Origin of the sequence: Vibrio rhodolitus, assembly GCF_003350325.1 — a bacterium.
Taxonomy (GTDB): domain Bacteria; phylum Pseudomonadota; class Gammaproteobacteria; order Enterobacterales; family Vibrionaceae; genus Vibrio; species Vibrio rhodolitus.
Genome location: NZ_QLYZ01000013.1, coordinates 57,672 through 115,342 on the forward strand (window position 1 = coordinate 57,672; position 57,671 = coordinate 115,342).

Here is a 57,671-nt window from a genome sequence, read left to right on the forward strand (position 1 = left end):
GCAGTAATAATGCGCTCATACTGCGTTGGTAGTCGGCATCAATTACCGAGCGGCCTAACTCTATCGATTTCCCCAAACGCTGAAGAAAAGCGTATTGATAGTTAAATAGTGTGCGCGAGTAGAGCCCAGATAGACCTACTCGATCTATGATTTTGTCGACCAAACCTAAGCGGTAAGCGCCCACTAATCTTTGTTGCTGATTATCCCAAATAAACAGATGACGGTAATGAGCGTCATATTGGTCAATATCTAATGCGCGACCAGTCCCTTCGCCCACCGCTCTAAAGTTCTTTTCCCGCAATCGCCCAATCTCGTACAAGATATGCGGGATATATTTGGCTCGAGTGCAATAAACCGAAAAATCGCCACTGTTAAGTAAGTGGTCACTTTCAGGAATGTTCTTTATGTCATCTAGGTAGCGTTCAATCCCAAGTGCTGGTGGAATGGGAAAGGCTTCTCTTGGTGAGTAAAAGCCTTGTTGATAGTGAGCGGTTGGCTGGAGCAAATAGGTATTTAAACGCAGATAGTTAACCAAAGCGTCATCATCAAGATTGGCCACTTCCTTATATTTAATTGATTCGCCAATGGCTATGTTAATCGGCGTTTGCGATTTATTAAGCAGTTCTCGCCCGAGCATTAAAGTGCGCAGTAAAGAGTGCACTTTGCCTGCCATATAAAAGCGCTTTGAGTTGAGACCATTAATAAACATCGGAATGGTGCAGGCTTTGCTTTTCTTAATTAGTGTTGCAACACTGCGGCTCCACGCTTTGTCTTCCAAGCGATTATTTTTGCTATCGACTAACTGCGACACTTCACCAGCAGGAAACAGCAAAAGTAAACCACCGCGATCTAGGTGACGGTGAGCAGCGCGCATCGCTTTCAGGTTGGCTTTGCATGCATCGTGTCGGTTAAATACATCGACACCAATAAAGAGCTCATCTAACTCAGGGACAGTTTTTAAGTATTGGTTGGCAAGGATCTGTACGTCACTGCGGATCTGCAGCAGAAGCTCTGCGAGTATGACTCCTTCGACGCAACCTAAAGGATGATTGGCGACAATAACGGTTGCCCCTTGTTGAGGAATGGACTCTAGTGAGCCTTTTACCACTTGGTAATCAATTCCCAGAACTTCTAAGGTAAAGCGTAAAAATGTCTCGGTATCGCAATTGGCAGGACGCTGGGCATAAAATTTATCGAGCTGGTTTAATCCGGTCGCCCACTCGGCAACATGCTCAGCTAATCCAAATGGTGTTTTACGTGGTAAACGAAAAGGGCTGCTCAATTCCATATGATCCTCGGCGTATAACTTGGTTATCGCAAGGGTAGGTAATGGCTATTGCAGTGATACTTCAGTTTGGTGAGAAAGTAGTGACAGCTTGATGACGGCTCAATGACAGCGCTGGTGGAAGGCTAGTTGGGGTAGCAAAACCAAACCCGCTGGAAAGCAGGTTTGGTGATTTCATTAAGCTTGAGCAATTTTTGCGTATTGGCGTAATAAATCGGTCAGTGTCGTTACCCATTCAAGCGTATTTTCCGGGCTTTGCTTTAAGAGCGTTTCAACATGGTTACAATGAACTTGCAGCGGAATGGCGCGTTCAAGACGAAAAGAGATCGCGTAGAAATGCCAAAGCACTAAGCGTTGCATACGGAGAATGTTTTGCGCTGCATTTTCAGAGTCGGCGAATAGTGCAGGTAACTGGCTCAGTGCAATCGCGTTTAGGCGTAGCATGGCATCCAATTGCGCCTCTTGCAGCTTGTCTTCAGACTCTGTCTCCTCTCCGTCAAAGGTAAACAGTTCACTCATGTACTCTTCAGGAACCAGGCGGTGAATTAAGCGCAGGCTAAGCTCTTCCAGTTCTTCTCGAGAAGTATTAGATAAGTAGTCAAAGGTGTAGTCGTGCTGCATTGTCTTTATCTCATATTCAGTTTGCTGGCATTGTATCGAGTTTGTCGCGCTTTGCTAGATTTAGTGTCACTCTCTTATCGTCATTGCACTTAGTGATTGAATTTCCCTTGGATTTTGGATGGATGTAAATCCGCTGATACAAAGCGGTTCGCACACCTGACGATAACGTTTGCGGCAAAGGTTTAAATCACTTGTTTTCTGCCTCATTTACAGGTAATTTCGTCGCCTTTAAATGGTTCGGGGCGAAATTATCCCGCTGTTTAACCAGAATTATCCGCTTTGTTAAATTGCTATTAAAGACTTATTTCTACATCAAATGCATTGAATGATTAGTGAGAACTGATTGCTGCAACTTATGGTGTGAGGTCTAAAACGAAAATAGGAACTCCCATGTCTGATAAGACTCCATCCGATGCTCAAAACATTGAGAATCGTCCTGTGACTGGCGCAGGTAAAATAGATTCATACTTCTCAATTACAGCTCGTGGCAGCAACGTTCGCCAAGAAATTCTTGCCGGTCTTACGACTTTCCTTGCGATGGTATATTCGGTCATTGTTGTGCCGAGTATGTTAGGGGCTGCTGGTTTTGACCAAGGCGCGGTGTTTATTGCCACCTGTTTGGTCGCGGCATTTGGCTCGCTACTGATGGGCTTTTGGGCAAACCTACCAATGGCGATTGGCTGTGCTATCTCTCTAACCGCCTTTACTGCATTTAGCTTGGTATTGGGACAAGGTGTTTCGATTCCTGTCGCACTTGGTGCGGTATTTTTGATGGGTGTGGTGTTTACCGCTATTACGGTAACAGGTCTGCGTCAGTGGATTTTGACTCACTTACCAGTGGGGATTGCGCACGGTACAGGTATTGGTATCGGTCTATTTCTACTATTGATTGCCGCCAATGGTGTTGGTCTAGTTGAGAAAAATGCTGCCGCAGGTCTACCAGTGAAATTCGGTGACTTTACTTCTCTACCAGTATTAATGTCAGTACTCGGTCTAGCGGCGATCTTTGGTTTAGAGAAGCGCCGAGTGCCGGGTGGCATTTTACTAGTGATCATCGCGATTTCGGTATTTGGTTTGATCTTTGACCCTAATGTGCAATACCAAGGTTTCTTCGCGATGCCATTGTTTGGTGGTGAGAACTCACTATTTGGCACTATGGACATCATTGGCGCCTTTAGTCCGTTGGTTCTACCGAGTGTGCTTGCGCTAGTGATGACCGCGATTTTCGATGCCACAGGTACAATCCGCGCGGTTGCAGGTCAAGCTAACCTGCTAGATAAAGATGGCAACATCATTGATGGTGGCAAAGCGCTAACGTCTGATTCAGTGGCAAGTATCGCCTCTGGCTTCTTTGGTGGTTCACCAGCAGCGGTGTACATTGAATCTGCAGCAGGTACCGCCGCTGGCGGTAAAACCGGTTTAACTGCCGTTGTAGTTGGCTTGCTGTTCTTGCTTGTTCTGTTTATCTCACCAATTAGTTACCTAGTACCAAGCTACGCTACTGCGCCTGCGCTGATGTATGTTGGCTTATTGATGCTTAGCAATGTAAGCAAGCTGGACTTTAGCGATTCAATTGATGCGCTATCAGGCTTGGTATGTGCAGTATTTATTGTGCTAACTGCTAACATCGTAACCGGTATTATGCTGGGCTTCCTATGCTTGGTGTGTGGTCGAATCGTAGCGGGTGAGTGGAAGAAACTCAGCTTTGGTATCGTACTGCTAACGCTAGTATTGGTTGGTTTCTACGCTGGTGGTTGGGCGATTTAAACCATCATCACAATTGATAGGTCTCTTGAGAAGGCTGGCGTATATCGTCAGCCTTTTTTGTTTGTAGCTGAGATATTGCAGGTGGCAGAAACGAAAAAAACCTGACGAATTTCTTCATCAGGCTTTTCGAATTCTTTCTGTACCACAAAGAAGTGGTGGCCCCTCCCAGACTTGAACTGGGGACCAATCGATTATGAGTCGACTGCTCTAACCACTGAGCTAAGGGGCCGAATAGGTCAACGATTATAGGGGAAGCGGCTGGGAGTGTCTAGCCACTACCTAGGGTAAATCCGTTTAGTTTTTATTCAGTTAAACCACTTAGGTACAAAAAAGGTGAGCCATTGCTCACCTTTTGCTTTAATCGCTAGCGAATTACTCATCAAGGAAGCTGCGCAGTGTTTCTGAGCGGCTTGGGTGACGTAGTTTACGTAGTGCTTTTGCTTCGATCTGACGGATACGTTCACGAGTTACGTCGAACTGCTTACCTACTTCTTCTAGAGTGTGGTCAGTGTTCATGTCGATACCAAAGCGCATGCGCAGTACTTTCGCTTCACGAGGAGTTAGACCTGCTAGAACGTCTTTAGTCGCAGCTTTCAGGCTAGTTGCTGTTGCTGAGTCTAGTGGTAGTTCTAGAGTGGTATCCTCGATAAAGTCACCTAGATGCGAATCTTCGTCGTCACCGATTGGTGTCTCCATTGAGATTGGCTCTTTAGCGATTTTCAGTACTTTACGGATCTTATCTTCTGGCATTTGCATACGCTCAGCCAGTTCTTCCGGTAGCGGCTCACGACCCATCTCTTGTAGCATTTGACGCGAGATACGGTTTAGCTTGTTGATCGTTTCGATCATGTGCACCGGAATACGGATCGTACGTGCTTGGTCTGCGATAGAACGCGTGATCGCCTGACGAATCCACCAAGTCGCGTAAGTTGAGAACTTGTAACCACGACGGTATTCAAACTTATCAACCGCTTTCATTAGACCGATGTTACCTTCTTGGATGAGATCCAGGAATTGTAGACCACGGTTGGTGTATTTCTTCGCGATAGAGATTACAAGACGTAAGTTCGCCTCAACCATCTCTTTCTTCGCACGGCGAGCTTTCGCTTCACCGATAGACATACGACGGCTGATGTCTTTAATGCTTTGAACCGTTAGAGAGGTCTCTTCTTCGATCATGCGTAGCTTAGTGATTGAACGACGGATGTCGTCTTCACTTAGCTTGATCTTGTCTGCGTATGGTTTGTCAGACGCTAGAATTTCATCTAACCAAGCTTCGCTTGATTCATTGCCTGTGAACAGAGTAATGAATGACTTCTTAGGCATCTTGCCGTATTCAACTGCAGCCTTCATGATCAGGCGCTCTTGAGTACGTACACGTTCCATAGAAGTGCGTAGCTCTTCAACTAGGTAGTCAAACTGTTTTGGCGTTAGACGGAATTCTTTAAATACATCCAGTACTAGCTCGTGTGCAACTTGTGCTTTCGGGCTTTCTTGACCGTGCTCGTTCACTGCAAGCTGGTAGTTTTGGAATGTATTGCGAAGTGCTGTGAATTTTTCTAGCGCGACTTCAGGGTCGATGCCAGTATCTTCTTCAGCTTCTTCTGAATCATCATCACCATCTTCTTCGTCATCATCTAGATCTTCATCTTCGTCTTCTAGATCTGACTCTTGAAGTTCTGAACCGATGTGAGTTGCAGTTGGTGCAGTTGTTTCTTCTGCATCAGGGTCCACAAAGCCAGTGATAAGGTCAGTCAGGCGAAGTTCTTCCGCTTGGATCTTATCAAACTGCTCTAGGATGTATGGAATAGTACCAGGGTATTCCGCAACGGCATTTTGAACTTGGTTGATACCATCTTCGATACGCTTCGCGATGTCGATTTCGCCTTCGCGAGTTAGTAGTTCAACCGTACCCATTTCACGCATGTACATGCGCACTGGGTCAGTGGTTCGACCGATTTCACTTTCTACGCTTGAAAGTGCTGCCGCAGCAGCTTCTGCCGCGTCTTCATCGGTAATGGTGTCATCATCATTAAGAGCAAGATCATCAGCGTCCGGAGCAGTTTCCACCACTCGGATACCCATGTCATTAATCATTTGAATGATGTCTTCAACCTGCTCAGAATCTACGATTTCTGCTGGCAGGTGGTCGTTAACTTCTGCGTAGGTCAGATAGCCTTGTTCCTTGCCTTTAATGACAAGTTGTTTTAGCTGTGACTGCGGATTTTGATCCATAGACGGTATCCAACTTAGTATTTGGTGAAGGAATTAGTATGCGAGATGCAAACCATACATGTTAACAAATTAATTGATTGCTGCCTATACAAACAGGGTTACGCTTTCAAATCTAGCATCAGTGCTAGTAGCTCCCTTTTTTCCTCGGCTGATAAACCGACGCTTCTTTCTTTGGCTTGCAGATTGTCAATTTGTTTTTCGACGCACTGGGACAGAATCTTGTCCAATGAGTCTAAAAATATATCCATTTCATTGTCGTCATCGAGGGGAATTTGCCATCCCGCGAGACGTAACATTAGCGCCGATTGGCTACTATTTCGCCATTGCTCAAGCAATTGACCTGTAGTGATATTGGGGTGAGCCTGACAATATTCAAGCACTTCAAGCAATAAACTTAACCCCGGAACTGTTAGGTTCTTCACACTACTTAAATCCGGTACCATTTCAGCATAGCTCGGATTTTGAATTAGCAAAGCGATCACTTCACGCATTGGCGTGCGTTTGATTTCTTGATGGGGAAGCACGCGTGCTTCTTTTTGCCCTTCTTTGCTGATCAATTGTTGCAGTTGGCGTTCGTCCATAAGACCAAGACGTTTGCCGAGTAAGTCTCTTAGGTAAAGACGCAGTGTTCCGCCCGGGACTTTATCGATAAGTGGTACCGCAAGGCTAGTCAGTTTTGCCATGCCTTCACGGTTAGACACGTCGACTTGTTGCATTAACGAGCTAAACATAAAGTCAGACAGAGACATTGAAGTCTCAATTTGCTGCTCGAATGCTGCTTTACCATGTTGGCGAATGTATGAGTCAGGGTCTTCACCATCGGGTAAAAACATAAACTTAAGCTGACGCCCATCGGTTAAGTATGGCAGAGCATTTTCCATTGCGCGCCACGCGGCTTCGCGACCTGCGCGGTCACCATCGTAACAACAGACCACTGTACTGGTTTGTCTAAATAAGACTTGCAGGTGATCGCCGGTGGTCGAAGTACCCAAAGAGGCCACTGAGTAGTCCACGCCATATTGCGCCAAAGCGACCACGTCCATATAGCCTTCTACGACTAGGATTCGAGGTGGTTCACGATATGCTTGCAACACTTCGTAAAGACCGTACAGCTCTTTACCTTTGTGGAAGACTGGGGTTTCTGGCGAGTTGAGGTATTTCGGTGTACCTTCGCCAATCACGCGTCCGCCAAAGCCGATCACTCGACCACGACGATCGCGAATAGGGAACATCACACGACCGCGGAAGCGGTCATAACGGTTGCCTTTGTCGTTTTCGATCAACATGCCGCCGGAGACCAACATATCTTGGCTAGCTTGATGTTGACCAAAGTTCTTACGCACCAGATCCCATTCGTCAGCAACGTAACCGATGCCAAACTTCTGTACGATCTCTCCAGAGAGACCACGATCTTTTAGGTATTGGATCGCGATCTTACTGCTTGGTTGTTTAAGTTGATCGCGGTAAAACTGCCCAATGCTGGCGAGAAGATCGTACAAGCTGCGTTTTTGATCACTGCTCGCTTGAGGTTGATCATTGCGAAAATTGCCACCTTGGCGTTGTTCGCGCGGCACATCTAAGCCAAGAAATGAGGCGAGTTCTTCAATCGCTTCAACAAACTCTAAGCGTTCGTATTCCATCATAAAATCGATGGCATTACCGTGCGCACCACAGCCAAAGCAGTGATAGAACTGTTTCTCTTGGCTTACGCTAAACGAAGGGGTTTTCTCATTGTGGAATGGGCAGCAAGCACCGTAGTTCTTGCCTTTTTTCTTAAGTTTTACCCGTGCGTCGATGATATCGACAATATCAAGTCGAGCTAGGAGGTCATCAATAAAACTGCGAGGGATGTGTCCAGCCATAAAACCTAACAAAAAAGAAAGTGGTGAGTGGGAGAATGAATTTAAGACAGATAACTATCGCATAAATTCCATCATCCAGATACAAACAAGCCGTGCGATCCAATGGAGAGCACGGCTTGCTGCAATATGGTTGGGTAATTAAGCAAGTTTAGCGCGAACTAAACCACTTACTTTACCCATATCTGCGCGCCCTTGAATTTGTGGCTTAAGAACACCCATTACATTACCCATGTCTTGCATGCCCGCAGCACCAGATTCAGCGATTGCAGCTTCAATAAGCTGAGCCACTTCTTCTTCGGTAAGCGGTTGAGGCATAAAATCCTCAAGTACTGTAATTTCAGCGCTTTCCACATCGGCTAAGTCTTGACGACCCGCTGATTCGTATTGAGCGACAGAGTCGCGACGTTGTTTAACCATTTTGGTCAACACGGCAAGAATGTCGTCGTCGTTCAGAGTGATCTGTTCGTCAACTTCACGTTGCTTAATTGCTGACAGAGCTAAACGAATAGTGCCAAGGCGCAATTTGTCCTTGGCTTTCATCGCTAATTTTTGCTCGTCTTTGAGTTTATCAATCAGAGCCATAACTATATCCTTTAGGACTTAGTTATTAGTACAGGCGAACGCGACGAGCGTTTTCGCGAGCTAGCTTCTTAGCGTGACGCTTTTGAGCAGCTGCTTTAGCGCGTTTGCGAACTGTAGTTGGTTTTTCGTAGTGCTCACGACGACGCACTTCAGAAAGGATACCTGCTTTTTCGCATGAGCGCTTGAAACGACGTAGTGCAACGTCGAACGGTTCGTTTTCACGTACTTTAACTACTGGCATATGCCTTTCACCTCAGGGGTTAATTCGTTAACGCTGGCATTGACAGTCCGAACGACTCTGTTCGGTCTATAACCAGCTTGATCAAAAATGGTGCGGAATTTTAATCCGATCACTATGGCTTTGTAAAGCACTTTGTCGAGTATATACCCATGTAGCGCCAAGCTGTAGTGCAACTCGGCAAGCTTGCTGGATAAAGGCTTAGCTCGAACTTAGGGCTTATTATTTCTAAATCATGGTGTTAGTTCAGATATTAAGCCAACTATGTGCCCGACTTCGCGGGTTGTTTTGATTATGAGAAAAACAGCAATTAGCCAAGTTATTGGTGAGAAAAAACATGCCAACTTAACAACCAATCGACAACAAAAGTAACAAACTGCTTTGGACAAAATTTGTTTGCAGTCGCAAGGCGAGTTAAGATTGCCGCCAACTTGTAATTAATCAATCAACATCCCGAGTAGACCATGCGTATTATTGGTATCGAAACCTCCTGTGATGAAACGGGTATTGCCATCTATGATGATGAGAAAGGACTGCTTTCTCACCAGCTTTACAGCCAGATCAAACTGCATGCTGATTATGGCGGTGTGGTGCCTGAGCTTGCATCACGCGATCATGTAAAGAAAACGATCCCATTGATCAAAGCGGCGATGGCAGAGGCAAATCTAGAGCCAAAAGACATCGATGGTATTGCTTATACAGCAGGCCCGGGCCTGGTTGGTGCGCTATTAGTCGGTGCCACAATTGGACGCAGCCTTGCTTATGCTTGGGGTGTGCCGGCAGTGCCAGTTCACCATATGGAAGGTCACTTGCTAGCGCCAATGCTAGAAGATAACCCACCACCATTCCCGTTTGTGGCGGTTTTGGTTTCTGGCGGTCACTCGATGATGGTGGAAGTAAAAGGCATCGGTGAGTACAAGATCCTTGGTGAGTCGATTGATGATGCAGCCGGCGAAGCGTTTGATAAAACCGCTAAGCTAATGGGCTTGGATTACCCAGGTGGTCCACTGCTGTCTAAACTGGCAGAAAAAGGGACGCCAGGTCGATTTAAGTTCCCACGTCCAATGACTAATGTACCGGGATTGGATATGAGTTTCTCAGGCCTAAAGACCTTTACTGCGAATACTATCGCTGCCAATGGTGACGATGAGCAAACTCGCGCGGATATCGCACTCGCTTTTGAAGAAGCGGTATGTGGCACGCTGGTGATCAAATGTAAGCGCGCACTGGATCAAACTGGCTTTAAACGCATTGTTATTGCGGGTGGCGTAAGTGCTAATAAGCGTCTTCGCGCTGAACTTGAGAAGTTAGCGAAGAAGATCGGTGGTGAAGTGTATTACCCACGCACCGAGTTTTGTACTGATAATGGCGCCATGATCGCCTACGCAGGTATGCAGCGCTTGAAGAACGGCGAAGTGGCGGATCTTGCTGTTACCGCAAAACCTCGCTGGCCGATTGATCAACTTGATCCTATCGCTTAATAAATGATGCAAAGGTCGCTTAACAGCGGCCTTTTTTAGCAATATCAAAAATAACCACGTTGTCTTTCTTTTATAGAGAGCAAAATCATAATCAATGGATAGAAGTATGAAGCAATTTATCATCGATGATCGTCAGATGGCTTACCTTGATGTTGGGCAAGGTCCAGTCTTGCTGTTTGGGCATAGCTATTTGTGGGATAGCAAGATGTGGGCTCCGCAAGTTGAGCGTTTGAGCCAATCCTATCGTTGTATCGTGCCGGATCTTTGGGCGCATGGTGAGTCTGATTTTGCGCCAAGCTCAACCCGCTCATTGCAAGATTATGCCAAGCAAATTCTCGCTTTGTTGGATCACCTTGAGATCGACGAGTGTCTGATGATTGGCTTGTCAGTAGGCGGCATGTGGGGGACAGAGTTGGTAACGCTTGCCCCTAGCCGTGTGAAAGGTCTGGTATTGATGGATACCTTTGTGGGTCTAGAGCCGGAAGTTGCGCACAAAAAATATTTCGACATGCTCAGCACTATCGATAAGCAGCAAGCAGTACCTCAAGCGATAGCAGAGGTAGTTGTGCCGCTGTTTTTTGCAAATAATGCCGAGCAAAATTCGCCAGAGCTGGTCGCGAGTTTTAGACAGCACCTGCTTGCGATTCAAGGCAAGCAGGCGAGTGAGATTGCGCGTATCGGACGCATGGTGTTTGGCCGTCGAGATCAGTTTGAAGATATTGAGAAATTTGCGTTACCAACACTTATCTCGGTAGGACAAGAAGATAAACCACGCCCGGTGCTTGAATCTTATTTAATGCAAGATTGTATTGATGGCGCGGAATTGGTGCAGATCCCAAATGCAGGACATATCTCGAATCTAGAGCAACCTGAGTTTGTCAGCGACATGCTTGAACGTTTTGCAGAGCGTGTTTACGCTGCGTAAATGATGAAGTGATCAGGTTTTAGTCTGAAACCTGATCGACTTTCTTTTCTCCCAATTTTGGCTCAGTCCCCTCATATAAGCGACGTATGTTTTGATGGTGACGAAAAACGATCAAGCAACATAGCATCGCAACAGGTAGGGTATATTGGGGTTTGATCATCCAAGTATACATAGGTGCTAATAGCACTGTGACTAGAGCGGCAAAAGAAGAATAACGAAAGATCAAGGCGACCACGATCCAAGTGGCGATCACCATGGCAGTAAGATCGAGTCCGATTGGCGCTATTGCACCTAACGCGGTTGCGACACCTTTACCGCCTTTAAAGTGGAAAAACAGCGGGTACATATGACCAAGACAGGCAGCGATAGCAGCCAGTCCAAGCATTAAAGGGTCAATGCCCAGATAGTAGCCACTCCAAACTGGAATCGTGCCTTTTAACATATCACACAGCAATACCGAAACCGCGGCTTTACGTCCTCCGATCCGCAGGACATTGGTGGCGCCAGGGTTGTTGGATCCAACGTTGCGTGGATCAGGTAATCTGAGTACGCGACAGATCAAGACGGCACTTGAGATCGAACCTAACAAGTAGGCTGAAATGATCATGGCAAGTGCTAATGGCGTCATAAAAGGTAAGCTCGATAAACTGGTGTTTAAAATGCAAGTAGTTGCTATCATATCGCGCTTGCTACGAGCAAACTACTCACAGCAAACATTTGATAGCAAAATAGTACGATTTTTTCTCTTTATTGGGTATCCGACCTGTACAGGAAGCGTGAAAGCATGGACAAAGTATTTATAGAACAACTCGAAGTTATCACTACGATCGGTGTGTATGACTGGGAGCAAGAGATTAAGCAAAAGCTCGTTCTCGATATTGAAATGGCACACGATAACCGCCCTGCGGGTAAAAGTGATGATGTGCAAGATGCTTTGGATTATGCCAAGGTCAGTGCCGCGGTGTTAAACCACATCGAAACTGGACGTTTCTTGTTGGTTGAGCGCGTAGCCGAAGAGATTGCAGAACTTATCATGTCACGCTTTAACGTTCCTTGGATCAAGATCCGCTTAACTAAACCAGGCGCGGTGCCACAGGCTAAAGGTGTTGGGGTGGTGATCGAGCGAGGGCAGCAATGATCACTGCCTATATTGGGGTAGGATCGAATCGCGAGCGGCACAAGCATATTCAGGCTGCGATTGAAGAATTGGCGCAAGTTGGTCAACAACTGCGTCTATCGCACATCTATGAGTGCCAAGCGGTTGGCTTTGATGGTTCGCCATTTTATAACCTAGTGGTGGAGCTAAAAACCACGCAGTCATTGACAGATTTTTCACGCGCTTTACGTACCATTGAGCTTAAATGGGGGCGGGAAGAAAACGCTGCCAAATTTGAGCCGCGTACTTTGGATCTTGATATTATCCTGTTCGGTGAGCAAGTCTCATCAGCAGATCCTAAAGTGCCCCGTGATGACATCTATCAATATGCGTTTGTGATCCAGCCTCTTTATGAATTATGCCCCGATCTTGTTGTCCCAAGTGATGGTCGAACGGTGGCTCAAATATGGGCGAGTTTCCAATCTCCCACTGTCTTAACCGAGGTTGCCCCTTGGTTTTAATTATTATGATTTAACGAGTTTTCAATGAGTTACTTTGAAGCGTTTGTGTTGGCGTTGATTCAGGGATTAACTGAATTTTTGCCTATCTCTAGCTCTGCGCATTTAATCTTGCCTTCTGCGGTATTTGGTTGGCAAGATCAGGGCTTGGCATTTGATGTTGCTGTTCATGTCGGAACGCTTGCAGCGGTGATGATCTATTTCCGCAGCGAAGTGGTGAGTCTACTTAGTGCTTTCTTTGCCTCGATCTTTAAAGGGGATCGCAGCAAGGAAGCGAAACTGGCTTGGATGATCTTGTTGGCGACGATCCCTGCTTGTATCTTTGGTTTATTGATGAAAGACATCATTGAACTTTACTTGCGTAGCGCATGGATCTTGGCATCAACCACCATCATTTTTGGTTTGCTGCTTTGGTATGTGGATCGTAATGCGTCACTGCTAGATGATGAATACCAAGCTACGTGGAAAAAATCACTGTTTATTGGTATCGCGCAAGCACTTGCCATGATTCCTGGCACCTCTCGCTCGGGAGCGACCATCACGGCGGCGCTCTACCTTGGCTTTACTCGTGAAGCAGCGGCGCGTTTTTCTTTTCTGATGTCGATTCCGATTATTCTTTTGGCAGGTGGCTACTTAGGTTTGCAACTTGTTCTCAGCGGTGAACCGGTTCACGTTGGTGTTTTGCTTACCGGCATCGTGACATCATTTATTAGTGCGTATATTTGTATCCACTTCTTCTTGAAGTTGATCTCACGTATGGGCATGACTCCTTTCGTGATTTATCGTTTAATCCTAGGCTTTGGTTTATTGGCATTTCTTGCTGTTAACTAACGTCTAGCCCTGAATCACAATAAAGACCACATAACCCAATCTCGCGCCACTCGCGACATTGTGGTATATATGTGGTCTTTGTTTTTTCTCTTCCCTAACAAAATTTTATGCGCATTTTTGTTCTGATCTTATTGTTACTTTTAGGCTGGCTGCAGTACACCTTGTGGCTCGGTAAAAATGGTATGTTTGACTATCAAACGGTCAGTTCAGAGATCGAAGTACAAAATCAAGTTAATGCCAATCTGACAACTCGCAATAATGAAATGTTTGCAGAGATTGATGACTTGCGCCAAGGGCTTGATGCCATTGAAGAAAGAGCAAGACATGAACTTGGAATGGTAAAAGAGGGAGAGACCTTCTATCGCATGATTGGCGAGGAACACCATTAAAATGACTACCGCAATCTCTCCATCGATTGTCGCCATCGTTCCCGCTGCAGGTGTGGGCAGCCGCATGAAAGCCGACAAACCTAAACAATACCTAATGATTGGCGAGCGCACCGTGCTTGAGCATACGGTGTTAAAATTGCTTGCTCATCCTGCCATTAATAAGGTTATTGTCGCGATTACCCAAGGCGATCCGTATTTTCCGACGTTGTCGATTGCGAACCACCCTGATGTGGTGCGAGTCGATGGTGGTAAAGAGCGTGCTGACTCAGTACTGTCAGGTTTGCGCTACGTTGCAGCCGAGCAACTTGCGGATTGGGTGATGGTACATGACGCTGCGCGACCATGCGTGCGAGAGACAGATTTAAATACACTGATTGAAGTATCGCAAGCACATCAGGTTGGCGGCATTCTAGCCTCACCTGTGCGTGATACCATGAAACGCGCCAACAATGAGCAAAACATTGACCATACTGTTGAGCGTGAAGCGCTGTGGCATGCGTTAACCCCACAAATGTTTAGAACTACTCAACTAATGCGTGCATTGTCTGATGCGCTGGCAGCGGATGCTATCATTACTGATGAAGCATCAGCACTTGAATGGGCAGGTTTTCAGCCTGCGTTAGTTCAAGGCTTTGCTGACAATATTAAAATCACCCAGCCAGAAGATTTAGCATTAGCCGAGTTCTATCTTGAACGAAACAAAGGATAACCCATGATGCGAATTGGTCACGGCTTTGATGTCCACAAATTTGGTGGCGAAGGTCCAGTAATTATTGGTGGTGTTGCGATCCCTTATGAGCAAGGTTTAATCGCACACTCAGACGGCGATGTGGCATTACACGCGCTAAGTGACGCTCTATTGGGCGCAATCGCGGCTGGTGATATCGGCAGGCACTTCCCAGATACCGACGATAAATGGAAAGGGGCAGACAGCCGCATGCTATTACGCGACGTCTACCGCCGAGTGAAAGAGCAAGGCTACGTTCTAGGTAACGCAGACGTTACCATTATGGCGCAAGCACCGAAAATGGCGCCGCACATTGAAGCGATGTGTGCCGCTATTGCACAAGATTTAGAAACCGAGATTGGCAACGTTAACGTCAAAGCGACTACAACTGAGCGTCTTGGCTTTACTGGTCGTAAAGAAGGCATCGCGTGTGAAGCAGTGGTGCTACTGATCAAACAAAACTAATTTAATCACAGGCTACTTAGCTAGCTGAGTGATGGAAACCAACATGTCAGATATTTTATCTTCGCTCGCTTATTTAAATGGCAAGCCAACTGCACAAGGCAAACTCAAACTGAAGCCTGAGCATTTTCAAGTGAATGAAAACCTAGGTTTTGATTTTACCGGTGAAGGTGAACACCTAATGGTGCGCATCCGTAAGACCGGAGAAAACACAGCTTTCGTTGTTAATGAGCTAGCCAAAGTTTGTGGCGTGAAATCGAAAGATGTCAGCTGGGCGGGTTTAAAAGATCGTCATGCCGTGACAGAACAATGGTTGAGCGTGCATTTACCAAAAGGTGAAACGCCAGATTTCTCTGCTTTTCTTGCGCAGTACCCATCGATTGAAATTGTGGCGACCGATCGTCATAACAAAAAGCTACGTCCGGGTGACCTCATTGGTAATGAGTTTGTCGTGACGATCGCTGAAGTGACCGATATGGCGGAAGTGGTTGCTCGTCTTGAAAAGATCGCTAAGACCGGCGTACCAAACTACTTTGGTAGTCAGCGTTTTGGTCATGATGGTAACAACGTGACAGAGGCACGCCGTTGGGGTCGTGACAATGTACGTACTCGCAACCAAAACAAACGCAGTCTGTACCTATCTGCTGCACGCTCGTGGATCTTTAATGCGATTGTGTCTGCGCGTATTGAGCAAGGTGCATTCGAACAGCCACTCGAGGGTGATGTGTTGCAAGCTGGTCGTGAGCAGTTGTTAGTTGATGCGGATAATATTGCTGAATTAACCAATAAGATTGCCACTGGTGAGTGTTTGATTACTGCGGCAATGGCGGGTGATAACGCTCTACCAACGCAAGGTAAAGCACTTGAGATTGAGCAACCACAGTTAGACGCTGAGCCTGATTTGATGGCACTTATCCGTGGTAACCGCATGCGTCATGACCGTCGTGAGATTGCCCTGAAAGCACAGAACCTGACTTGGCAGGTTGAAGGCAATGAGATCACACTACGTTTCGCATTGGACTCGGGCTGTTTTGCAACGGCTATCGTACGTGAATTGATTGAAGAAATCGAAGTGGAGCGCAGTTACTCATGAGTGAGTCACGCCTAAAAATATTGCTAAGTAATGATGATGGTGTGCATGCGGAAGGGATACATACTTTAGCTAAGGCTTTAGCGCCGTTTGCTGATATCACCATTGTTGCACCTGATCGAAATCGCTCAGGCGCTTCCAACTCGCTGACCTTAGAGCAGCCTCTGCGCGTAACTGAAATTGCGCCGAGCACTTATTCAGTGCAAGGCACGCCAACAGATTGCGTACACTTTGCATTGAATGAGCTAATGAAAGACGACCTGCCTGATTTAGTCCTCTCTGGTATCAACCATGGTGCGAATTTGGGTGATGACGTGCTGTACTCTGGTACGGTTGCGGCAGCAATGGAAGGGCACTTTTTAGGCGTGCAAGCTATTGCGCTTTCTCTAGCGGGTAAAGTAAATTTTGCCACGGCTGCACAAGTGGCAGTCGAGCTGGTTGAACAGCACTTGCAACAACCTATCCCAACTAATCGCTTACTCAACGTCAATATTCCAGATCGTGCTTATCAGGATTTGGCTGGCACTGTAGTAACGCGCTTGGGTGCGCGTCATCACGCCGAAGATATGATTAAGCAGAAAGATCCTCGCGGACATGATATTTATTGGTTGGGACCTCCTGGCAAGGAACAAGATGCAGGTGAGGGAACCGACTTTTTTGCGATAGAGCATGGCTTTGTTTCGATAACACCACTGCAAGTGGACCTAACAGCGCATGAATCTATTGCCACTATGTCTCATTGGTTAAAAGGTAATTCGTAATGGCAAACCCACATGCCGACAAATTAATGCAGTTTCTTGTCGCGAGTGGCATTCAAAATCAAGCGGTACTCGAGGCGATTTATCGATTACCGCGCGAGAGCTTCGTGTCTCAGGCTATGATTCACCAAGCGTATGACAACAACGCATTGCCAATTGGTCATGGACAGACAATCTCTCAGCCTTATATTGTCGCTAAAATGACGGAAATGCTTGAACTTAAACGTGAAAGTAAAGTCCTAGAGGTTGGGACTGGGTCTGGTTATCAAACCGCTGTTCTGGCTCAACTGGTTGACCATGTTTATTCGATTGAGCGTATCAAAGCGCTACAATGGGATGCGAAGCGTCGTCTTAAGCAGTTGGATATTTATAACATCTCAACTAAACATGGTGATGGCTGGCAAGGTTGGGCAGCAAAAGCTCCTTTTGATGCGATTATTGTTACCGCAGCAGCTGAGAGTGTCCCACAGGGGCTACTTGCACAACTGAGTGACGGTGGCGTGATGGTGATCCCGGTCGGCGTTGACCAACAACAGTTGTTAAAAATCACTCGTCAGGGTGAAAACTATTTATCTGAAGTAATCGAAATGGTGCGCTTCGTACCGTTAATTGCAGGTGATCTCGCTTAATCATGCGTATTAAATCTAATTCATTATTGATGTTTGCTCTGAGTAGCGCTCTGGTTGGATGCGCGGCTCATTCCCCTGCGCCAGTATCAAGTTTGAATAAGGATTATGATTCGATCTCGCGCGGCAGTTACCGTGGGAGTTATTACGAGGTAAAGAAGGGCGATACACTCTATTTTATTGCTTATGTCACAGATAAAGATGTAAACGAGATAGTTCGTTACAACCATTTGCAAGCACCATACACCATCTACCCGGGGCAAAAACTTAAGCTTTGGCAACCGGCTTATCGTCCGCCAGCGTATGCTGGCACAGGGGCGGCAGCATCCTCCGCTGCGACGGTTGCCGTGGCTTCAAGTGCAACCACAGCGAAAGCTACTTCTTCGAGTAAAAACTCAAATCAACAAGTTACGAAACAACCTGCTGCGAATAGTAAACCAGTGGCACAAAAAACTGCCGCAAAAGGGGTTGAACAATCGAAATCAAAGGAGTATGTTGAGACTAAAGGTAAACAAAATGTTAACAATGATGTCAATAATAATACATCAAACAACGTTAAAGTTACCAAGTGGTTATGGCCAACTAAAGGGAGAGTAATCAAGAACTTCTCGTCGGGAGACCAAGGGAACAAAGGTATCGATATTGCGGGTCAACGCGGTCAACCTATCGTATCTACAGCTGCCGGCACAGTTGTCTACTCGGGCAACGCTTTACGAGGTTATGGCAACCTCGTCATTATAAAACATAACGATAAATTCTTAAGCGCGTATGCGCACAACGACCAGTTGCTAGTAAAAGAAGGTCAAGGTGTTAAATCAGGCCAAAAAATCGCAACCATGGGCAGTTCAGGAACCAACAGTGTTCGCTTGCACTTTGAAATTCGCTATCAAGGTAAGTCAGTCAATCCAAAACGCTACTTACCATAAATTTTGCTAAGAGAGATTCATCAGGGACATTAGAGATGTAGTCAATGCCTTGCTAGCTCGCCAGGGGGAGGCGCTATGAGTATCAGCAACACAGCAGCAAAAGTAGAAGAGTTTGACGTTGAAAATATGGAAGGTTTCAACGCCGAATCACAAACCACAGAAAACAACACATCCACAGAGACTGACAATGCAAAGGAAGAGTTTGAAGTTTCGAGTAAGAATCTCGACGCTACCCAGCTTTACCTTGGCGAAATCGGTTTTTCACCACTGCTAACCGCAGAAGAAGAAGTGCTTTATGCTCGCCGCGCATTACGTGGTGACGAAGCAGCGCGTAAGCGCATGATAGAAAGTAACCTGCGTTTGGTGGTAAAAATCTCACGTCGCTATAGCAATCGTGGACTTGCGTTGCTCGACTTAATCGAAGAAGGCAACTTGGGGCTGATTCGTGCGGTGGAAAAATTCGACCCAGAAAGAGGTTTCCGCTTTTCTACCTACGCGACATGGTGGATTCGTCAAACCATTGAACGCGCTTTAATGAATCAAACACGTACGATTCGTCTACCAATTCATGTGGTTAAAGAGCTAAACATCTACCTGCGTACTGCTCGAGAGCTTTCTCAAAAGCTTGACCATGAGCCAACAGCAGAAGAGATTGCAACCCAACTTGATAAGCCAGTTGATGATGTCAGCAAGATGCTGCGTCTGAATGAGCGCATCAGTTCGGTGGATACACCAATTGGTGGTGATGGTGAGAAAGCGCTATTGGATATCATCCCAGATGTGAAACATTCAGATCCTGAAGTTTCTACCCAAGATGATGACATTAAGAGTTCGTTGATTAATTGGTTAGATGAACTTAACCCTAAGCAGAAAGAAGTTTTAGCGCGCCGTTTTGGATTGCTTGGGTACGAGCCATCAACACTGGAAGAAGTTGGTCGTGAAATCAACTTAACTCGTGAGCGAGTACGCCAGATCCAAGTTGAGGGATTACGTCGACTTCGAGAAATCTTGGTGAAGCAGGGATTGAGTATGGAAAACCTGTTTAGCGTTGAAGACGATTAATCAACCCTGATTAAATTGCAAAAGAAACGCCTTGGCTTGCCAAGGCGTTTTTGTTTCTGCTCGATAAGTGGAAAATAGCGAAAGCGGGTATCGAATTAACTGGCTTGCTTAAGTTTAGGAAACACTTTTACAAGCTTAATGCGGTTTTCTTCTAGCTCAACAATTTCCATCGGGTGACCAGAGATCTGCACACTCAAATGGCTTTCCGGAATATCTTCTAAGTGCTCGAGGATCAGACCATTTAATGTTCTTGGACCATCTGTTGGCAATTTCCATTTCAGTCCCTTGTTGATATCGCGAATATTGGCACTACCTTCAATGAGGAAACTGCCATCACCTTGCGGGACGATCTCTTCTGACAGGCTTGGTGCAATTGATGTGGTAAATTCACCGACAATCTCTTCCAAAATATCTTCTAAAGTGATCAAGCCAATAATGTCGCCATACTCATCCACAATCAGCCCGATGCGTTGTTTCTTGCGCTGAAATTTAAGCAGCTGCACATTGAGCGGAGTTCCTTCTGGGATAAAGTAAACCTCATCTGCTGCGCGCAGCAGTCGCTCTTTGGTGAATTCATTTTTTTCCAGCATCAAGCGATACGCTTCTCGCAGACGCAGCATTCCGACCGCTTCATCAATTTGGTCGCGATATAACACCACTCGACCATGAGGAGAGTGGGTTAACTGGCGTACGATTGATTTCCAATCATCGTTGATATCGATACCTGTGATCTCGTTGCGCGGCACCATGATGTCATTCACTGTGACATTTTCCAGATCAAGAATCGAGACCAACATATCTTGGTGGCGACGAGGAATAAGGCTACCTGCCTCATTAACTACGGTGCGTAGCTCTTCTGAGCTGAGATGGTCATCGTCACCATGGTTGGCTTTAATGCCGAGCAGGCGAATAAATCCGTTGGTAATAAAGTTCACTAAGATCACCAGCGGAGAGAGCACTTTCATAAGCAACGAAAGTAAGATACTGCTGGCGTAGGAGACGCGTTCTGGGTAGAGCGCCGCAAGAGTTTTGGGGGTAACTTCGGCAAAGACGAGAATGACTAGGGTTAGTACACCGGTTGCAATAGCAACACCGATGTCCCCATAAAGGCGCATACCAAGGATAGTAGCGATAGCCGAAGCGAGAATATTAACGAGGTTGTTACCGATTAGAATCAGACCGATTAAACGATCGGGTCGGTCGAGCAGCTTTTCTACTCTCCTTGCACCTTTATGACCACTGTTGGATAAGTGTTTTAACCGATAACGATTCAGAGCCATCATGCCGGTTTCTGAACCTGAGAAATAACCTGAAATTACAATGAGACACGCGAGTAGCGCAAATAAGATACCCGTTGATATGTCGTCCAAAACTTACCTGTTCCTTGCGATGTTTAGCTTAATTTATGACCTAACTGTAGGTGTAAGTCAATGATGGGATAGTGAAAACTCAGATATGAAAAAAGGTGCATCACTGCACCTTTTATTAATTGAGAATGATCTCACGCACAAAGCGACTGCCAAAGTAGGCAATGGTCAGTAGCGTGGCTCCGGCAATGGCAAACCAGGTGACTTTCTTACCTCGCCAGCCTTTTTGGTAATGACCCCAAATCAATACCGAGTAGATAATCCAAGCGACAAAAGAAAGAATCGCTTTATGTGCTTTGCCTTGGGCAAACATGTCATGCACAAAGGTAAAACCGGTCAGCAATGTTACGGTTAGTAGCAGGTTGCCGATGAGGATGATTTTAAACAGCTGGCGTTCAATGAGCATCAATGGTGGCACATTGGGGTTTATCGCCAGTGCTTTTTTCGCTTTCAAGCGGTTATCCAACCAAGCCAGCTGTAGGGCATACAGCGCACCAATGGTTAGGGTTGAATAAGAGAATAGCGCGAGCGAAATATGAATCAGCAACTTAGGGTCATTTTCAAAATGAGTAATATAGCTGCTTGGTAACAGAGTTGCCGCGAGTAAGTTAATTGCTGAGAAGCTGTAGACTACCGGTAAGATAAACCACAAGCGGGTTTTCAGCATCGCACCGCTCATCACCAGAGAAATAATAAAGCTAATTAAAGACGCCACATTAAGAATGCTGAGGTTTTGCCCCGATCCTGAAAGGATAAGATCAGCCAATGACCAAGCGTGAAACACCAAAGCAAGAATCGCACTCACCAAGACGGTTTTTGCGCGAATACCAGTTTGATGAACCAATCCTGGAATGATCGTGGCAATTGCCAAGATGTAGAGAATTGCTGCGCTGACAGCGACTAAGTTGTCCATTACTCTCGATTAAGCTGGTGGATTTTTAGCAAATTATACCCTGCATCAAGCTTTTGGGCTATGGGTGAGCAAGGAGGAATTGTGAGAGATGAGATATCAAATTCCATTCGACTAGTGCCAAGCAAGGGTTGGCTAAGGTATACTCATAGTAATTTATCGCCGAATTTAGCGAAGAGAACAAGATGTTTGAGAATTTAACGGATCGCCTATCCCGTACCCTGAAAAACATCAGTGGTAAAGGGCGTCTTACCGAAGACAATATTAAAGAAACCCTACGTGAAGTGCGTATGGCGTTACTTGAGGCAGACGTAGCACTGCCTGTTGTACGCGAATTTATTAACCGTGTGAAAGAGAGCGCGGTCGGTGTAGAGGTTTCGAAATCTCTTACACCTGGTCAAGAGTTCATTAAGATCGTTCAAGCAGAGCTTGAAGCGGTTATGGGTGAATCTAACGAAGCGCTTAATTTAGCGGCTCAACCACCTGCAGTTATTCTGATGGCGGGTCTACAAGGTGCGGGTAAAACCACCTCGGTAGGTAAGCTATCTAAGCTATTAAAAGAGCGTGACAAGAAGAAAGTTCTGGTTGTGTCTGCCGACGTTTACCGTCCAGCGGCAATCAAACAGCTAGAAACCTTGGCTACGGACATTGGCGTAGATTTCTTCCCATCGTCACCAGATCAAAAGCCGATTGATATTGCTAATGCAGCGATTGATCATGCGAAGAAGAAATTCTACGACGTATTGGTGGTCGATACCGCAGGTCGTTTAGCGGTTGATGAGCAGATGATGGCTGAGATCCAAGATCTGCACTCGGCAATCAATCCTGTTGAGACGCTGTTTGTTGTTGATGCAATGACAGGTCAAGATGCGGCGAACACGGCAAAGGCCTTTGGTGATGCACTACCGCTAACGGGTGTGATTCTAACTAAGGTCGATGGTGATGCTCGTGGTGGTGCGGCGCTTTCAGTTCGCCATATCACTGGCAAACCAATCAAATTCTTGGGTGTGGGCGAAAAGACCGATGCTCTAGAACCGTTCCATCCGGATCGCGTCGCGTCACGTATTCTTGGTATGGGTGACGTACTGTCACTTATCGAAGATCTACAACGTAATGTTGACCATGAAAAAGCAGAAAAGCTGGCGAAGAAGTTTAAAGAGAAGAAAGGTTTCGATCTAGAAGACTTCCGTGAACAGCTTGGTCAAATGCAAAACATGGGCGGCATGATGGGTATGCTAGACAAACTGCCAGGTATGTCTCAGCTACCAGCAGACGTGAAAGATAAAGTTGACGACAAGATGTTCAAGCAGATGGAAGCTATCATCAGCTCAATGACAATGAAAGAGCGTCAACGTCCTGAAATTATCAAAGGTTCACGTAAGAAGCGCATCGCAGCAGGTTCAGGCGTACAGGTACAAGACGTTAACCGCTTGCTGAAACAGTTCACCCAAATGCAGAAGATGATGAAGAAGATGCAAAAGGGTGGCATGAAAGGCATGATGCGTAACATGCAAGGCATGATGGGCGGCATGGGTGGTGGCGGTGGCTTCAACCCATTTGGTCGTTAATTAGCCATACCCAATTTAAGTTTCAAGGTGTTAGCTAGCTCACATACTTATTGTTCAATTTGTGGTGGTGAAAAAATAGCTAAAGACCTTGCATTGCTCCGGAATAAGAGTAAAATTCCGGAGCTTTATTTTGGCACGAGACCCCAAACTGTTTACTGATTTGAACGGTTATTGGGGTTAATTTTATTTTTGAGAAAGCAAAGAGGACGACATGGTAACCATTCGTTTGGCACGTCACGGCGCTAAAAAGCGTCCATTTTATCAAATCGTAGTTGCGGACAGCCGTAACGCATCAACTGGCCGTTTCATCGAGAAAGTTGGTTTCTTTAACCCAACTGCTCAAGGTCAAGAAGAAGGTCTACGTCTAGACCTAGACCGCGTTAACCACTGGGTTGGTCAAGGCGCGTCTCTATCTGACCGCGTTGCTAAGCTAGTTAAAGACGCTCAAAAAGCGGCTTAATTCTTACCAGAAGAAGAAATTAGCTTATGTCGATGAAAGGTAAAGAAACAGTGAGCAATGACAAGATTGTTGTAGGCAAGTTTGGTGCTACTTACGGCATTCGTGGTTGGCTCAAGGTTTTTTCCTACACAGACAATGCTGAAAACATCTTTGATTACAGCCCTTGGTTTTTAAACCAAAAAGGCGTGTGGGTTGAGTACAAAGTAGAGAGCTGGAAACGTCATGGCCAAGGTTATGTATGTAAGCTAGCAGGTCTGGATGTGCGCGAAGAAGCGCAACTTCTGACTAACTTTGAAATCGCTATTGACCCTGCGGTACTACCAGAATTGTCATCAGATGAATTCTATTGGCGTGAATTGTTTGGTATGCAAGTTGTGACCACTAAAGGTTACGATCTAGGTGTTGTTTCTGACATCCTAGAAACTGGCTCAAACGATGTTCTAGTAGTTAAAGCAAATCTAAAAGATGCTTTCGGGCAAAAGGAACGATTAATTCCGTTCCTTACAGAGCAAGTGATCATCAAAGTTGATCGCGAAGCTCAACGGATCGAAGTTGACTGGGATCCTGGATTCTAACTCCCTGTAACGGAGCGATTGAACAATGTGGGTTGGCGTAATTAGCCTGTTTCCTGAAATGTTCCGCAGCGTTACTGATTTCGGAGTAACAGGTCAAGCGGTAAAGAAAGGTCTACTGTCTATTGAGACATGGAATCCTCGTGATTTCACTCATGACAAACATCGCACTGTCGATGATAGACCCTACGGTGGTGGTCCAGGTATGTTAATGATGGTGCAGCCTTTGCGCGACGCTATCCATACTGCCAAACAAGCCTCACCGGGTAAGACGAAAGTGATTTACCTATCGCCTCAAGGTCGCAAGCTCGACCAAAAAGGGGTTGAAGAGCTGGCAACAAACGAGAACTTGCTTCTAATTTGTGGTCGCTATGAAGGGGTAGATGAGCGCATCATCCAATCCGAAGTTGACGAAGAATGGTCAATTGGTGATTTTGTGATGACCGGGGGAGAAATCCCAGCCATGACGTTAATTGACTCAGTTTCAAGGTTTATTCCTGGAGTACTTGGAGACTTTGCGTCAGCAGAAGAAGATTCTTTTGCTAATGGCTTGTTAGATTGCCCTCACTATACGCGCCCTGAAGTGTTGGATGGCAAAGAAGTACCTGCGGTACTGATGTCAGGCAACCATAAGGACATTCGTCGCTGGCGATTACAGCAATCGCTAGGTCGCACATGGCTAAGAAGACCAGAGCTCCTGGAAAACCTAGCTCTGACTGACGAACAGGAACAATTACTGGCTGAATTCATTAAAGAACATCAGTTTCAGTAACCTAATTTAATTAGTATCAGTTTATTCTAGGAATTTATTAAAATGAGTAACATCATCAAGGCTCTTGAAGAAGAGCAAATGAAATCAGGCCTACCTAAATTTGCACCAGGTGACACTGTTGTAGTTCAAGTTAAGGTAAAAGAAGGTGAACGTGAGCGTCTACAGGCTTTCGAAGGCGTTGTAATCGCAATCCGTAACCGTGGTCTACACTCAGCATTCACTGTACGTAAGATCTCTAACGGTGAAGGTGTTGAGCGTACGTTCCAAACACACTCTCCTATCGTTGATAGCATTGAAGTTAAACGCCGCGGTGCAGTACGTCGTGCCAAACTGTACTACCTACGTGAGCGTTCTGGTAAGTCAGCTCGTATCAAAGAGAAACTTGCTAAGAAGTAATGCTATAACTAGCGTTCTCATAGTATTAGCGGAGACCAATTGGTCTCCGCTTTTTTATTTGCTTTTCTGCAAATAAAAAGAGGGAACGCGCAGCGTTTCACTTGCTGCGCTTCGAGAATCGGGAATGCTTCGCTTACGGAATGGGGAGCGCTTGGCTAAAGCCGCGCTGCGGGAGGAGAGCTTCTAAAATCTCGTTTCTAAATTCTCAAATCTAATCTCTACGTTCTCATTTCTCAGCCATAAAAAAAGCCGATGTATTCACATCAGCTTTCTATAAAATAATCCGTAATCTGTGAGCGAAGCGTTCCGTAGTTTACGTTCCCGCATCCGTAGTGAAGATCGAAAGCTTCACGTTCCCGCTTCTATCAGTACTGATCTTCCGACCAACCGTCACTGTCAGACATATCCGGTGCGCCAGCAATACTGTTTTCTTCATCTGCCCATTCTCCAAAATCAATCATTTGGCATTTCTTGCTACAGAAAGGGCGGAAAGGGCTTTCTTCGCCCCAAATAACTTCCGTGCCACATTGCGGGCAGGCTACTTTGGTAATTTTACTCATAACAAATGTCATTCAACAGATTAGTTAGTCGCAGTATAGCGGTAAGTGGCGCGCTTAGCAGCAAACCGCTAGCTTGAACTCTACATCACCCGTATATGCTTGACCGGTCTTGAACTCAATAAACTTAATCGCAAAGCGGTTTTTGTGTCCGGAAATCATTGGGTACACGCTATAGTGCATCGGAATATTGAGGCGCAGAATGTTGGCTTCTTCAGCATCACTTTGGAAGAAGGCATTGTGTGCAACCAGAGGTTGGAAATGCCCGGTCTCACGGGTTAGGCGCAACCAGAGTTTGAGCGCGTTAGATAGAGAGCTTAATGTCTCCATCCAATTGCGTGCATCTTGCTGCTTGTTTTCGCTTGGCAAATGTAGCCAGTGGTGTAGAGCAGGAAGGTCAAAACAGCACGAACCGCCCGGCAGGTTGAAGCGCTGACGAATGGCACTTAAAAAGCGGTCCTGTTTGAGGCTTTGTCCAAATCTTTCTGCGCTCATTAATTCACTGTGTGCTTGGTCGACTTCGCGGAGGATGCTTTGTAGCATTTCCTGATCGACGCCTTCGACATTCAGCCAAGTGCGATAGGTAAGACGCTGCTTTTCAATATCCTTCGCCAGCTCACTCTTGAGTTGGATTTGCTCAAAAATTTCCAGCAGATCAAACAGACCACGGAAGAAGTTTAGGTGTTGCAGATCATCGCTAAATCTCGAAGAGACATCGAGCTGATGTAGCAAAGCCTCTACACGAAGATAGATTCTGGTTTTCTCATTCAGCGGATGTTCGAAATATTGCGTGGTCATTAAGCGGCGCCCTGAAAATTTGTAGCTTTATTCTCACAGATTTGCCCTGCACATTTCTAGGTACTTTTTATGTAATTCTGTGATTTGGGGCAAAAGTTGTTGGTTTTGTGAATGGTTTTTAATCACGTCGTTAGCAATTGCCAAACGTTGTTCGCGACTGGCTTGCGATCGCAGTATCGATTCGGCTTGTTGACGCGAGACGCCATCACGATTCATGGTACGTTCGATTTGCAATTCTTCATCGACGTCGACCACCAACACGCGGTCTGCCAACTGTTGTAAATTGTTCTCGACCATGAGTGGGATCACCAGTAGAGCATATTCTGAACTAACTTGCGCTAACTGTTGCTGCATATTGCGACGGATCATCGGATGTAGCAGCCCATCTAGCCATTGCTTCTCCTCTGGTTGGGAGAAAATAATCTCACGCAGCGCAGAGCGATTTAAATTACCATCAGCTTGCAAGATGGTTTGCCCATAGCGTGCGGTAATGGCATCTAAGCCTTCACTACCAGGCTCAACCACTTCTCGCGCTACCACATCGGCATCGACAATCTCAATCGCAAACTGATCGCGAAAAATATTTGCCACAGTAGTTTTGCCACTGGCAATACCGCCAGTTAATCCAATCACGAGTGCCATATTAGGCTCCTAACAGAAAACGATAGTAGTGGTTAAGAATGTCGTTGCCCCAAAGCATAGCGACCCAACCAGCGATTGCGAGGTAAGGACCAAATGGGAAAGCCATATCAATGCCTTTTTTCTGCATTCTCAATTGAATAATGCCAAACACCAAACCCACTAAGGATGAGAGTAAAATGACCATTGGGAGATATTGCCAACCAAGCCAAGCACCAAGTGCGGCCAAGAGTTTAAAATCGCCATAGCCCATGCCTTCTTTACCGGTCAGCAGTTTAAATGCCCAGTAGACACTCCATAAACAGAGGTATCCAGCCATTGCGCCGATCACTGCATCTTGTAAGTTAACCGGGCTGATCTCGAACAGTGATAACGCTAAACCTGCCCACATTAGCGGTAACGTGAGTTGGTCTGGTAGCAGCATTGTATCGAGGTCGATAAAGGTGGCAGCAATCAGAACAAATGTGAAAAACAGCAGCGCCACGGCAAAGTAACTAAAGCTAAATTGCAATGAAACCAATAAACATAGGCTAGCCGTCAGCAGTTCAATCAATGGGTAGCGTGCACTAATCTTGGTATTACATTGGCGACACTTCCCACCAAGTAATAACCAACTTAACAGCGGAATATTGTCGATTGCACGGATTAGTGTGTGACAACTTGGGCAGGTTGAGCGCGGAACACTGAGGTTGTAAGTGCTGCTATCGATGTCGAGTTGACACTCGGGGAAGCTGTCATTGCACTCTTTACGCCACTCTCTCTCCATCATGATTGGAAGACGGTGAATGACTACATTAAGAAAACTACCAACAATTAAGCCAAAGATGGTGGCTAACAATGGAAACAGCCACGGGTAGTAAAGAAATACAGCCATAAAGAACTCGATTTATGCGTCAGATAGAGAGGAAGTTAAGGCGCTATCTTAGCCTATAACATTCATTAAGTTAAAGATGGGTAAATAGATCGCTAAGACTAATCCGCCAACAATTGCGCTAAGTAATACAATTATTGCGGGTTCCAGTAACTTACCTAGCTTATCGATTCGATCATCGACTTCAGTTTGATAGTAAACCGCGAGGCGGCTGAGCATTTCGTCTAACCGTCCTGACTCTTCACCAATCATCACCAGTTGTAACACCATTTCAGGAAAAAGCGCTGTTTGTCTCATTGCTAGATACAATGGCATTCCAGCACTGGTATCGCGATAGATAGCTTGTAATGCGCGCTGGCAATAGGGTGGGTAATGGGCATTGGTGGCATTATTCAAACACTGTAAGAGCGGAATACCAGAACTGAAACTGGTGGCGAGTGTAGCAGTGAAGCGTACAAAGAAAGTTTCTCTCACCACTATTCCGATTAGCGGCAGGTGAAACATCACAGTGCTTAAAAGAATCCGTAGTCGAGGTGAAAAGCGGCGTAGCCCAACTACCGCAATGACAGTCGTTAATATGCTGAGCAGCAAGAGAATACCATGCGTTTGGATAAACAATGACAGGGCCAGGACTTGTTGCGTAAACCAAGGGAGCTCGCTACCAAAGCTTGCAAACATGCTGTCAAATTGGGGAATGACCACTATCAACATTAACGCACTGATCAGCAAAGCCACGAGCAATACGATGCTAGGATAGATCGCCGCTTTACTCATCTTGCTTTTCAAGCGTTGAGCTTTTTCTTTATGGCTGGCTAAACGGTCAAATGCCTGAGCAATGTTGCCCGATGCCTCGCCGCTGGCGACAAGGTCGATATACAGTTCATCAAAATGCCCCACCGCAGCGAAAGCCTGCTTTAAAGGTGCGCCTGATTCGATTTGGTGCGCAAGGTTGGTGAGCAGGGCGCGCATACTGACTTTACTCTGGTTATCTTTAACTAGCATCAGTGCCTGCATAATCGAAATGCCAGTTGCCAACATGGTGGCTAATTGGCGCGTCAGCAAGGTGATATCTTGTGTTGATATCTGTTCAAGTGACAAGCGAAGCCTTGAGACTGGCTTACTGTAAACCTTGGTAAGATGAATTTTTTGCAAGCGCAACTGGCGTCTGACTTCGCTGTGGTGACTGGCTAATATTTTACCCTGACAGGGTTTTCCTCGATGGTTGATACCGTGCCAGTAGAAGTACATCAGCGTTGGCGAGTGGTTAGCATTATGCTTCAAAACCAAGCACTCGCTCTAACTCACTGAGACTGGTTTCTCCAGCCAATAACTTTTCCTTGCCGGACTCGAGCAAAGGAGTGGTTCCATTGTCGATGGCGAGCGCTTGTAACTGCTCGGTATCAAGCTGCGTCTGTTGAGAGATTAATGATTTAAGCGGCTGGTTTACCTCAATCACTTCAAATAAGCCAATACGCCCTAAGTAGCCTTGATTACAGTGGTCGCATCCAGAACTTGCTTGGTAGACCGGCGCGTCTTCGCGTAGCGTAAAACGTTGGCGCTGTGTTAACGAAGGGAGCGCGCTTTGTTTGCACAGTGGACATAAGCGGCGAATTAAACGCTGGGCGATAACCAAGCTAAGCGATGCCGCGAGATTATAGGGTTTGATGCCCATATTTTGTAACCGAACCAAGGTTTCGACCGCTGAGTTGGTATGCAGAGTCGAGAGGACTAAATGTCCGGTTTGCGCCGCTCTTATCGCGATCTCTGCCGTTTCCAGATCGCGGATTTCGCCTACCATGATGACATCGGGATCTTGGCGCAAAAAAGCACGCAATGCCTGAGCGAAAGTGAAATCAATTTTCGGCTGTACTTGAACTTGGTTTATGCCGGGAATATTAATTTCAATTGGATCTTCTGCGGTCGCGATATTGATGTGCGGAGCGTTTATGTACCCAAGCCCTGCGTAGAGAGAGACAGTTTTACCACTGCCCGTTGGTCCTGTGACTAGAATCAATCCTTGCGGCTTTTTTAATGTGTTTTGATACAGCAAGCTTTGCTGAGAATTGAAGCCCAGTTGTGCGATAGCCAATTGCGTTGCACCACTCTCAAGTAAGCGAACCACCACTTTTTCACCCCACAGTGTCGGTAAGGTTGCAACACGCATATCGATAGAGTGACCATTAGTAAGTTTGAGCTTGGCTCGACCATCTTGGGGCAGACGACGTTCGGCGATATCGAGATTCGCCAATATTTTTACTCGAGTTGATAAGCGCCTTGCTAGTTGAACCGGTGGTGTGTGGGCTTCAAGCAATAAACCATCGCACCGAAAGCGAATGCGGAAGGTATCTTCATAAGGTTCAAAGTGAATGTCAGAGGCGCCTTTGTTGATCGCATCAAGTAACACCTGATGGATATAACGGCTAATAGGTGCATGCTCTTGGCTAACTTCTTGAGACTGGCTCAACTCTTCGCTTGAAAGTTGAACCAATTGTTCGAGATCCGCATCCGCAAGCTGTTGATGGTTTTGGTTTATTGCCGCGTTATTTCGTCCATAGAGAGAGTCCACGGCTTGCTTGATTTCTTCAACTTCACACACCACCAATTGAATATTAAGCCCACTGGCAAAACGAAATTCCCGTATCAGCTCTTCTTTACTTGGGTCAAAGACGGCTAAGGTCAGCTGTGAGGCGCTTCTCTCTATCGGAATGGCTTGATAGCGCACGATAAGATCTTGCAAGTTTAGTTGCTGGCAAAGTGCTTGATAAGCGAAGTCATGTAGCGTGACTTTCTTTAGGTAAAATAACTGTGCCAGTAAGTTTGCTAGGTTGTGTGCATCCATGATGCGTCGCGAGATCAATTGCTCGACGATGGAGGCATCGCTTAGTTCACTCAGTTCGGCTGCCTGCTTGGCAGATAAGCAGTGTTCTCGCACTAGAAGATCGAGTAAACAGACGTTCATTAGAGATACCGCCCGCATTGGCTGGCATCATCAGTGACTGCCCAACTGATTGCGCCATCGCTTGAGACACTCGGCTGCAGAGTAAATGAGTTAGTCGTGGTCGTGTCTTGATCGCAATCCACTTCGGGATTTAGCACAATTTTACCACTTTCAACCGTTGAGATACGAGAATGAGCAGCAGGAACGCCGAGCGATCCGCCATCGCAGTCAGAAAAGCTACCTTGCTCGATATAACAAAGTGCCACTGCCGTTTTGTAGCGACTCGCTTCGGCAAGACTAGCAATGACGTTCGCTTTGACGGAATAGTCTTGATATATCGGCACGCCAATGGTGGTTAACACGGCGATGATCGCAACAACGACCATTAGCTCAATCAGAGAAAAGCCGGATGAGAAGCCACTTGATGGAGTATGCATAACAATCGCCAATCGCTGTTTGGGTAAAGCTCATTAGCATAATGGGCAGTGGCTAGAGTAGGGCGGTAAAGGTGATGGTTTTCGAGCTTGCTGTCATCAATAACAACTTTGCTTGCATCTTGAATGTGCAGATTGTTTGAGCTTTCTCGGCAGTTATCATACTCAATAAAAAGAGCTGCGGTGTAGGCAGCTCTTTTAAGTTTTCACTCACTTGTCTCAGATGACTAGAGTAGTTTTTTCAAACGGTATAACTCTTCCAATGCTTGGCGCGGCGTGAGCTCATCAGGATCAATATTGGCTAATGCTTCTTCAACTTCACTTGGCTCAGGGATCAAGCTTAGTTGATTAGCGATATCAACGGCTGTGCTGCGCGGTGCGTTACTTTCTGTGGCTAGGCTAAGCTGCTCAAGCTGAGTCAGTTTTGCTCGTGCTTGCTTGATCACGGTTTTTGGTACACCGGCAAGACCGGCTACCGCAAGACCATAAGATTTACTCGCTGCGCCCTCTTGCACTGCGTGCATAAAGGCAATGCTGTCACCATGCTCTACTGCGTCTAAGTGCACGTTCGCTAGATGATCAATTTGGCTAGGCAGTTCGGTTAGCTCAAAGTAGTGAGTGGCGAATAGCGTTAATGCGCCAATCTGTTTTGCTAACCATTCGGCACTTGCCCAAGCCAGCGACAGACCATCATAGGTGCTGGTACCGCGACCAATCTCATCCATCAGCACTAGGCTGCGCTCGGTGGCGTTGTGCAGAATATTGGCAGTTTCTGTCATCTCAACCATAAAGGTTGAGCGACCAGAAGCTAAATCGTCCGATGCGCCGATACGAGTAAAGATGCGATCGATAGAGCCGATATGCGCCGCCTCTGCCGGAACATAAGAACCAATGTGTGCCATTAGGGCAATCAACGCGGTTTGACGCATGTAGGTCGATTTACCGCCCATGTTCGGACCGGTGATAATCAACATTTTACGCTGCGCATTGAGCTCAATTGGGTTAGCAATAAAAGGCTCATCCATGACTTGCTCAACCACAGGGTGGCGACCAGCTTGAATCGAAATACCTGGCTCTTGGCTTAGGGTTGGGCGACAGTAATCTAGGCTATCGGCACGCTCGGCTAAGTTTTGCAACACGTCTAACTGCGATACTGCGGAGGCAAGATTTTGCATCTGCTCTAGATGCGGTAACAACAAATCGAACAGTTCTTCCCACAGTTTCTTCTCGACTGAAAGCGCTTTAGATTTTGAGTTAAGCACTTTGTCTTCGTGTTCTTTTAGCTCAGGAATAATGTAGCGCTCGGCATTTTTTAATGTTTGACGACGGACATAGTGCGCTGGCACTAAGTGGCTTTGTCCGCGGCTCACTTGAATAAAGAAGCCATGCACGGCGTTATAACCGACTTTAAGGGTGTCGATATCGTGGCGCTCGCGCTCTTCACGCTCCAGTTTTTCTAAATACTCAGTGGCGCCATCGGCAAGGTTACGCCATTCATCAAGCTCAGCGTTGTAGCCAGAAGCAATCACACCACCTTCACGAATAACTACTGGCGGGTTTTCTTTGATCGCGCGCTCAAGGAGATCGCACACATACTCAATTGGTGCGGCGTATTGTGCTAACTTAGCGAGGTAAGGGTGGTTAAGCGATGATAATACATCCGCCAGTTCAGGCAGTTGCTGCATCGCATGGCGCAGACGTGCCAAATCTCGCGGGCGTGCTGAACGCAGTGCTAAGCGCGCCAAAATACGTTCGATATCACCAATCTGTTTCAGAACAGGCTGTAAGTCGCAGAACACGCTTTGCTCTTTAATATCGGTAATCGCATCTAGGCGTTGGTTTAGCGTATCAATACAGCGCATTGGTTGATGCAACCAGCGTTTGAGCATTCGGCTACCCATAGGCGTTGCCGTTTTATCTAACACGTCCGCTAGGGTGTTATCCAAGCCGCCAGCAAGGTTTTGGGTAATTTCTAGGTTGCGACGAGTCGCTGCATCCAAAATCACCGAGTGATCTTGGCGATCAAACGTCAGTGAGCGGATATGCGGTAGCGCGGTACGTTGAGTATCTTTGACATATTGAATCAAGCAGCCCGCTGCACATAGCCCGAGTTTGGCATGTTCGACACCAAAACCAACTAGGTCACGGGTGCCAAATTGCTGATTGAGTTGTTGCTTAGCGGTGTCAATTTCGAACTCCCATACCGGGCGACGACGATTGCCGCTGCGCGAAGACATCAGATGCACTGGCTCGAAATCTTCTGGAAATAGCAGTTCGCGCGGTGAAGTGCGTTGCAGCTCAGCTGCCATCGCTTCTTCGCTTTCTGGTTCAGTCAGTTGGAAACGACCGGACGTAATATCTAATGTGGCGTAGCCGAACTTACCATTGTGGTGGTAAATCGCCGCAATCAGGTTATCAACGCGTTCAGACAGCAGTGCTTCGTCGGTCACCGTACCTGGCGTTACAATACGCACTACTTTACGTTCAACCGGACCTTTGCTGGTGGCAGGGTCACCAATTTGCTCACAGATCGCGACCGATTCACCCAGTTGAACTAGCTTGGCTAAGTAGCCTTCTACCGCGTGGTAAGGCACACCCGCCATCGGGATTGGTTCGCCAGCTGATGAGCCGCGTTTCGTTAATGAGATATCGAGCAGTTGTGAAGCGCGTTTCGCGTCATCATAAAAAAGTTCATAGAAGTCACCCATACGATAAAACAGCAAGATATCAGGGTTTTCAGCTTTTAACTTTAGATACTGCTGCATCATTGGAGTGTGTTTTTGTTCGGCTTTCACGGCTAACTTCTTTCGTTTATGACAATTGCGGCTTAGGATACGTGAATCGATAACGGGCGAAAAGTCACATTGAGGTTTTTGAACATGGAATCACAGCAAATATTGAGCATTGAGCTTGGTAAGTTATTGCAGCAACACCAACAGGTTCTCGCCACAGCAGAATCCTGCACTGGCGGAGGGGTGTCTGCGGCAGTAACCGATATTGCGGGCAGTTCTGCATGGTTTGACCGCGCATTCGTTACTTACAGTAATGAAGCTAAGATGGCGATGTTAGAAGTTCAAGCTAACACTCTAGATATACATGGTGCCGTGAGCGAGCCGACCGTGGTTGAAATGGTAAAAGGCGCGCTAAAAAATTCCAATGCGACGATTGCGGTTTCGATTAGTGGCATTGCGGGTCCTGGCGGTGGCAGTGATGAAAAACCGGTGGGTACAGTATGCTTTGGTTTTGCCGATCAGGAAGGTTGGTTGAAGGTAAATACAGAGCATTTTTCTGGTGATAGAGCAGAGGTGCGATCGCAAGCGGTTGAGTTTGCACTTAAAACCCTGTGTGACTATTTGGGTGAGAGATCATAGTTTCACTGTTTGAGGTTTAAAATCCTTGCCAGATCAGTACTCTATCGAGCGAGTGCAAAAAAAATCCATACAGGTATGGACACTGTATGAATCAACAGTATAATGACACTCATAAATTGTTCAGCTCATACTGGACAGCACCAATCAGATTTTATATTCATCAGCCATGGTGGATAGTTTGGAGAAAGTGATGGACGAGAATAAACAGAAAGCCCTCGCCGCTGCGCTAGGTCAAATTGAAAAGCAATTCGGTAAAGGCTCTATTATGCGCCTTGGCGACAACCGCACAATGGATGTAGAAACCATTTCAACTGGTTCACTTTCTCTAGATATCGCACTCGGTGCTGGTGGTCTACCAATGGGTCGTATCGTAGAAATCTACGGTCCAGAATCTTCAGGTAAAACAACCCTAACTCTTGAGCTGATTGCCGCTGCGCAACGTGAAGGTAAAACTTGTGCCTTTATCGATGCTGAGCACGCACTTGATCCTATCTATGCGAAGAAACTAGGCGTTGATATTGATGCGCTATTGGTTTCTCAGCCAGATACCGGTGAGCAAGCGCTAGAAATCTGTGATGCATTAGCACGTTCAGGCGCAATTGACGTTCTAGTGGTTGACTCGGTTGCGGCACTAACACCAAAAGCTGAAATTGAAGGCGAGATGGGCGATAGCCACATGGGTCTTCAAGCGCGTATGCTATCGCAAGCAATGCGTAAGCTAACGGGTAACCTCAAGCAGTCTAACTGTATGTGTATCTTCATTAACCAAATTCGTATGAAGATTGGTGTAATGTTTGGTAACCCAGAAACTACAACGGGCGGTAACGCACTGAAGTTCTACGCATCTGTTCGTCTTGATATCCGTCGTACTGGTTCTATTAAAGAAGGCGATGAAGTGGTGGGTAACGAAACCCGCATTAAAGTTGTGAAGAACAAGATTGCAGCGCCATTCAAGCAAGCTGATACCCAGATCCTGTACGGTCAAGGCTTTAACCGCGAAGGTGAACTGATCGACCTAGGCGTGAAGCACAAGCTAGTAGAGAAAGCGGGTGCATGGTACAGCTACAACGGCGATAAGATTGGTCAAGGTAAAGCAAACGCTTGTAAGTTCCTGAAAGAAAACCCAGAAGCGGCGCAAACCATCGACAGCAAGCTACGTGAAATGTTGCTATCACCAGCTCAACCAGAAGAGCCTGAAACCGGTGAAATGCCACAAGAAGAAGAGTTTTAATCTCTCTTTGCTCACTGAACTAAATTGAATCCATAGCCAAGCCTCGCATCATGCGGGGCTTTGTTTTATCTTGTCTCTTTCCTCTCTTTCCTCTCTTTCCTCTCTTTCCTCTTTTCTATCTTCTCGCTTTTCGCTTCTATGGCAACGCTATCGCTTCTTGGATGACTGACAGGAAGAACAAGTCTCTTTAGGCTGCTTACCATAGCCAAATACTTTGCATGGCAGCGTGATGTATTGCTTCATTGCTTATGTCACCGCCTACGCTATGGAAAGGGGTTTAGCGTAGTGCTCTCGCTAGCTGCACGTTTAGGTTTGTTTAACAGTGAGTATGCTCCAGCCAAGATGAAGAGTTTGAAAGCACTTTTTATATGCAATTTGGTTTGATTGATAAGTTGCAGCTTGGTGATAAATAGTTCTTAGGTCGACTGGCTATTTAAATGTGATCTAGAGCAACCTAAATATAAGGCTATAAATAATATAGATTGGATTATTAAATGGTGATTTAAATAAAATTCGCCGATTTATATCTTTTTCATTAATTAATTCAAGTTGGATGTTTATTGATCGACATTAATTTAATTGACACAGATATTAATTGTGATCTCTTGGTTTTTTATTAATTATTTTTGTTTAATTAATAAATAAATGCCCCATTATTTTTAACAAAAAAACAGTGAATTCTTATGATAAATTTAAGCTTAATTTATAAATGAGATCTACTTCAAGTTTGATTTGATGATATTTTGGACTGACCTCGCCAAAGCAACCAATATTTTGCGCTTTTTTGGCACTTTTTATGCCCGGCAAACATTAAAAACTCTCGGTTTTGTTGTTATTGGTGTGTAAAAATAGGCTTTATTTGCATCGTTTTGGCACCGAAAAGAGAGTGTGTAAATTATTTCGTACAGTTAAATGTACGTATTAAAGTGTTAACTGACTCTCATAATGGCTGGTGGCTAACAAATTCGATAGTTACATACAATACCGATCCATCAAATAAATTAAAAAAACAACGTCTATAATATCTTGTTTTGGCAATAAAGTTGCCGTTTAGTTTTTTATACGAAAGCTCCAATTTATACCGCTTGAACAGCTATTCCCTTAGTCCGGAAAAAACATTCTAATGGCTTCGAAGTTTGGGGATACACCCAATTAAATAAAGAATATGACCATTTAATTAAATTGGAGTAAGAAAATGGAAAAACGTTACCCTGCTGAACCGTTTCGCATTAAAACTATCGAAAACGTTTCAATGATTGGTCGCGAAGAGCGTGCTGAAAAAATGAAAGAAGCTGGTTACAACACGTTTCTTCTAAACAGTGCTGATGTTTACATCGACCTACTAACTGACTCAGGCACATCTGCAATGTCTGACAAGCAGTGGGCTGCTCTAATGACTGGTGACGAAGCATACGCTGGTTCTAAAGATTTCTACAAACTAGAAGAAGCTGTTCAACGTCTATACGGTTTCCCATACCTAATTCCTACTCACCAAGGTCGCGGTGCTGAGAACATCCTTTCTCAAATCGCAATTCCTAAAGATAAAGGTCAACAATGGGTTCTTGGTAACATGTACTTCACAACTACACGTTTCCACCAAGAGCACAACGGTGCAAAATTCATCGACATCATCCGCGATGAAGCACACGATGCAGCACTAGATGTACCATTCAAAGGCAACATCGACCTAGACAAACTACAATCTGCTATCGCTGAGAAAGGCGCAGAAAACATTGCTTACGTATGTCTAGCAATCACTGTAAACCTAGCAGGTGGTCAGCCAGTATCTATGGCTAACATGCGTGCAGTAAGCGAAATCTGTAAAGCTAACGGCATCAAAGTATTCTACGATGCAACTCGCTGTGCAGAAAACGCATACTACATCAAAGAGCAGGAAGAAGGTTACGCAGACAAGACTATCAAAGAGATCGTTCTTGAGCAGTTCTCTTACGCAGACGGCGCAACAATGTCTTCTAAGAAAGACGGTCTTGCAAACATCGGTGGTTTCCTAGCGCTACGCGACGAGCACCTATTCGAAGAATCTAAAGAACTAGTAGTAGTATACGAAGGTATGCCTTCATACGGCGGTCTAGCTGGTCGTGACATGGCAGCTCTAGCTGTTGGTCTAGAAGAAGCTCTAGAGTTCCCATACCTTGACCACCGTATCAAGCAAATCCGTTACCTAGGTGACAAGCTACGTGCAGCTGGCGTTCCAATGATTGAACCAATCGGTGGTCACGCAGTATTCGTTGACGCACGTCGCTTCCTACCACACTTAGAGCAAGATCAGTGTCCAGCGCAAACTCTAGCTGCGTCTGTATACATCGAGACAGGTGTACGTACAATGGAACGTGGTATCGTATCTGCTGGTCGTAACCGTGAGACTGGTGACCACCACCGTCCAGCTCTAGAAACAATTCGTCTAACTATTCCACGTCGTGTTTACACTTACGCACACATGGATGCAGTAGCTGAAGGTATCATCGAGCTATACAAAAACCGCGATCAAATCAAAGGTCTTAAGTTTGTATACGAGCCTAAGCAACTACGCTTCTTCACTTCTCGTTTCGAGTACATTGAAGGTTAATAGTTAGCTGTTAGCTGAGTTACTAAGCCCCCTAATTTAGGGGGCTTTTTTGTATTTGGTCTACGATAGACCTAAAGCTCTATTTGTTGACAAGGTTGTCGAAATTTCGGCTAAGGCAGTGCCCGTAGAAACGAGGTAAATCAAGCTAAATGCACACTATTGTCCTTGATTGATAACCGTTATTTTTGCGAGCTGGCTTAAAGTGGGCACAAAGTGGTGTTTAGCTGGTGTTGCAGACTGGCGAAACCGTGCATCTTCGGGCGACTTGGGTATAGCATCTAGCACACGCTTATGTGTACAATACAGCAAAATTCTATCTCGACTATTTTCAGGAAGAGCTGCATGTACATGAGCACAGATGAGGTTCGTAACGCGTTCCTCAAGTTCTTTGAAAGCAAAGGACACCAAATCGTAGAAAGTTCATCGTTAGTACCGCATAACGACCCAACCCTGCTTTTCACTAACGCAGGTATGAACCAATTTAAAGATTGTTTCTTAGGTTTAGAAAAACGCGCCTACACACGAGCAACTACGGCCCAACGCTGTGTACGTGCTGGCGGTAAACACAACGACCTAGAAAACGTAGGCTTTACTGCACGTCACCACACATTCTTTGAAATGCTAGGTAACTTCAGCTTCGGTGATTACTTCAAAGAAGACGCGATTGCTTACGCATGGGAATTCCTGACTGAAACGCTACAACTACCAAAAGACCGTCTACTAGTAACGGTATACGAGACGGATGACGAAGCGTTTGATATCTGGAACCAAAAAATTGGTATCCCAGCTGATCGCATCGTACGTATCGGTGATAAAGAAGGCGGCAAAGCTTACGAGTCAGACAACTTCTGGCAAATGGGCGACACTGGTCCTTGTGGTCCTTGTACTGAAATCTTCTACGATCACGGTGAACACATTTGGGGCGGTCGTCCTGGTTCTCCTGAAGAAGACGGTGACCGTTTTATCGAGATCTGGAACAACGTATTCATGCAGTTCAACCGTCACGCAGACGGCACAATGGAACCACTTCCAAAGCCATCTGTTGATACGGGTATGGGTATCGAGCGTATTTCTGCAATCATGCAAGGCGTTCACTCAAACTACGAAATCGACGTATTCCAAACGCTAATTAAAGCAGCGGCTGAAGTGACAGGTTGTGAAGACCTATCTAACCAGTCTCTACGTGTAATTGCTGACCACATCCGTTCATGTTCATTCCTAATCGTTGATGGCGTTATGCCTTCAAACGAAGGTCGTGGTTACGTTCTACGTCGTATTATCCGTCGTGCAGTTCGTCACGGTAACAAAGTCGGTGCTCAAGGAGCATTCTTCCACAAGTTGGTTGGCGTATTGGCAGAGATCATGGGTACAGCAGGCGAAGAACTAAAACGTCAACAAGCGGTTGTTGAAAAAGTTCTACGCATCGAAGAAGAGAACTTCGGACGTACTCTTGAACGTGGCATGACAATTCTAAACGAAGCTTTAGATAACCTAGATGGTAAAGTGCTAGACGGTGAAACCGTATTTAAACTTTACGACACTTACGGCTTCCCAGCTGACCTTACCAACGACGTAGCGCGTGAGCGTGATTTTGCGATCGACGAAGAAGGTTTTGAGAAAGCGATGGAAGAGCAGCGTCAACGTGCTCGTGAAGCTGGTCAATTCGGTACTGACTACAATGCTGCTATCAAAACTGACGCACAAACTGAGTTCTGCGGTTACGCAGGTACAGAAGGTTCAAGTGTAGTCGCAGCAATGTTTGTTGAAGGCAACGAAGTTGAATCTCTATCAGCAGGTGATAAGGCAATCCTTATCCTTGAAGAAACCCCATTCTACGCTGAGTCAGGCGGTCAATGTGGTGATGCTGGTGTGATCAAAACTGAATCAGGTCTATTCAAAGTAGAAGATACACAGAAACTGGGTAATGCGATTGCACACCACGGTGAGTTGACTGAAGGCGTGATCGCGAAAGGCGATAAAGCGCAAACTCTCGTTGATGCAGTGCGCCGCGCAGCAATCACATTGAACCACTCTGCAACGCACCTGTTACACGCAGCACTACGTAAAGTATTGGGTGAGCATGTAACGCAGAAAGGCTCTCTAGTGAAAGCTGAAAACCTACGTTTTGACTTCTCTCACCTAGAAGGTGTGACAGCTGCCGAGCTAAAAGAAGTTGAGCGTCTAGTGAACGCGCAAATTCGTCGTAACCACAACATCGAAACCAATATCATGGATATTGAATCGGCTAAGCACAAAGGTGCGATGGCACTATTCGGTGAGAAATACGATGATGAAGTACGTGTGCTATCAATGGGTGATTTCTCAACTGAGCTATGTGGTGGTATCCACGCGTCTAACACTGGTGACATCGGTCTATTCAAGATCACGTCAGAAGGTGGTATTGCAGCAGGCATCCGTCGTATTGAAGCGGTAACCGGCGAAGCAGCACTAGATGCAATCGAAGCGCAGCAAGACAAGTTCGAAGCGAAGCTTTCTGAAGCAGCGAACAAAGCGAAAGCGCTAGAGAAAGAAATTCAGCAACTGAAAGACAAGCTAGCCTCACAAGCGAGTGCGAGCCTAACTAGCCAAGTGAAAGAAATCGCAGGCGTTAAGGTCTTGGTTGCTCAACTAGACGGCGCAGACAACAAAGCACTTCGTGGCATGGTTGATGAGCTGAAAAACCAATTAGGTAGCGGCATTATCATGCTAGGCAACGTGGCTGATGACAAAGTTGGTCTAATTGCTGGCGTAACCAAAGACTTGGTTGGCAAAGTAAAAGCAGGCGAACTGGTTAATATGGTTGCTCAGCAAGTTGGCGGTAAAGGCGGCGGTCGTCCGGATATGGCGCAAGCAGGTGGTACTGATGCATCAGCACTTCCGAGCGCATTAGAGTCAGTAGAAGCTTGGATTGCCGAGCGTCTATAAGACCTAATTAAACCTTACACACGCTCAATCATTTATGGTTGAGCGTTCTTTTTTGTAGCAACCAGATGGATTATCACTTCTGGTTGATGTTTTATCCGCTCGTTTACGCGAGTGGCACAATGAGACTTTGGTCTTGGGCAGGTGAAGACTGGTGAAAAAGCCTCTTATCGTGCAGAAATTTGGCGGTACTTCGGTGGGTTCAATTGAACGAATCCATCAAGTTGCAGAGCACATCATCAACGCAAAAAATGCAGGTAATCAAGTCGTCGTTGTTGTTTCAGCAATGTCGGGTGAAACCAATCGATTATTGGATCTCGCCAAGCAAATCGATAGTGTACCTGATGCTCGTGAGCTGGATGTACTGCTGTCTGCGGGCGAACAAGTTTCAATGGCTTTGTTGGCGATTACGCTTAACAAAATGGGCTATACAGCACGTTCGTTAACGGGAACTCAGGCGAAGATTGTCACTGATGAACAGTACAACGATGCGACGATAAAGCACATTGATGTTCAACCAATCATAGAGTTACTGGCGCAAGACCAAATTGTTATTGTAGCTGGCTTTCAGGGCATAACTGAAAGTGGCGATATTACTACCTTAGGTCGAGGTGGCTCAGATACATCTGCGGTTGCGCTTGCTGGCGCTTTACAAGCCGATGAGTGTCAGATTTTTACCGATGTTGATGGGGTTTACTCTTGTGATCCTCGTATCGTTAAAGATGCGCACAAGTTGGAAGTGATTGATTTTCCGACCATGGAAGCGATGGCAAGACACGGAGCCAAAGTCTTGCATCTGCCTTCTGTGCTGCATGCATGGAAAAATCAAGTTCCGTTACGAGTGTTGTCGACATTTGATGTTAATCAGGGTAGCTTGGTCAAAGGAGATGAATGTACACTTCCTGTCTGTGGTTTAGCTATCCAGCGTGATATGTGCTTGATTAAGGCTGAAAAGGAGACTCTTGCGTTATTGCAAAAACAGAGTCGCCTGCTTGGTATTGCAATTTGGGATGTGATTGAGCACCCAGAATGGCTTGCCGTTGTTGTCAAGCAAGATGCGTACTCTAAACTAGAGTTGGTTTTACAGGGAAAAGTGGCGGATTGTCTTCCTATTAGCTTGTTGACCGCCGTGGGCGCCAATACTGCCGAACTCGCGACTTTATCGCAACAGTTACTGGTTGATAATGATATCGTGACAATTCACCAAAAATTTGATGAACAGTCATTTACGATTGCATTATGCCCAGAGAGCGTAGATAGTGCGGCAAATTTATGGCACCAAGCGTATATAACGCCCAACAAAGCACACGATTGCCTACAGAAACATGCCTTCTTGAACTAGATTCGAACAAGAATAGAGTTTACGAAAATATAACTTTTGTTGGATAATAGCTTTGTAGCAAGAAATTTTAAGAGATTACTCAAGGAGCACAGAATGCTAATTTTAACTCGCCGTGTTGGTGAAACTCTAATGATTGGTGATGAAGTCACTGTAACTGTACTGGGTGTAAAAGGTAACCAAGTACGCATCGGTGTTAATGCTCCGAAAGAAGTGTCTGTTCATCGCGAAGAAATCTACATGCGCATTCAGGCAGAAAAAGGTAATGGTAACGTTGCATCAGGCAACTACTAATTGCTAAGAAAAAGCTGGCACATTGTCAGCTTTTTTTGTGGGCGCATAATGGCAAATCTCTCAAAAAAGCATGAATAAACACCGCTTTGGTTAAATAGGCAACGGTTGAAAGGGTTTTTGTCAAATTTGCCAAGAAAGTAATTGACTTATTTTCGGTAAATCGTAATATGTGCCTCCGCAAGACGGTGAGGTGGCCGAGAGGCTGAAGGCGCTCCCCTGCTAAGGGAGTATACGGCTTGATACCGTATCGAGGGTTCGAATCCCTCCTTCACCGCCATTCTTGCTTCTTCTTTTAGAAGAATTGCTCTTCGGAGCATAGCTTTGAAACAAAGCAAATTGCGCGCTCGTAGCTCAGCTGGATAGAGTACCTGGCTACGAACCAGGCGGTCAGAGGTTCGAATCCTCTCGAGCGCGCCATTCTCTCTTAGAGGGAATAATTAAAAAAACGGTGAGGTGGCCGAGAGGCTGAAGGCGCTCCCCTGCTAAGGGAGTATACGGCTTGATACCGTATCGAGGGTTCGAATCCCTCCTTCACCGCCATTTTTATTGGCCAATAGGTCAATTTTTTTGTTTCAAATCTAATGTTTTGTGATATGCTTCACATCCTGCGCGTCCTTAGCTCAGCTGGATAGAGTACCTGGCTACGAACCAGGCGGTCGGAGGTTCGAATCCTCCAGGACGCGCCACTCTTTAGGTCACAGACCTGATATTGATTAGTGATAATTGATATCGAAAATATTGCGCGCTCGTAGCTCAGCTGGATAGAGTACCTGGCTACGAACCAGGCGGTCAGAGGTTCGAATCCTCTCGAGCGCGCCATTATTAAGGGCTTTAAGTCCTGATAATGATTGAATCATTATCGAAACCCGTGCGTCCTTAGCTCAGCTGGATAGAGTACCTGGCTACGAACCAGGCGGTCGGAGGTTCGAATCCTCCAGGACGCGCCACTCTTTAGGTCACAGACCTGATATTGGTTAGCTTTAATTAATATCGAAAACATTGCGCGCTCGTAGCTCAGCTGGATAGAGTACCTGGCTACGAACCAGGCGGTCAGAGGTTCGAATCCTCTCGAGCGCGCCATTATTAAGGGCTTTAGTCCTGATAGTGATCAGATCATTATCGAAACCCGTGCGTCCTTAGCTCAGCTGGATAGAGTACCTGGCTACGAACCAGGCGGTCGGAGGTTCGAATCCTCCAGGACGCGCCACTTTTCTTTTGAAAAGAATAGGGGTCATAGACCTGATATTGGTTAGCTTTAATTAATATCGAAAACATTGCGCGCTCGTAGCTCAGCTGGATAGAGTACCTGGCTACGAACCAGGCGGTCAGAGGTTCGAATCCTCTCGAGCGCGCCATCATTGAAAGCCTCGCAGAAATGCGGGGCTTTTTTATTAACAATTATTTAGCATAATTGTCACCCTTCATATACAACTAGTTGTTTTTCAAACACTATTTTCAGAACTTTTAAGCCTATCGCAGTAAAGTCCCTCAAGTTGGAATAACGTGGGATAAACACTAGTTATTTGTTCTTTTTATACCGAATATTCCAGCTTTATGTGATTTGTGTGACGAATATTTCGCCAGAAATGTGCAATATCATAAAGAGTGCCTTAAACAAAATTGACAAAATTTAATCAATCGAGATAATCCTAGTCCTCTTGTCGGGATCATAGGAAGCATCCAACGGCAATGTGAGTACGATTTCGTACCGCCACAGTTAAGTGATAAGTCTCATAAAATAACAGCTTGATCACTTAGGCAATTGTCAGGATGACAAAGAAAGGACGCAAAATGGACAATATTGGAAGCCAATTATTTGATGCTGCCACCCTAATGGTTACAGGGATGTCGGTAGTATTCATTTTCCTCACAATTCTTGTATACCTCGTTCGGTTGATGTCTCGCTTAGTGCCAGAGGAAGTGCCAGAGCCGATTTCTACCCCAGTACAAAATAAATCAGTTCAATCATCTTCTGCTGTCAGCCCGAAGGTCGTAGCGGCTATCTCTGCCGCGGTACACCAGTACCGTACCTCTGCAGCTAAATAGCAATTAAAGGATTAAAAGGAGTTAATGAGCATGTCTAAACCACTAGCTATCACTGATGTGGTACTTCGTGACGCCCATCAATCACTATTTGCTACGCGTATGCGTATCGAGGATATGTTACCGATTGCCGCTGAGCTGGATAAAGTCGGTTACTGGTCTTTAGAAACATGGGGCGGCGCGACATTTGACTCATGTATTCGCTTTTTGGGTGAAGACCCATGGGAGCGCCTACGTGAACTGAAAAAGGCAATGCCGAACACACCAATGCAGATGTTACTGCGTGGTCAAAACTTACTGGGCTATCGTCATTACGCCGATGACGTAGTTGAAAAATTTGTCGAGCGTGCCCACGCCAATGGTATGGATGTTTTCCGTATTTTTGATGCGATGAACGACGTACGTAACTTCCAAAAAGCAGTCAAAGCGACTGTGGATGTTGGTGCACACGCTCAAGGTACTCTCTCATACACAACCAGCCCTGTGCACAATGTTGACACTTGGGTGGATTTGGCGAAACGTCTGGAAGATCTTGGTTGCCACTCGCTGTGTATTAAAGATATGGCGGGGCTGCTTAAGCCTTACGAGGCAGAAGAGTTGATCACGCGTATCAAAGCGTCGTGTGATGTGCCGCTTGCGCTGCACTGCCATGCGACCACTGGTCTATCAACCGCAACGGCAGTTAAAGCGGTCGAAGCTGGCGTTGATATTCTTGATACTGCGATTTCATCAATGAGCTGTACTTACGGTCATACGCCAACCGAAACTGTCGTAGCGATGCTGCAAGGCACTGAACGTGACACCAACCTAAACCTTGATCAGATTGAACCGATTGCTGCTTACTTCCGTGATGTACGTAAGAAGTACGCTAAATGGGAAGGTCAGCTTAAAGGTGTTGATTCACGTATCCTGATTGCTCAAGTACCAGGTGGTATGTTGACCAATATGGAAGGTCAGCTAAAAGAGCAAGGCGCTGCGGATCGTATTGATGAAGTGCTAGAAGAGATCCCGCGCGTACGCCAAGATCTTGGCTTTATTCCTCTGGTTACGCCAACGTCACAGATCGTCGGTACACAAGCCGTGATCAACGTGCTAACCGGCGAGCGCTACAAGAGCATCACCAAAGAGACTGCCGGTGTACTAAAAGGTGAATACGGTGCTGCGCCTGCGGAAGTGAACGCAGAGCTGCAAGCTCGCGTGCTAGACGGCGCTGAGCCGATCACTTGCCGACCAGCGGATCTGCTGGAAGCGGAATTGAATAAACTGACGGATGATCTGCTAGCGAAAGCCAAAGAAGAGGGCATTTCATTGGCAGAAGATACCGTCGATGATGTGCTAACTTACGCGCTATTTCCGCAAGTCGGTCTCAAGTTCCTTAAGAATCGTCACAACCCAGAAGCCTTTGAGCCAGCACCAGGTAAAGAAGCGCCAGCTCCAGTTGCGGCGCCTGCAGTAGCTCCTGCCGCAGGTGGTATTGAGACTTACAGTGTCAAAGTTGACGGTCAGGTTTACGATGTTGAAGTTGGACCGCAAGGGCAACTGACTTCAGTCGCGCCTGCAGCAACGCAGGCAGCTCCAGCGGCAGCGCCAGTTGCTTCTGGTAATGTTGAAGCGGTACCTGCGCCTCTAGCGGGCAACATTTTCAAAGTGAACGTCCAAAGTGGCTCTGAAGTTGCTGAAGGTGATGTGTTGTTGATCCTTGAAGCGATGAAGATGGAAACTGAAGTACGCGCTGCTCGCGGTGGTGTGGTTCAGGATCTTCACGTCAAAGAAGGTGATTCAGTCGTCGTTGGCGCTCCGCTATTAAGCCTTGCGTAAGGGAGTACCATGGAAGGATTATTAACTCTCTGGTCTGAGACTGGTATTGCTAATTTTGAGTTTGGTCAGCTGTGTATGATCGCAGTTGGCTGTACTTTGCTTTACTTAGCGATTCGTAAAGGCTTTGAGCCGCTGTTGCTATTACCGATCGGTTTTGGCGCTATCTTGGCCAATATTCCAGTGGTTGGTTTAGCCAACAGTGCGGTAGTCAATGCGATTGCCGCAGGGGATATCAAGTTATTGACTGAGTTTGCTTCGGTACTTGGCGTAACGGATATTTCAGCTGAAGCGATTAAAGCCGCGTACAAAATGGCAGAGCCAGAGCAATTGACCCTACTCGAGTCGTTAGCCAGCAATGCTAAGTTTAACGATGGCACGCTGTACACTTTCTATAAAGTGGCCGTTGCCTCTGGTATCGCACCGCTGCTGATCTTTTTGGGTGTGGGAGCAATGACGGACTTTGGTGCCTTGATCGCTAACCCAAAAACCTTGTGGCTTGGTGCAGCAGCGCAGTTTGGTATTTTTGCTACGCTATTTGGCGCGATTTTACTCAACTATGTGCCTGGTATGGAGTTCTCGATGCCAGACGCTGCGTCTATCGCGATTATCGGTGGTGCAGATGGTCCAACGGCAATTTTCCTTGCCAGTAAGCTATCACCTGATTTGCTTGGAGCCATTGCCGTAGCGGCATACAGCTACATGGCATTAGTGCCAATCATTCAACCGCCGATTATGAAAGCGTTGACGACGCCAGAAGAGCGTAAAATCAAGATGGCTCAACTGCGTCATGTCGGCAAAACAGAGAAGATCCTCTTCCCATTGGCAGTGTTGATGATGGCGATTTTGTTCTTGCCTTCGGCAACGCCTCTGGTCGGTATGTTCTGTTTAGGTAACTTGATGCGTGAAGCGGGTGTGGTTGATCGCCTATCGAAGACGGCGCAAAATGAGCTTATCAATATTGTTACCATTTTCTTGGGCTTAAGTGTTGGTTCTAAGCTGCAAGCCGAAGAGTTCTTAAACATCGAAACTCTGGGTATTCTTGCGCTTGGTGCGGTTGCCTTTAGTATCGGTACCGCTGGCGGCGTATTGATGGCGAAGCTACTCAATAAGTTCTCTAAAGAAGACATCAACCCACTGATTGGTGCTGCGGGCGTTTCTGCGGTACCAATGGCAGCACGTGTGGTGAACAAAGTTGGTTTGGAAGCAAACCCACAGAACTTCTTGTTGATGCACGCGATGGGACCAAACGTAGCGGGAGTATTAGGATCAGCGGTTGCCGCTGGTATCTTGCTTGCACTTGTAGGCTAGTAAAACCTTGTTACTCAAGCTTAAGCGATAACTTGGTTAATTTGCGATCAGGTGGTTAACCTCGATAAACAAAATGTTATATATTCAAAGGGATGCTTCGGCATCCCTTTTTTACATCAATAAGGACAGCTTGATATGGAAAATAAGCAAATCGCAATTCCCCATTTTGGAGAGCCGGATGTGCTCGCCATTCAATATACGCAAATCCCGCAGCCTCAAAAGGGCGAGGTGCTGGTGAAAGTGGCGTTTGCGAGTGTGAACCCAATTGATGTAAAAACACGTGCCGGGCTCGGATGGGCGGCGGCGCAAAACAAAGATAACCTACCTTGGGTGCCGGGCTATGATATTTCTGGTTCGGTGATTGAATGCGGCGAAGCGACTGAGAAATTTGATCTCGGCGATAAAGTCGCGGGTTTTATTGGCTTCCCTTTACAAGGCGGGGGCTACAGTCAATACGTTACCGTACCGGAAAGCAGCTTAAGCCGAGTGCCTGAAGCGGTTACTCTTGAAGCGGCAGCCGCGCTTCCGCTTGCTGGGCAAACTGCAATCCAAGCGTTGGATAAAGTGTCTGTGCAAGAAGGTCAGCGCGTATTGATTTTAGCTGGTGCTGGCGGTGTTGGACATATTGCGGTGCAATTGGCGGTGGCAGCAAAAGCAGAAGTGTTTACCACTTGTGGTGAAAGCAACTTAGACTACATGGCGACACTTGGCGCGCACGCGATTAACTACCGTTTTGCCCCGGTCTCGGAGCGAGTTGAAGAAGCTGATGCCTTGATTGATCTTGTCGGTGGTGATGCTGCGCTCGATGCGCTTAAATGCTTAAAAGATAATGCTAAAGTGGTGACGGTGCCGACTTTAAGCGCTGAGCTTATTTGCGAAAAAGCTAAGTTACTCGGCTTTGAAGCAACCGGCATGTTGGTTGACCCAAATCGCGAACAGCTCGACGCGATGCTTTATTTAGTTAGCGTCGGGATGTTGAAAGCGGAAATCTATCAAATCTACCCGATGGATCAGGTGGTGGAAGCCCATAAACAAATGGAAACAGGGCACACACGAGGAAAAATTTTGTTGGATATGCAATGCTAGAAACGTTTAATACCGCGTTTCAATCTATCGCCTTATGGTTTTCTGATTCAGCACTGTGGGTTCTTTTTTTTAGCGGATTACTCAGTGCGACATTATTACCTGGAGGCTCAGAGGCAGGTTTAATCGCTACTTTGAGCCTAAATCAATATTCTCCCGCTATGGTTATAGTAGTGGCGACACTTGGTAACACTTTAGGTGGGCTGACCAACTATTGGCTTGGTCTTTGGTTACCAAATCGAACTCAAAACGAAAAACATGGTCATAAAGCGATACAGTGGTTACAAAAGTATGGCTACTGGAGTTTGTTTTTTAGTTGGTTACCTATTATTGGCGACCCTTTATGTCTCGCAGCAGGTTGGCTTCGAATGAAGTTTTGGCCAAGTTTTTGGCTAATCTTATTCGGTAAAGCTTTCCGTTATTCTTTGCTTGCTGCCTTGTTCTACGGTCTGTTCTAAGGAAATACGATGAGAAAGTTTCTAATCGGTGCCGTTTCTCTTACCGCTTTGTTCGGTTGCACCTCAAATATCGATTATTCCGTACCGTTCTTTTCTTCTCTTCCACCAGGCGTCACGCTAGTTGAAGAGGTAGATGCTGTCGCAGGTAAAGCGACCATCCCTTACAGTAAATATAAACTCGACAATGGCTTAACCGTTATTCTCTCACCGGATCACTCTGATCCTCTAGTGCATGTTGATGTGACTTATCATGTTGGTTCTGCTCGTGAAGAAATCGGCAAATCTGGTTTTGCGCACTTTTTTGAGCACATGATGTTTCAGGGCAGCGAACATGTTGGCGATCAAGAGCATTTTCGTTTGATCACCGAAGCGGGGGGTAGCCTAAATGGCACGACCAATCGTGATCGTACTAACTACTTTGAAACTGTGCCTGCCAACCAGCTAGAAAAGATGTTGTGGTTAGAGTCTGATCGCATGGGCTTTTTGCTGGATGCGGTTTCACAGCGTAAGTTCGAGATACAGCGTGACACGGTGAAAAATGAACGCGCGCAGAATTTCGATAATCGACCTTATGGTTTGATGTGGGAGAAAATGGCTGAAGCTATGTACCCAGAAGGTCATCCATATTCTTGGCAAACCATCGGTTATGTTGAAGATTTGGATCGAGTAGACGTGAATGATCTGAAAGCGTTTTTCTTACGTTGGTATGGTCCAAATAATGCGGTGTTGACCATCGGTGGCGATATCGATGTTGATCAGACATTGGAATGGGTAAACAAATACTTTGGCTCGATTCCACAAGGTCCAGCGGTTGAGCAAGCAGATAAACAGCCAGCCACTTTGACAGAAGATAAATTCATTACCTTAGAAGATCGCATTCAACAGCCGATGGTACTTGTTGGCTGGCCAACTCAATACCGCGGTCATCAAGATGAGATGGCGCTGAACGCTCTGGCGTCTGCACTAGGAAGTGGCGCCAATTCACTGCTTTATCAAAAGCTAGTCAAAACGCAAAAAGCGGTGGATGCTGGAGCTTTCCAAGATTGTGCTGAACTGACTTGTAACTTCTATGTTTACGCTATGGCACCATCGGGTGATAAAGGACAATTAAAACCGCTGTATCAAGAGATGATGCAGGTGTTGTCGGATTTTAAAGCGCAGGGCATTGCTCAAGAGCGCTTAGATGAAATTACCGGTATGTCAGAGTCTTCAGCGGTATTTGCACTACAAAGTGTCAGTGGCAAAGTGTCACAGTTAGCTTCCAATGAGACTTTCTACGGGCAGCCAGACCGACTACAAACTCAGCTTGAACGTATTCGCGCCGTGACACCTGAGTCAGTGATGGACGCATACCAGAAGTACATCAATGGTCATCACAAAGTGACGTTAAGTGTTGTGCCGCGCGGTAAATTAGACTTTGCGGTTCAGTCTGCCACATTTACTACACCAGAGCGCACTTTGCCTGAGTATCAAAAGCTGACCGATAGTGACTTAGACTACCGCCGTCCGGTTGATTCCTTTGATCGCTCAGTGATGCCGCAAGTGGCTGAAGCAGTGAAAGCGGAAATGCCACAACTGTACCGCGTGTACTTTGATAATGGTGTTGAGTTGCTAGGCACGGTGAGTGATGAAACCCCAACGGTGCAAATGGATATTCGTTTGCCCGCAGGAGAGCGTTACGCCAAGCCTGGACAAGAAGGGATTGCCAATCTTACTGCCGCCATGATGCAAGAGGGCACGCAACAGTCGAGCCTAGAAGAGTTGCAGGCAAGGCTTGATAAGCTGGGCAGCAGCGTGTCAATTGAGGCTGGCAACTACACCACGACAATTTCGTTGGCGAGCTTAGAGAAGAACTTGCCACAGACATTGGCGATTGTTGATGAGGTGCTATTCAAGCCAGCGTTTAAGCCGCAAGACTTTGAGCGCGTTAAAAAGCAGATGCTTGAAGGGCTGGTTTATCAACATCAGCAACCGAGTTGGTTAGCTTCGCAGGCGACTCGCCAAGTGTTGTTTGATGGCTCGATTTACCAGCGCCCAAGTGACGGTACTGCTGAATCAATGAGTAAATTGACGCTTGAGGACGTCAAAGCCTTCTATCGCCAGCATTACACTCCGCAAGGTGCACAAATTGTGGTGGTGGGTGATATCGGCAAATCGGCAGTGGTATCGCAGCTAGCGTTTATTAAGAGTTGGCAAGGTGAAGTAGCGCCGCTGCTCAATCCGCAGGTTGTAAAGCCTTTGCAAGGTCAGACGATTTATCTGGTGGATAAGCCAGGGGCGCCGCAAAGTGTGGTGCGTATGGTGCGCCAAGGGCTGCCGTTTGATGCCACTGGTGAAGTTTACCTGACCCAATTAGCCAACTTTAATTTGGCGGGCAACTTCAACAGCCGTCTTAACCAGAACTTGCGTGAAGATAAAGGCTATACCTATGGCGCGAGTGGCTACTTGGCTTCAAATCGCGAAGTTGGGGCAGTGATCTTCTCGGCGCAAGTTCGAGCTGATGCGACAGTCCCTTCGATTGTTGAGATGGAAAAAGAGCTTAAACAGTACAGCGAAAACGGCATGACCGAGCAAGAGCTGAACTTTATGCGTTTAGCTGTCGGGCAGCAAGATGCACTTAAGTATGAAACACCAGCTCAGAAGGCGCGTTTACTTGGTAGCATTTTAACCTTTAGCTTGGATGAAGATTATCTACAACAAAGAAACGAAATTGTCGAAACAGTCAACAAAGATGGACTAGATGCGTTGGCTAAGAAGTGGTTTAATCCAAAAGACTACCAAATTATTGTTGTTGGTGATGCGAAAAGGTTAAAACCACAGCTGGAATCGTTACAGATTCCTATCAAAGAGCTTGAAATTGTCCAGTAAAGGACACATAAAGAGAGCATGTTGGTAGGGCGAATTATCGCCCTACAGTATGTATTGAGCCAGTTCTCGCTATATCGACACTATCATATAGCTATGGACCACAGATTAAGGCGACTCAGTTTTGACAGATTTTGCTGCGCGTTTAGAAAAAGTTGCCCGCAACCCCGAAGTATTTAAAAACTTTGGTCGCGGTGTAGAACGAGAAACCCTGCGCTATAAACAAGGTGGTAATCTGGCGACCACCCCACATCCTAGTGGCTTAGGCTCTGCATATTCCAATAACTGGATTACTACCGACTTTGCTGAGTCGTTATTGGAATTTATCACCCCAGTCTCTCAAGATATCGATACACTGCTGGCTCAGTTAGAAGATATTCATCATTTCACCCAAACCAAACTAGAGGGTGAGAAGATGTGGCCGCTTTCGATGCCTTGCTACGTTTCTGACGAAGACATCATCAACCTTGCTCAATACGGCTCATCGAACTCAGGTAAGATGAAAACGCTGTATCGTGAAGGTTTAAAGCGCCGTTACGGCAGTTTGATGCAAATTATCTCAGGTGTGCATTTTAACTTCTCATTCCCTGAAGCGTTTTGGGATGCTTTGCATGGTGAGCAAGATGAAGATGCGCGCCAAGCGACTAAGTCTGCGGGCTATTTTGCTTTGATCCGTAATTACTACCGCTTTGGTTGGTTAATTCCATTTTTCTTTGGCGCGTCACCTGCTTTGTGTTCATCGTTTATTCAAGGGCGTGAGACCAAACTGCCATTTGAAAATATCGGTAAAACACTCTATTTACCACAAGCGACATCATTGCGTTTGAGTGATTTGGGCTACACCAGCAGTGAGCAAAGCGTCCTTAAAATTGGTTTTAACAGCATTGAAGAGTACCTAGAAGGGCTCAACAGCGCGATTCGTTTACCTTCAGCTGAGTTTGCTAAGATTGGCGTTAAAGTGGATGGCGAGTATCGTCAGCTCAACAGTAACGTGCTGCAAATTGAAAACGAACTGTATGCGCCGATTCGCCCTAAACGCGTGACACAAAAAGGTGAAAAACCATCAGAGGCATTGACTCGCGGTGGTGTTGAGTACATCGAAGTTCGTTCATTGGATGTGAACCCATACAGCGCGATTGGTATCGACAAAGACCAAGTCCGTTTCCTTGATCTGTTCCTGACATGGGCTGCGCTTAGCGACTCTGAACCGATGGATTTCTGTGAGCAAGCTTGCTGGCGTGAAAACTGGAATAAAGTCGTTGTAGAAGGTCGTAAAGTTGGTCTTGAGCTACAAATTGGCTGCAAAGGCGAAGTGCTGACTCTGCAAGAGTGGGCTAAACGCGTGTTTGTTGAATTGGTGGAAGTAGCGAAAGCGATGGATAAAGTGCAGGGTGGTGATGAATACCAAGCAGTGTGCGACAAGCTACTCACTTGGATTGATAACCCAGAGCTGACGCTTTCTGGTCAAGTGCTGGCAGACACCAAAGCGCATGAGGGGCTAGGCAACTTAGGTCGCACCTTAGGTCGTAAATACATCGAGCAGCATTTAGCACATCAGTATCGAGAATACTCACTGGAAGAAATGGAAGGTGAGGTAGCTCGCTCTGTGGAGGCTCAGCGTGCTCAAGAAGCCTCTGATACGCTTAACTTCGATGATTTCTTAGCGGACTATTTCTCTTATTTGAAGCAGTAATCATGACCAAAGAAAGGATTCTGAAACTCGCTCTTTTTGTTAGCGTGGCTGGCTTAGCTGGCTGCGCGACACCACCACCGAGTAATCAAAGTAACATTTGTGCCATCTTTCGGGAAAATCCCGATTGGTATGATGATGCTGTCGATATGCAAGAAGAGTGGGGCACGCCGATTAATGTCGCGATGGCATTTGTAAAGCAAGAAAGTAGCTTTCGCCATGATGCCAGACCACCGAAAGATTACCTGTTAGGGTTTATTCCATGGGGACGTGTCAGCAGCGCCTATGGCTATGCGCAAGCGCAAGATCCTGCATGGGAAGATTTTCAAAAAGCGACCAATCACGGAGGGTCGCGCACCAGTTTTGATGACTCGTTAATGTTTATTGGTTGGTATACCTCTGAAACGCAAAAGCAATTGGGCATTTCTAAATGGGATCCATACAACCAATATTTAGCGTATCATGAAGGTCGTGGTGGGTATAAACGCAAAACCTATCAAGGCAAGCCTTCACTGATTCGCGTCGCGCGTAAAGTGGAGCAACAAGCAAAGGATTATGGTTGGCAACTTAAACAGTGCCGCCAAGAGTTGGAAAATAATAGAAGCTGGTTTTTCTAACTAGCAGGAGAGGGATGATGCCATTATTAGATAGTTTTACCGTTGACCACACGCGCATGAATGCACCTGCGGTACGTGTCGCAAAAACCATGACAACGCCAAAAGGTGACACCATTACCGTGTTCGACCTGCGTTTCACTGCACCAAACAAAGACATTTTGTCAGAGCGTGGTATTCATACTCTAGAGCATCTCTACGCGGGCTTTATGCGTAATCACTTAAACGGTGAAAGCGTAGAGATCATCGATATCTCACCAATGGGTTGTCGCACTGGCTTTTACATGAGTTTGATTGGGACGCCTGATGAGCCACAAGTGGCTACTGCATGGCTAGCGGCAATGCAAGATGTGCTTAAAGTTGAAGACCAAAACAAAATTCCTGAGCTGAACGAGTACCAATGTGGTACAGCAGCAATGCATTCACTCGATGAAGCAAAGCAAATTGCTGAAGCAATTATCGCGGCGGGAATTTCGGTCAATAAAAACGATGAACTGGCGCTGCCAGAGTCAATGCTCAATGAATTACGCGTTGATTAATCCATCGCTGAAAACAAAAAGGAAGGCATTATGCCTTCCTTTTTTCGTTCTAGAGCTGGTTATTACTGCGCTTTAGGTAGCACCACGACTTGGGTTTTTGCCCAGATATCGTGAAAGCCACGTTTTTGCGGATCGAGCGGCACGGTAAAGTTAGCCAAACCAAAGCCAGAGGTTGCTAAGCGAATAAGTGCTTGCGTGACTGTGATTCGACCGCCTTGTAAGTTACGCACTTGGATTTTCCATGCGCGCATGCCAAGAGTTTGCCCGGCACGCGTCCAGAAAAAGACAAAGAAGTAAACCCACACGGCTGCCAGATAGAAGGTGTACAGTGGGCTCCAAACCGGATGATTGGTTAATAGGTCACTGACATCAACATAAGGCGCAATATTAATTAGGTTCATTGCCATAAGCGCGTGTAAAACCGCGATCACGACACCGGCTGCCATCATTTCAATTGCAAGAATAATCAGGCTGTCATAAAACAAAGCGCCTAAACGGCGCATTAGCCCCGCGGGTGGAAGTGGCTGCTGGGTACTCATACTGTCACTCAATTTAGAAAATAGCCGTCAGGATAATGTTTCACATCTCATGTGAAAAGAGAGCTTGCGCACAGGTTAATGTTTTGTGGCGAAATTATCAGCAAACGATAGTGGTTTCAGTCTTTTGCACTTGCACGATACGTGTTGTTACGTATAATGCCAAACATCAAGAGGCAATAGCCTTAAGATGCCGGTATGGTGAAATTGGTATACACGACGGATTCAAAATCCGTTGCCTTCGGGCGTGGCGGTTCAAGTCCGCCTACCGGTACCATATTTAAACGATAGAGCCTCAGCTTTTGCTGGGGCTTTATTGTATTTGAGGTTTGTGAGTTTAAAATCCAGCGTGGCGTGTCGAACGCGACCCCGGTTAGTCCACCACAGGTCCCATATTTAGAAAGGTCGCTTTTATAGCGACCTTTCGTCGTTTTGGGCATTTGAAAATTAGTGAAATTCAATATCCGGCGTGACGTCATTGAGTTTATAAGGGATGTAAAAACTGAAGGAAATGAAATTCAACTAGAGCGAGCTAGCAAGGGTATTACTTGCCTATTGCGTGATACAAAAAAGCCCCGACAGAGTCGAGGCTTGAAAGAGTTAATCTAGCGATTATTTGTAGATGCGGTCAAAGCCTGCTTCTAGGTCTTCGATTAGGTCACCCACATTTTCTAGACCAACGTGGATACGAATCAACGTACCTTCAAAGTCTACAGGGTTTGCTGGGCGAATAGCATTAAGCTCTTCAGGTTGGTTGGCTAGAATCAGTGACTCGAAGCCGCCCCATGAGTAAGCCATAGAGAAGTGCTTAAAGTTATCCAAGTACAGCTCTAGCTCTTCTTGCGATAGCTTCTTGTTGAGTACGAAGCTAAATAGACCGTTACAGCCTTTGAAGTCACGAACGTAGAACTCATGACCTTTACAGCTTGGTAGTGCAGGGTGGTTAACCACTGCTACTTCTGGGCGTTCCGCTAGCCAGCGAGCCACTTCGATACTTGCTTTCTCGTGTTGAGCAAGACGAATACCCATAGTACGTAGACCGCGAGAGGCAACGTAAGCAGTATCGGCATCCACCATTTGACCCATTAGGTAAGAGCGCTCTCTTAGGCGATCCCAGCAACGTTCGTTACTCACTGCAGTACCTAGCATCGCATCTGAGTGACCGATGATGTACTTAGTACCCGCTTGGATAGAGATATCGATGCCGTAC

53 protein-coding genes and 11 tRNA genes (2 of these 64 cut by a window edge) are annotated in these 57,671 nt (G+C 46.2%); 44 read left to right on the plus strand and 20 right to left on the minus strand.

Annotated elements, in window-relative coordinates:
* Positions 1–1,288, minus strand: partial view of a lysophospholipid acyltransferase family protein gene (locus tag DPF93_RS13145; protein WP_114766598.1) — the 5' portion only. The gene continues 461 nt to the left of window position 1, outside the view; only the first 1,288 of its 1,749 coding nucleotides appear in the window; its start codon is at positions 1,286–1,288; its stop codon lies off the left edge, out of view.
* A 174-nt stretch (positions 1,289–1,462) separates the two neighbouring features.
* Positions 1,463–1,906 carry an exoribonuclease R gene (locus DPF93_RS13150; RefSeq protein ID WP_114766599.1) on the minus strand — a complete coding sequence of 148 codons (444 nt, stop codon included), beginning with the start codon at positions 1,904–1,906 and terminating at the stop codon, positions 1,463–1,465.
* Positions 1,907–2,296: 390 nt separating this feature from the next.
* Between DPF93_RS13150 and DPF93_RS13155 the strand changes: the two genes are divergently transcribed.
* Positions 2,297–3,673: an NCS2 family permease gene (locus DPF93_RS13155; protein ID WP_114766600.1), complete on the plus strand. Its 1,377-nt coding sequence runs from the start codon at positions 2,297–2,299 to the stop codon at positions 3,671–3,673.
* A 153-nt stretch (positions 3,674–3,826) separates the two neighbouring features.
* Here DPF93_RS13155 and DPF93_RS13160 read toward each other — a convergent pair.
* From DPF93_RS13160 to rpsU, 5 genes are all read right to left on the minus strand, one after another.
* Positions 3,827–3,902: transfer RNA gene (locus tag DPF93_RS13160), tRNA-Ile, on the minus strand.
* Between the two features lie 143 nt (positions 3,903–4,045).
* Positions 4,046–5,908 (minus strand): RNA polymerase sigma factor RpoD, encoded by a 1,863-nt coding sequence (gene rpoD, locus DPF93_RS13165; RefSeq protein ID WP_114766601.1) that lies wholly within the window; start codon positions 5,906–5,908, stop codon positions 4,046–4,048.
* A 98-nt stretch (positions 5,909–6,006) separates the two neighbouring features.
* Positions 6,007–7,770, minus strand: coding sequence for a DNA primase (dnaG, locus tag DPF93_RS13170; protein WP_114766602.1), 1,764 nt, complete (start codon positions 7,768–7,770; stop codon positions 6,007–6,009).
* Between the two features lie 138 nt (positions 7,771–7,908).
* A complete protein-coding gene (locus tag DPF93_RS13175) occupies positions 7,909–8,352 on the minus strand; it encodes a GatB/YqeY domain-containing protein (protein ID WP_114766603.1) in 444 nt (147 codons plus the stop codon).
* Positions 8,353–8,377: 25 nt separating this feature from the next.
* On the minus strand, positions 8,378–8,593 hold the full coding sequence (rpsU, locus tag DPF93_RS13180; protein WP_001145625.1) for a 30S ribosomal protein S21: 216 nt from the start codon (positions 8,591–8,593) through the stop codon (positions 8,378–8,380).
* 461 nt (positions 8,594–9,054) lie between these two features.
* On the opposite strand from rpsU, the gene tsaD reads away from it, so the two are divergent.
* Both tsaD and DPF93_RS13190 read left to right on the plus strand, forming a co-directional pair.
* On the plus strand, positions 9,055–10,071 hold the full coding sequence (gene tsaD, locus DPF93_RS13185) for a tRNA (adenosine(37)-N6)-threonylcarbamoyltransferase complex transferase subunit TsaD (protein ID WP_114766604.1): 1,017 nt from the start codon (positions 9,055–9,057) through the stop codon (positions 10,069–10,071).
* A gap of 106 nt (positions 10,072–10,177) precedes the next feature.
* Positions 10,178–10,996: an alpha/beta fold hydrolase gene (locus DPF93_RS13190; protein WP_114766605.1), complete on the plus strand. Its 819-nt coding sequence runs from the start codon at positions 10,178–10,180 to the stop codon at positions 10,994–10,996.
* A 19-nt stretch (positions 10,997–11,015) separates the two neighbouring features.
* Here the strand turns inward: DPF93_RS13190 and plsY are convergent, their stop codons facing one another.
* Positions 11,016–11,624: a glycerol-3-phosphate 1-O-acyltransferase PlsY gene (gene plsY, locus DPF93_RS13195; protein WP_114766606.1), complete on the minus strand. Its 609-nt coding sequence runs from the start codon at positions 11,622–11,624 to the stop codon at positions 11,016–11,018.
* 156 nt (positions 11,625–11,780) lie between these two features.
* Between plsY and folB the strand changes: the two genes are divergently transcribed.
* The 11 genes from folB to rpoS all read left to right on the plus strand — a co-directional run bounded on the left by folB (position 11,781) and on the right by rpoS (position 19,481).
* Positions 11,781–12,134 (plus strand): bifunctional dihydroneopterin aldolase/7,8-dihydroneopterin epimerase, encoded by a 354-nt coding sequence (folB, locus tag DPF93_RS13200; protein WP_114766607.1) that lies wholly within the window; start codon positions 11,781–11,783, stop codon positions 12,132–12,134.
* Positions 12,131–12,613: a 2-amino-4-hydroxy-6-hydroxymethyldihydropteridine diphosphokinase gene (gene folK, locus DPF93_RS13205; protein WP_114766608.1), complete on the plus strand. Its 483-nt coding sequence runs from the start codon at positions 12,131–12,133 to the stop codon at positions 12,611–12,613. The genes folB and folK overlap by 4 nt, the downstream gene beginning before the upstream one ends.
* 24 nt (positions 12,614–12,637) lie before the next feature.
* Positions 12,638–13,441 carry an undecaprenyl-diphosphate phosphatase gene (locus DPF93_RS13210; RefSeq protein WP_114766609.1) on the plus strand — a complete coding sequence of 268 codons (804 nt, stop codon included), beginning with the start codon at positions 12,638–12,640 and terminating at the stop codon, positions 13,439–13,441.
* Between the two features lie 107 nt (positions 13,442–13,548).
* The gene (gene ftsB / locus DPF93_RS13215; protein ID WP_114766610.1) at positions 13,549–13,830 is read left to right on the plus strand and encodes a cell division protein FtsB; all 282 of its coding nucleotides are present in this window, start codon (positions 13,549–13,551) and stop codon (positions 13,828–13,830) included.
* Between the two features lies 1 nt (position 13,831).
* A complete protein-coding gene (gene ispD / locus DPF93_RS13220; RefSeq protein ID WP_114766611.1) occupies positions 13,832–14,539 on the plus strand; it encodes a 2-C-methyl-D-erythritol 4-phosphate cytidylyltransferase in 708 nt (235 codons plus the stop codon).
* Positions 14,540–14,542: 3 nt separating this feature from the next.
* A complete protein-coding gene (ispF, locus tag DPF93_RS13225; RefSeq protein WP_114766612.1) occupies positions 14,543–15,022 on the plus strand; it encodes a 2-C-methyl-D-erythritol 2,4-cyclodiphosphate synthase in 480 nt (159 codons plus the stop codon).
* A 43-nt stretch (positions 15,023–15,065) separates the two neighbouring features.
* Positions 15,066–16,112, plus strand: a complete 1,047-nt coding sequence (truD, locus tag DPF93_RS13230; protein ID WP_114766613.1) for a tRNA pseudouridine(13) synthase TruD — start codon at positions 15,066–15,068, stop codon at positions 16,110–16,112.
* Positions 16,109–16,870, plus strand: a complete 762-nt coding sequence (gene surE, locus DPF93_RS13235; protein WP_114766614.1) for a 5'/3'-nucleotidase SurE — start codon at positions 16,109–16,111, stop codon at positions 16,868–16,870. Before truD ends, surE begins: the two co-directional genes overlap by 4 nt.
* Positions 16,870–17,496: a protein-L-isoaspartate(D-aspartate) O-methyltransferase gene (locus DPF93_RS13240; RefSeq protein ID WP_114766615.1), complete on the plus strand. Its 627-nt coding sequence runs from the start codon at positions 16,870–16,872 to the stop codon at positions 17,494–17,496. The genes surE and DPF93_RS13240 overlap by 1 nt, the downstream gene beginning before the upstream one ends.
* Positions 17,497–17,498: 2 nt before the next feature.
* On the plus strand, positions 17,499–18,419 hold the full coding sequence (nlpD, locus tag DPF93_RS13245; protein ID WP_114766616.1) for a murein hydrolase activator NlpD: 921 nt from the start codon (positions 17,499–17,501) through the stop codon (positions 18,417–18,419).
* A 75-nt stretch (positions 18,420–18,494) separates the two neighbouring features.
* A complete protein-coding gene (gene rpoS / locus DPF93_RS13250) occupies positions 18,495–19,481 on the plus strand; it encodes an RNA polymerase sigma factor RpoS (protein WP_114766617.1) in 987 nt (328 codons plus the stop codon).
* A 95-nt stretch (positions 19,482–19,576) separates the two neighbouring features.
* Here the strand turns inward: rpoS and DPF93_RS13255 are convergent, their stop codons facing one another.
* Together DPF93_RS13255 and DPF93_RS13260 are read right to left on the minus strand one after the other, a co-directional pair.
* A complete protein-coding gene (locus tag DPF93_RS13255) occupies positions 19,577–20,851 on the minus strand; it encodes an HlyC/CorC family transporter (RefSeq protein ID WP_114766618.1) in 1,275 nt (424 codons plus the stop codon).
* Between the two features lie 115 nt (positions 20,852–20,966).
* Entirely contained in the window at positions 20,967–21,761 is a 795-nt protein-coding gene (locus tag DPF93_RS13260; protein WP_114766619.1) for a cytochrome C assembly family protein, read from the minus strand.
* 182 nt (positions 21,762–21,943) lie between these two features.
* Here DPF93_RS13260 and ffh point away from each other — a divergent pair, with 182 nt between their 5' ends.
* From ffh to rplS, 5 genes are all read left to right on the plus strand, one after another.
* Complete coding sequence (gene ffh / locus DPF93_RS13265) at positions 21,944–23,326, plus strand: signal recognition particle protein (protein WP_114766620.1); 1,383 nt, start codon at positions 21,944–21,946, stop codon at positions 23,324–23,326.
* A 211-nt stretch (positions 23,327–23,537) separates the two neighbouring features.
* On the plus strand, positions 23,538–23,786 hold the full coding sequence (rpsP, locus tag DPF93_RS13270; protein ID WP_005593968.1) for a 30S ribosomal protein S16: 249 nt from the start codon (positions 23,538–23,540) through the stop codon (positions 23,784–23,786).
* 26 nt (positions 23,787–23,812) lie between these two features.
* Positions 23,813–24,361 carry a ribosome maturation factor RimM gene (gene rimM / locus DPF93_RS13275; protein ID WP_075649777.1) on the plus strand — a complete coding sequence of 183 codons (549 nt, stop codon included), beginning with the start codon at positions 23,813–23,815 and terminating at the stop codon, positions 24,359–24,361.
* 25 nt (positions 24,362–24,386) lie between these two features.
* On the plus strand, positions 24,387–25,130 hold the full coding sequence (gene trmD / locus DPF93_RS13280; RefSeq protein WP_114766621.1) for a tRNA (guanosine(37)-N1)-methyltransferase TrmD: 744 nt from the start codon (positions 24,387–24,389) through the stop codon (positions 25,128–25,130).
* 42 nt (positions 25,131–25,172) lie between these two features.
* Entirely contained in the window at positions 25,173–25,526 is a 354-nt protein-coding gene (rplS, locus tag DPF93_RS13285) for a 50S ribosomal protein L19 (RefSeq protein ID WP_038173824.1), read from the plus strand.
* Positions 25,527–25,891: 365 nt separating this feature from the next.
* Here rplS and yacG read toward each other — a convergent pair whose 3' ends face one another.
* From yacG to mutS, 8 genes are all read right to left on the minus strand, one after another.
* Positions 25,892–26,086 carry a DNA gyrase inhibitor YacG gene (gene yacG / locus DPF93_RS13290; RefSeq protein WP_075706965.1) on the minus strand — a complete coding sequence of 65 codons (195 nt, stop codon included), beginning with the start codon at positions 26,084–26,086 and terminating at the stop codon, positions 25,892–25,894.
* 54 nt (positions 26,087–26,140) lie between these two features.
* Positions 26,141–26,881, minus strand: a complete 741-nt coding sequence (zapD, locus tag DPF93_RS13295) for a cell division protein ZapD (protein ID WP_114766622.1) — start codon at positions 26,879–26,881, stop codon at positions 26,141–26,143.
* 33 nt (positions 26,882–26,914) lie between these two features.
* Complete coding sequence (coaE, locus tag DPF93_RS13300; RefSeq protein WP_114766623.1) at positions 26,915–27,523, minus strand: dephospho-CoA kinase; 609 nt, start codon at positions 27,521–27,523, stop codon at positions 26,915–26,917.
* 1 nt (position 27,524) lies between these two features.
* Positions 27,525–28,394 (minus strand): prepilin peptidase, encoded by an 870-nt coding sequence (locus DPF93_RS13305; protein ID WP_114766624.1) that lies wholly within the window; start codon positions 28,392–28,394, stop codon positions 27,525–27,527.
* A gap of 48 nt (positions 28,395–28,442) precedes the next feature.
* On the minus strand, positions 28,443–29,672 hold the full coding sequence (locus DPF93_RS13310; protein WP_341866796.1) for a type II secretion system F family protein: 1,230 nt from the start codon (positions 29,670–29,672) through the stop codon (positions 28,443–28,445).
* Entirely contained in the window at positions 29,662–31,350 is a 1,689-nt protein-coding gene (gene pilB, locus DPF93_RS13315) for a type IV-A pilus assembly ATPase PilB (protein WP_114766625.1), read from the minus strand. The genes DPF93_RS13310 and pilB overlap by 11 nt, the downstream gene beginning before the upstream one ends.
* Positions 31,350–31,766: a pilin gene (locus DPF93_RS21525; protein WP_114766626.1), complete on the minus strand. Its 417-nt coding sequence runs from the start codon at positions 31,764–31,766 to the stop codon at positions 31,350–31,352. Before DPF93_RS21525 ends, pilB begins: the two co-directional genes overlap by 1 nt.
* A gap of 224 nt (positions 31,767–31,990) precedes the next feature.
* Complete coding sequence (gene mutS / locus DPF93_RS13325) at positions 31,991–34,558, minus strand: DNA mismatch repair protein MutS (RefSeq protein ID WP_114766627.1); 2,568 nt, start codon at positions 34,556–34,558, stop codon at positions 31,991–31,993.
* Between the two features lie 84 nt (positions 34,559–34,642).
* Between mutS and pncC the strand changes: the two genes are divergently transcribed.
* The 24 genes from pncC to luxS all read left to right on the plus strand — a co-directional run bounded on the left by pncC (position 34,643) and on the right by luxS (position 55,925).
* Positions 34,643–35,134, plus strand: a complete 492-nt coding sequence (gene pncC / locus DPF93_RS13330; protein WP_114766628.1) for a nicotinamide-nucleotide amidase — start codon at positions 34,643–34,645, stop codon at positions 35,132–35,134.
* A 190-nt stretch (positions 35,135–35,324) separates the two neighbouring features.
* Positions 35,325–36,365 (plus strand): recombinase RecA, encoded by a 1,041-nt coding sequence (gene recA, locus DPF93_RS13335; protein WP_114766629.1) that lies wholly within the window; start codon positions 35,325–35,327, stop codon positions 36,363–36,365.
* Positions 36,366–37,560: 1,195 nt separating this feature from the next.
* Positions 37,561–38,952 (plus strand): tyrosine phenol-lyase, encoded by a 1,392-nt coding sequence (locus DPF93_RS13340; protein ID WP_114766630.1) that lies wholly within the window; start codon positions 37,561–37,563, stop codon positions 38,950–38,952.
* A gap of 342 nt (positions 38,953–39,294) precedes the next feature.
* Positions 39,295–41,877: an alanine--tRNA ligase gene (gene alaS, locus DPF93_RS13345; protein ID WP_114766631.1), complete on the plus strand. Its 2,583-nt coding sequence runs from the start codon at positions 39,295–39,297 to the stop codon at positions 41,875–41,877.
* Between the two features lie 151 nt (positions 41,878–42,028).
* Positions 42,029–43,216 carry an aspartate kinase gene (locus DPF93_RS13350; RefSeq protein ID WP_114766632.1) on the plus strand — a complete coding sequence of 396 codons (1,188 nt, stop codon included), beginning with the start codon at positions 42,029–42,031 and terminating at the stop codon, positions 43,214–43,216.
* A gap of 93 nt (positions 43,217–43,309) precedes the next feature.
* Positions 43,310–43,507, plus strand: coding sequence for a carbon storage regulator CsrA (gene csrA / locus DPF93_RS13355; RefSeq protein WP_004415691.1), 198 nt, complete (start codon positions 43,310–43,312; stop codon positions 43,505–43,507).
* Positions 43,508–43,691: 184 nt separating this feature from the next.
* A tRNA-Ser gene (locus DPF93_RS13360) sits at positions 43,692–43,784 on the plus strand.
* Positions 43,785–43,847: 63 nt separating this feature from the next.
* Positions 43,848–43,924 (plus strand) — tRNA-Arg (locus DPF93_RS13365).
* A gap of 30 nt (positions 43,925–43,954) precedes the next feature.
* Positions 43,955–44,047, plus strand: a tRNA-Ser gene (locus DPF93_RS13370).
* Between the two features lie 69 nt (positions 44,048–44,116).
* Positions 44,117–44,193, plus strand: a tRNA-Arg gene (locus DPF93_RS13375).
* A gap of 56 nt (positions 44,194–44,249) precedes the next feature.
* Positions 44,250–44,326: transfer RNA gene (locus tag DPF93_RS13380), tRNA-Arg, on the plus strand.
* Between the two features lie 51 nt (positions 44,327–44,377).
* Positions 44,378–44,454, plus strand: a tRNA-Arg gene (locus tag DPF93_RS13385).
* Between the two features lie 56 nt (positions 44,455–44,510).
* Positions 44,511–44,587, plus strand: a tRNA-Arg gene (locus DPF93_RS13390).
* A gap of 50 nt (positions 44,588–44,637) precedes the next feature.
* A tRNA-Arg gene (locus DPF93_RS13395) sits at positions 44,638–44,714 on the plus strand.
* A 71-nt stretch (positions 44,715–44,785) separates the two neighbouring features.
* Positions 44,786–44,862, plus strand: a tRNA-Arg gene (locus DPF93_RS13400).
* A 436-nt stretch (positions 44,863–45,298) separates the two neighbouring features.
* On the plus strand, positions 45,299–45,553 hold the full coding sequence (locus tag DPF93_RS13405) for an oxaloacetate decarboxylase subunit gamma (protein WP_114766660.1): 255 nt from the start codon (positions 45,299–45,301) through the stop codon (positions 45,551–45,553).
* Positions 45,554–45,583: 30 nt separating this feature from the next.
* Positions 45,584–47,368, plus strand: a complete 1,785-nt coding sequence (gene oadA, locus DPF93_RS13410) for a sodium-extruding oxaloacetate decarboxylase subunit alpha (protein ID WP_114766633.1) — start codon at positions 45,584–45,586, stop codon at positions 47,366–47,368.
* Between the two features lie 9 nt (positions 47,369–47,377).
* On the plus strand, positions 47,378–48,676 hold the full coding sequence (locus DPF93_RS13415; RefSeq protein WP_114766634.1) for a sodium ion-translocating decarboxylase subunit beta: 1,299 nt from the start codon (positions 47,378–47,380) through the stop codon (positions 48,674–48,676).
* A gap of 135 nt (positions 48,677–48,811) precedes the next feature.
* The gene (locus DPF93_RS13420) at positions 48,812–49,762 is read left to right on the plus strand and encodes an NADP-dependent oxidoreductase (protein ID WP_114766635.1); all 951 of its coding nucleotides are present in this window, start codon (positions 48,812–48,814) and stop codon (positions 49,760–49,762) included.
* On the plus strand, positions 49,756–50,217 hold the full coding sequence (locus tag DPF93_RS13425) for a YqaA family protein (RefSeq protein ID WP_114766636.1): 462 nt from the start codon (positions 49,756–49,758) through the stop codon (positions 50,215–50,217). Before DPF93_RS13420 ends, DPF93_RS13425 begins: the two co-directional genes overlap by 7 nt.
* Positions 50,218–50,226: 9 nt before the next feature.
* Positions 50,227–53,085 (plus strand): M16 family metallopeptidase, encoded by a 2,859-nt coding sequence (locus tag DPF93_RS13430; protein ID WP_114766637.1) that lies wholly within the window; start codon positions 50,227–50,229, stop codon positions 53,083–53,085.
* Positions 53,086–53,206: 121 nt separating this feature from the next.
* The gene (gshA, locus tag DPF93_RS13435) at positions 53,207–54,775 is read left to right on the plus strand and encodes a glutamate--cysteine ligase (RefSeq protein WP_114766638.1); all 1,569 of its coding nucleotides are present in this window, start codon (positions 53,207–53,209) and stop codon (positions 54,773–54,775) included.
* Between the two features lie 2 nt (positions 54,776–54,777).
* On the plus strand, positions 54,778–55,389 hold the full coding sequence (locus tag DPF93_RS13440; RefSeq protein WP_114766639.1) for a transglycosylase SLT domain-containing protein: 612 nt from the start codon (positions 54,778–54,780) through the stop codon (positions 55,387–55,389).
* Between the two features lie 17 nt (positions 55,390–55,406).
* Positions 55,407–55,925, plus strand: a complete 519-nt coding sequence (luxS, locus tag DPF93_RS13445) for an S-ribosylhomocysteine lyase (RefSeq protein ID WP_114766640.1) — start codon at positions 55,407–55,409, stop codon at positions 55,923–55,925.
* A gap of 62 nt (positions 55,926–55,987) precedes the next feature.
* Here luxS and DPF93_RS13450 read toward each other — a convergent pair whose 3' ends face one another.
* Positions 55,988–56,464, minus strand: coding sequence for an RDD family protein (locus DPF93_RS13450; RefSeq protein WP_114766641.1), 477 nt, complete (start codon positions 56,462–56,464; stop codon positions 55,988–55,990).
* Positions 56,465–56,653: 189 nt separating this feature from the next.
* On the opposite strand from DPF93_RS13450, the gene DPF93_RS13455 reads away from it, so the two are divergent.
* Positions 56,654–56,738, plus strand: a tRNA-Leu gene (locus DPF93_RS13455).
* A gap of 335 nt (positions 56,739–57,073) precedes the next feature.
* Here the strand turns inward: DPF93_RS13455 and metC are convergent.
* On the minus strand, positions 57,074–57,671 hold the 3' portion of the coding sequence (gene metC / locus DPF93_RS13460) for a cystathionine beta-lyase (protein ID WP_114766642.1). It continues 593 nt past the right edge of the window; only the last 598 of its 1,191 coding nucleotides appear in the window; its start codon lies beyond the right edge, outside the window — the gene reads right to left on this strand; its stop codon occupies positions 57,074–57,076.

What these genes read in the sequence shown, in the direction of transcription:
- folB (WP_114766607.1), top strand. Translation starts at nt 11,781, where the DNA reads ATGGACAAAGTATTTATAGAACAACTCGAAGTTATCACTACGATCGGT.
- yacG (WP_075706965.1), bottom strand. Translation starts at nt 26,086, where the DNA reads ATGAGTAAAATTACCAAAGTAGCCTGCCCGCAATGTGGCACGGAAGTT.
- DPF93_RS13260 (WP_114766619.1), bottom strand. Translation starts at nt 21,761, where the DNA reads ATGGACAACTTAGTCGCTGTCAGCGCAGCAATTCTCTACATCTTGGCA.
- oadA (WP_114766633.1), top strand. Translation starts at nt 45,584, where the DNA reads ATGTCTAAACCACTAGCTATCACTGATGTGGTACTTCGTGACGCCCAT.
- rplS (WP_038173824.1), top strand. Translation starts at nt 25,173, where the DNA reads ATGAGTAACATCATCAAGGCTCTTGAAGAAGAGCAAATGAAATCAGGC.
- plsY (WP_114766606.1), bottom strand. Translation starts at nt 11,624, where the DNA reads ATGACGCCATTAGCACTTGCCATGATCATTTCAGCCTACTTGTTAGGT.
- tsaD (WP_114766604.1), top strand. Translation starts at nt 9,055, where the DNA reads ATGCGTATTATTGGTATCGAAACCTCCTGTGATGAAACGGGTATTGCC.
- DPF93_RS13190 (WP_114766605.1), top strand. Translation starts at nt 10,178, where the DNA reads ATGAAGCAATTTATCATCGATGATCGTCAGATGGCTTACCTTGATGTT.
- ffh (WP_114766620.1), top strand. Translation starts at nt 21,944, where the DNA reads ATGTTTGAGAATTTAACGGATCGCCTATCCCGTACCCTGAAAAACATC.
- DPF93_RS13440 (WP_114766639.1), top strand. Translation starts at nt 54,778, where the DNA reads ATGACCAAAGAAAGGATTCTGAAACTCGCTCTTTTTGTTAGCGTGGCT.
- DPF93_RS13430 (WP_114766637.1), top strand. Translation starts at nt 50,227, where the DNA reads ATGAGAAAGTTTCTAATCGGTGCCGTTTCTCTTACCGCTTTGTTCGGT.
- rpsP (WP_005593968.1), top strand. Translation starts at nt 23,538, where the DNA reads ATGGTAACCATTCGTTTGGCACGTCACGGCGCTAAAAAGCGTCCATTT.
- dnaG (WP_114766602.1), bottom strand. Translation starts at nt 7,770, where the DNA reads ATGGCTGGACACATCCCTCGCAGTTTTATTGATGACCTCCTAGCTCGA.
- pncC (WP_114766628.1), top strand. Translation starts at nt 34,643, where the DNA reads ATGGAATCACAGCAAATATTGAGCATTGAGCTTGGTAAGTTATTGCAG.
- DPF93_RS13420 (WP_114766635.1), top strand. Translation starts at nt 48,812, where the DNA reads ATGGAAAATAAGCAAATCGCAATTCCCCATTTTGGAGAGCCGGATGTG.
- zapD (WP_114766622.1), bottom strand. Translation starts at nt 26,881, where the DNA reads ATGACCACGCAATATTTCGAACATCCGCTGAATGAGAAAACCAGAATC.
- rpoD (WP_114766601.1), bottom strand. Translation starts at nt 5,908, where the DNA reads ATGGATCAAAATCCGCAGTCACAGCTAAAACAACTTGTCATTAAAGGC.
- ispD (WP_114766611.1), top strand. Translation starts at nt 13,832, where the DNA reads ATGACTACCGCAATCTCTCCATCGATTGTCGCCATCGTTCCCGCTGCA.
- DPF93_RS13340 (WP_114766630.1), top strand. Translation starts at nt 37,561, where the DNA reads ATGGAAAAACGTTACCCTGCTGAACCGTTTCGCATTAAAACTATCGAA.
- DPF93_RS13405 (WP_114766660.1), top strand. Translation starts at nt 45,299, where the DNA reads ATGGACAATATTGGAAGCCAATTATTTGATGCTGCCACCCTAATGGTT.
- truD (WP_114766613.1), top strand. Translation starts at nt 15,066, where the DNA reads ATGTCAGATATTTTATCTTCGCTCGCTTATTTAAATGGCAAGCCAACT.
- DPF93_RS13415 (WP_114766634.1), top strand. Translation starts at nt 47,378, where the DNA reads ATGGAAGGATTATTAACTCTCTGGTCTGAGACTGGTATTGCTAATTTT.
- folK (WP_114766608.1), top strand. Translation starts at nt 12,131, where the DNA reads ATGATCACTGCCTATATTGGGGTAGGATCGAATCGCGAGCGGCACAAG.
- ispF (WP_114766612.1), top strand. Translation starts at nt 14,543, where the DNA reads ATGATGCGAATTGGTCACGGCTTTGATGTCCACAAATTTGGTGGCGAA.
- surE (WP_114766614.1), top strand. Translation starts at nt 16,109, where the DNA reads ATGAGTGAGTCACGCCTAAAAATATTGCTAAGTAATGATGATGGTGTG.
- DPF93_RS13150 (WP_114766599.1), bottom strand. Translation starts at nt 1,906, where the DNA reads ATGCAGCACGACTACACCTTTGACTACTTATCTAATACTTCTCGAGAA.
- rimM (WP_075649777.1), top strand. Translation starts at nt 23,813, where the DNA reads ATGTCGATGAAAGGTAAAGAAACAGTGAGCAATGACAAGATTGTTGTA.
- DPF93_RS13425 (WP_114766636.1), top strand. Translation starts at nt 49,756, where the DNA reads ATGCTAGAAACGTTTAATACCGCGTTTCAATCTATCGCCTTATGGTTT.
- trmD (WP_114766621.1), top strand. Translation starts at nt 24,387, where the DNA reads ATGTGGGTTGGCGTAATTAGCCTGTTTCCTGAAATGTTCCGCAGCGTT.
- rpoS (WP_114766617.1), top strand. Translation starts at nt 18,495, where the DNA reads ATGAGTATCAGCAACACAGCAGCAAAAGTAGAAGAGTTTGACGTTGAA.
- DPF93_RS13210 (WP_114766609.1), top strand. Translation starts at nt 12,638, where the DNA reads ATGAGTTACTTTGAAGCGTTTGTGTTGGCGTTGATTCAGGGATTAACT.
- DPF93_RS13450 (WP_114766641.1), bottom strand. Translation starts at nt 56,464, where the DNA reads ATGAGTACCCAGCAGCCACTTCCACCCGCGGGGCTAATGCGCCGTTTA.
- pilB (WP_114766625.1), bottom strand. Translation starts at nt 31,350, where the DNA reads ATGAACGTCTGTTTACTCGATCTTCTAGTGCGAGAACACTGCTTATCT.
- recA (WP_114766629.1), top strand. Translation starts at nt 35,325, where the DNA reads ATGGACGAGAATAAACAGAAAGCCCTCGCCGCTGCGCTAGGTCAAATT.
- DPF93_RS13305 (WP_114766624.1), bottom strand. Translation starts at nt 28,394, where the DNA reads ATGGCTGTATTTCTTTACTACCCGTGGCTGTTTCCATTGTTAGCCACC.
- rpsU (WP_001145625.1), bottom strand. Translation starts at nt 8,593, where the DNA reads ATGCCAGTAGTTAAAGTACGTGAAAACGAACCGTTCGACGTTGCACTA.
- DPF93_RS13155 (WP_114766600.1), top strand. Translation starts at nt 2,297, where the DNA reads ATGTCTGATAAGACTCCATCCGATGCTCAAAACATTGAGAATCGTCCT.
- nlpD (WP_114766616.1), top strand. Translation starts at nt 17,499, where the DNA reads ATGCGTATTAAATCTAATTCATTATTGATGTTTGCTCTGAGTAGCGCT.
- DPF93_RS21525 (WP_114766626.1), bottom strand. Translation starts at nt 31,766, where the DNA reads ATGCATACTCCATCAAGTGGCTTCTCATCCGGCTTTTCTCTGATTGAG.
- csrA (WP_004415691.1), top strand. Translation starts at nt 43,310, where the DNA reads ATGCTAATTTTAACTCGCCGTGTTGGTGAAACTCTAATGATTGGTGAT.
- alaS (WP_114766631.1), top strand. Translation starts at nt 39,295, where the DNA reads ATGTACATGAGCACAGATGAGGTTCGTAACGCGTTCCTCAAGTTCTTT.
- luxS (WP_114766640.1), top strand. Translation starts at nt 55,407, where the DNA reads ATGCCATTATTAGATAGTTTTACCGTTGACCACACGCGCATGAATGCA.
- DPF93_RS13240 (WP_114766615.1), top strand. Translation starts at nt 16,870, where the DNA reads ATGGCAAACCCACATGCCGACAAATTAATGCAGTTTCTTGTCGCGAGT.
- coaE (WP_114766623.1), bottom strand. Translation starts at nt 27,523, where the DNA reads ATGGCACTCGTGATTGGATTAACTGGCGGTATTGCCAGTGGCAAAACT.
- ftsB (WP_114766610.1), top strand. Translation starts at nt 13,549, where the DNA reads ATGCGCATTTTTGTTCTGATCTTATTGTTACTTTTAGGCTGGCTGCAG.
- DPF93_RS13175 (WP_114766603.1), bottom strand. Translation starts at nt 8,352, where the DNA reads ATGGCTCTGATTGATAAACTCAAAGACGAGCAAAAATTAGCGATGAAA.